We start from the raw sequence: 57,671 nt of genomic DNA, 5'->3' as shown, positions 1-57,671 counted from the left end.
TGGTCAGTACATCGGCCACATCGGCAGCCGCTTTGAGCTCGGCGAACTGCACATCGAGCGCCGCGAGGCCGTCCTCCGACGGGCGGGGCGGCACTACGGGACGGCGGGCTGTCCCCTCCGGTGCCGCGCGGAGCTCGGTGAGTTCGCTGACCACACCGGTCGCCACACAGTTCCCGATGTGCTCGACCACGGTCTGCAGGAGCTCACGCGGCATGAACTGCGTCGCGTCGTCGAACGCGTCCTCCCGGACCGGCCAGGTCGGGTAGGGCGGCACGAAATCCATGGCCCGATAGTGCGGCTCCAGCCGCCGGGCGACCAACGCGCGCCCCACGGCGGGGCTGGGAATCCGGCCCAGATTCTGCCTCGCGACGAAGCGGTCCTGGACCGAGGAGATCGCGTAGCGGCGGATCACCTCCCAGGTGGCATGCTGCGCCGCCATCACCGTAAGCGTGCGACGGGTGAACTCACGCAGATCCATGATCCCGTTCGCGACATGATCGAGAAGGAGTGAGTCCTGCCACTCAGTGTTGTGATCGTTGTGCATCGCCTTGGCCAGCGGTGCCAGCAGGCCGTCGATCTGATCAATCGCGATGACCGACGGGCCGGTGAGTGCGAGCAGCCAGGACAGCTCGCTGACCACTCGTTCCGGCTGGTAGCCACCGGCCGGCAGACCCCACGGAGCACGTTCTCCCGGCTCGCACTCCGCCCCGGAAAGCAGGAAATTGTTGCCGATCTCCTGGGTCATGAAGTCACCGGCGTTGAACATCGCCAGCGCACGCGCGGTCCTTCCGCATCGGATCGCGGTCGGGGAGTCGTATCGGCTGAGTGCATTGAGGAAGGCGTTGATCGCGGACTGGTCGAGCGGGGCTTCGCCCAGCAGTGCCTGACGTGCGGCGAACGGCACCCCGGTCAGGAGGGTGACCCGCCGGATGAAAACCTTCAACTGGGTCTCGTGACCGTCGACCTGCCGGGTGAGCCCGTCCAGCATCGAGGTGGCGACACTCTGCCAGAAATTGGCCCCGTCCAGGAGGCTGACGAGGAAGAAGTACCCGTCGTGGTGCTGGATCTGGGCTCGGACCCAGCCGAGCAGGTGGGTCTTGCCCGAGCCGCGCTGGCCCTGCACGACGACCCCGACCGGGCTCGCCGCCTGACTGCTACGGGCGCTGTCGATCGCGTCGAGCACTGCTGTCGCCACGTTCCCGTTGAGCGTGTCGACATGCGATTCCGGCTCCTGCCAGACATCGTCACGGGTGGGGGCGATCCTGATCCGCACGCTCGACAGAGCCTTGAGCCCGGTCTCGCTCATCGGTCCTCGATCGACAGCAGGTGCTGCTCACGATTGCCGATCAGGACGGCGGCGGCGCGGTCCTGCGGGCTCAGGGTCTTCTGATTCGTCTCCTCCTCGATCCGGACGCCGGGCAAACGTGTCATCAACCTGAGCACGCCGTCGACCTGGGCCCGATCCAGACCGTCCAGAGCGTGACGAAGGTCGGCGAGCCGGATCCAATCGCCAGGGTTCTCCGCCACGAGCCGGTAGGAGCGACGGATCAGTTTCTCGATCTCGTCGGCCGGCACCGCCGCGGACACCTTGCCGTCCGCTTCGGGTAGCCCGCCGAACAGTTGCTGCAAGGTACGCCCGGTACGGGACAGATACCCTTCCAGCCCGCTGAAGAGGGCGTAGAGAGCCTGCCCCGCCGAGCCGGCACCGGCGGGCACCGCACGGTTCTGCAGTTCCTCGCGGCACCAGCGCCAGCCACCGTCCGCCAGGGTGAAGAAATACGCGCCTCGCACACCTCGGCGAGACTCGATGAGTTTGGCCTCCTGCAATTTGGTTCGGTCTTTTCCGACGAGCTTCAGACCCGGCGCGTATTCCTTCTCGATTTGCGGGTTCGACAGTTCCTCATTACGCACCATCAAGATGAACAGCAGCATTCGCTCCGGCACGGACAGCTTGATCTCAGTCATGCAGCACTCCCTGATGGTTCTTCGGCCCGGCGACCGGCGAGGAATTCACGAATCTGTGTCAGAACCAGATCCCGATGCTCCAGGACCTGGCTGTTGGTGAATCGCAAAACGGCATATCCGGCCAGCTGCAAGAGGACGTCACGCTGCCGGTCCGCCGCGAATCGGACAGGCGCCCGGTGCTCGTCACCGTCGATCTCGACAACTAGCCGCTCAGCACGCCAGAAGAGGTCGAGACGAACCGGATTGGCGAGCGGATGAACCTGGTGGTGCTGATTCCAGGCGCGTCCGGCCGACCACTCCACCATGCCGAGGGAGGCTTCGAGGGCACGCTCGGCCTCGCTCGCCGGGTGCGGTCGGCCGGGAACAGCCGGGTAGATGATCGCTCCCGCCTCGGCCGGCCCGTCGTCTGCCGGCTCGGTCCGGGGCATCACCACGGAGACGCGCTCGACTGTGTCGGCGGTGCGCAACGGGATCCCGATGAACCAGACGCCGAATCCGCTGTCGGTGAGCCAGCGGGCTGCCGCGGTCAGGGTGTCCTCCTGCACCTCGGTCAGATCGGCGACCAGGTTGACCAGGATCACCGTGGCGGTCCGGTCGTAACTCGCGGCGATCACCCGTGCCAGGCCCCGTGCACGGGTCTCCCGGCCGAAGCGGGTGTCCGGCCGGGTCCGGCCAGGCAAGAGTGATCGCTCGGCCAGGTCGGCGAGGAAGGGTCCGAACTGTCCGGTCTCGCGGGCCTCGCGCAGGGCGATCGAGCGGACCGCCACGACTCCTGCTCCCGCGGGACTCGTGATCTGCGTGGCAGCGGGCAGCCACGCCGGGTACAGCTCCCGGGCGATCCGGTCCAGACGGGCCAGCAGGTCGGCGACCAGCGGCGCGAGTCGCTGGGTGACATCCGCGTGGTAGGCGACGACGGCGGGCGCACTTTCCGCCCGCGACTCGGCCGCCATGGCGATCTCGCTCGCACTCATGTCGAGAATGCTGATCGGCCGATCCAATGGAAGATCATTCCAGGTGCGCGTCACACCCCATCCCTCACGTCACGGGTGGCTAGATTTTGCTCGGCACGGAGGAACCGGGACAAGGGCAACAGTCGCGCCCGATACTGCCGTTCCTGCGAAAAAATCAATACCACCAAAGCTTCCGCCACTCAACATCAATCTGATATAGCACTCAACCCAGTGAGGACAATTAGGGCAATACGTTTCGGTATGGCGATCCACCCTGGACTTTCCTAGAATTCGCCTCGTGTCCACGACCGCGGGCGAAGAAAGTCCCGGCACCAGCCGCGCGCAAGATGCCATGCGAATCTTGTTGATCATTTCGGCGGCCGCCACTCCGTTACCACGGCCGCCGGAGGCTGATCCGGCCCTCGCCGAGGCCGTAGCAGTGCTGGAGAGCCAGGTCCGGCTGCAGAAACTCGACTTCTGGGTCCGCAACCCCGATTACCTGGCCGACGAGCTGATCACCGAGTTCGAGCGGACCAGCGACCCGGAGCTACTCGAACAGGCACATGACATCCTGCACTCCGACGAGCCTCACGTCCGGCGCTACCCGATGACCCGATTCCTGTTCGGCGCCTACGAACCGCTCGACGACGCCCTTGCCGTCCTGCGCAGCGCCGACCTGGTGGTCCGCCGCCGGCACGGCAGTCCTGGCCGAGTGCAGCGCCATGACTACTATCTGACCCGCACCGGCCGTGACACCGCCGACCGGGTGCTGGACCAGGCGCCGGAGTTCGAGTACTTCGTGGAGCGGACTCGGTTCGTCGCCCGGCTCTTCGACGGGCTCCGGGGCACACAGCTCAAGGATCGCCAATATCAGCAGGACGAATACCGCGACACTGTAATCGGTTCGACGATCGACAGCATCGCTACACGCGTGTACAACCGCCTGCGGCAGTACGCCGCTCCGGCCGCATGAACGCCGGTCTGGCCACCCGGATCGCGGTGCGAGCGGGCCTGCCGCTACCGGCGGTCGAGGGCCTACTCCAAGACCGCGGATTCGTCGCGGCCGTGTCTGATGCCCTCCCCCGTCCGGTCAGGCTGCACCGGCTGCGGATCTCCGGGGTCCGTACGGTCGAGCCGCTCGGTCCGTTCGACCGCGAGTTCGTGTTCGGCCCCGGCCTCACGGTGCTGGCCGCCGACAACCTGCGGGGCAAGACCAGCGTGTTCGAGCTAATCACCTGGTGCCTGCGTGGTTCGCCCCGGCCCACACTGCAGGGCGTGGTGCGGCGCTGGATCGGACGCCTCGAATGTGACGCCGTGGTCGCTGGCCGCCATCTCGGATTCCGGCTGACAGTCGAGAACGGGGAACTGGTCGACGGCCGGGTGCTGACCGCGGGTGTGCCGATCATTCAGGCATCGGACCCGGAAGCCTTCGCCGCCATGGTCGAGACGCTGATGATGGAGCTGTTGCATCTGGAACGGCTGGAGTCGCGCTCGACCCGAGCTACGTCCGGCCGTACCAGCTACGGCTGGAAGGCCTACTTCGGTGCCCTGTACCTGCCGCCCGGCGGTGATCCGGCTCTACTCGGCGACGTCGTGATGGGCGGGCTGGCCGGTCGGCTGCTCCAGGTGTTCCTCGATCTGCCTGGCGCCGCGCTGCTGACACGGGTGCGCGCGGCACGTGACCAGTTGGTCGCGGCCAGGAAGTCCGCCGACGACGACGCCGAGCGCCTGCGTACGCTCGTCGCGGCCCAGCGTGAGGCCGCAGTCGCACAACTCGCGGCCGCTCGCACCGAACTGGCGTCGCTGGATCAGGCGGCAACTCCGGTGGCACTGGCCAGTGAGGTCTCCCGGCGCAGCACCGCCGCGGTCACGGCGGAGGCCGACTTCCGGGAGGCCCGCGAACGATTCGAGTTGCTGCGTCGCCAGCGGCAGGCCGACCAACGGCTGGTGAACGATCTCCGCGAGCACGGAGCCGCCAGGCTCTTCTTCCATGGGCTGGACCCGGCGGTATGCCCACGGTGTGAGGTGCCGATCAGCCCGGACCGGCGGGCCGCCGAACGCAGCACGGCCCGGTGCGCGGTATGCACCGAACCGGCCGGGCGGAGCCGGGACGAGCAACAGCGACGGCAGGCCGCAGAGGAGGAGGCCCGATGGCGCCTGTCCACCAGCCGCGACGCCGAGAAACTCGCCCGCCGACACCTCGACGAGACCAATGCGGCCAGGATCGATTATCGGTCGGAACTCGCCGCCGCCGAACGCGCACTCGGTGCGGCGACCGACGGTGGCGCCGAGACCAGACGCCGCGCCCTCGCCGAACGGATCGCCCGTCTGGAAGGCGCGGTCGCCGCCTGGGAGTCGCTGCCGGTCTCCACTGCCGACGGCGAGCCCGACGACCTCCACCGGGTGCTCGACACCGCCGTCGAACTGCTGACCGAGGATCAGGCGAATGCCGGTGACGGCCTGTTCGGCGAGCTCGACCACGATGTTGCCGCGCTCGCCCGGACTTTCGGATTCCGCAACCTCGATCGGGTCGTACTCGACCGTGCCGGGCGAATGCAGGTCTACAAGACTGGTGGCCCGCGCGAGTGGTTCGGCACGCAATCACCCGGCGAGCGGCTGCGGTTGCGTATCGCCCTCGTGGTCGCACTGCTCCGGCTCGGGCACCGCCACGGCATCGCCACTCATCCCGGTCTGCTCCTGATCGACAGTCCCCGCTCAGAGGAGGTTCAGGACGACAACGCGGCGGCGCTCCTCTGTGCGATCGAGGAACTCTGCCAGGACACCCCGGGGCTACAGATCCTGGTGACCACGGCTGACGAGCGACTGGCTCGCGAAAACCTCCGGCAGACGACGATCATCAGCCCGGACGGTCCGGGCCTGCCCCTGTGGTGAGCCCGGGAGAACTCGACCTCCTCCTGGCGGCCGCGGACGACCGTACCCGGCTGGCGGACCTTCTCGCCGTCCTCGACGGCGACCGGCTCGTCGAGCTGGAGCGGTCCGTCGCCGGGCCTCTGGCCTTCTTGGCCTGCCGGAAGTTCGTCCACGGGGCCGACGACAACGGCGCTCTCGACTCCGATCTCGCCGAGGCGCTACTGCGCGGTGTGGCACAGCAGACAGGCATGCTGGCGTTACTCGAGAGCATCGATGAGCTTCTCGCCTCCGCTGCGTTCCGCCGCCAGTACGGAACCCGGGCACAGGCCACCTTCCTGGCCGGACACAATGCCACTCGCAATACACACCCGCTGGTCGCGGCGGCCTTCGCCGAAGGCGCCCTAAGACTGGCCCTCAACGGCACGGTTAGTCCACTTCGCATTCTGGTGGCCTTGACCTCTCCCGACGTCCGGGATCTCGCCCCGGAGTACGCCGAACGCCTCCCCCGCCTCCTCGGCGCCGCTCTCGACCAATGGGGAACGGACCGGGCGACCGGCCCGGCCCTCCGGGAAGCCCTGTCCGGACTGCTCGGAACACCTGCTACCGCAGCCGACGCGGCCTTCGAGTGCGGTCTCGACGCCCTCCGGCAGGCCGTCGCCGGAACCGACCCGCTTCCCGGACTCGCCACCGCCCGCCAGCACTTCGCCAATGCCGAGGCCGCGGAACAGGATCGACCGGACGCCGCGCTCTACGGTTGCGGTATCGATTCGGTGATGGCGTTCTTCCGCGAGGACCGAGCCGCCCTCCAGGAATCCAGTGCCGGTGTGCGGGCCGGATTGGCCCGGCGGCGGGCGGCCCGCTCCGGCAGCCACACACCGGCCTGGCGGCGGCCACGAGCCGAGGCCGAGTTCGCCTGGTCACGTCTGGTAGCCATCCTCGACCGGGCCGCTGACATGATCACCCGACCGGTGTGGATCGATGCATGGCAGTCCCTGGACGCGGTCCTCGACGCCTATCTACTGGACCGCACCGTCATGCCGGTGCCCGGTGACTCGGATGGCGACGGTTTCGCCTGCCTGGTCCGCCCGGTCGTCGAGTCCGCGCTGGTCCGTCGCCAGACCCTGCTCGCCCAGCTCCGTCTGGTCACCGAGGAACCGAACGGGCAGGCCCGTTCGGAACAACTCGCCGTCCTCCGCGACCGGATCGACCGCCTGAGCGAGAGTCCCCCGGCACCGGCGGCGCCTGTGGACATCGGTCGCTTGGTGGCAGTGGCTCCGTCGTTGCTCGCCGAACTGTCCGTGCCCGACGCCGCTCGGATCGCTGACCGGCTGGACGACGGCATGCTCCGCCTCCTGGACGGGGTCGCCTACAACAGCCGGGTCCGCCGCGCCGCACGCCGCGAGCCGGTCACCGCCCACCTACTCCAGGGCTTGACGAGCAACCTGCTGGCCTGCCCCGACTACGCCGGGGAAACACGACACGCGATCGACGATCTACTGGCCGAGACAGTCATGTTCCTCTCCGTCCGGCACGACCTCCAGCGGTCGGCCACGGTCACCTACCTGCACGCCGACGGGCCGGTCCCCGTGGAGGCCATGCTGCAGGACGACTTCGCGGACTGGCTGCGCCGCGGTCCACTGGCCGGCCGCATCGCGGTCGAGGTCCCGAACATCGCAACCGGGCGAGCGGACATCGTGGTCGGATTCGGGACGACGAGGTTCGTCGTGGAGGTCAAGCGGGAACTGCACGACGGTTCCGATGCCGCGCTGGAACGCTCTTACCTGGTGCAGGCGGCCGACTACTCAGGCACGAGTGCCACACTCGGCATCCTGCTCGTACTCGACCTCACCCCGCATCCCGACGGCGTACGGCACCTGCGGGAATGCGCCTGGGTGGCTGTGCACCGGCCCACCGGCAGCGCCTATGAACGCCATGTGGTGGTAGCTGTGGTGCCCGGTAACCGGATGACCCCAAGTGGATACTCCCGTACCGCCCACGTGACACGTGGAAGAGGACGACCGGGGGTCTGAGAAAGATATGACCAGCGCAGATAAGAGCAAGAGCCGGTGCTTCTCCCAGAAGCACCGGCCCTTGCGGCTTTGTCAGCGGGCGCCGGCCGTGCGGCGCTTCGACCAGACGTCGAAGGCCACCGCGGCGAGCAGCACCGCGCCCTTGACCAGCATGACCGTCTCGGTCTGTGCACCGAGCAGGCCCATGCCGTTGTTGATGACGCCCATGATCAGACCGCCGGTGATGGCGCCGACGACCTTGCCGACACCGCCCTGGACGGCGGCGCCGCCGATGAACGCGGCCGCGATGGCGTCCAGCTCGAAGCTGTTACCGGCGGTCGGGCCGGCCAGGTTGAGCCGGCCGGCGAAGATCAGGCCGGCCACCGCGGACAGCACGCCCATGTTGACGAACAGCCAGAACACCACCGACTTGACCTTGACGCCGGAGAGCGTCGCGGCCTGCAGGTTGCCGCCGACCGCGTAGATCTGGCGGCCGAACACGGCCCGGTTGGTGACCATGGTGTAGCCGACCACCAGGACCGCGAGCAGGACCAGCACCCACGGCAGGTTGCGGAACCGGGCGAGCTGCACGACCAGGAAGATCACCAGCAGGGCCGGGACGATGACCTTGAGCAGGAACAGCCACGTCGGGTCGACGGCCTGGCTGTAGCGGATCCGGCCGGCCCGGGTGCGGAACTGGACGATCGCCATGGCCACGACGACCAGGATGCCGACGATGATGCTGAACAGGTCGGCGCCGCCGAGCGCCTCCCCGAGACCGATGTTGCCCATCCAGCCGGGGATGAAGCCGTTGGCGATGGTGCGGATCTCCTCGGGGAACGGGCCGATGCCCTTGTTGCCCAGGATCATGTAGGTGACGGCGCGGAACAGGAGCATGCCGGCCAGCGTGACGATGAAGGCGGGGATGCCGAAGTACGCCACCCAGTAGCCCTGCCAGGCGCCGACCACCGCGCCGAAGGCCAGCGTCGCGACCACCGCGATCGGCCAGGCCAGATCCATCTCGACCATCATGACCGCGGCGAACGCGCCGGACGCGGCCACCACCGAGCCGACCGAGAGGTCGATGTGCCCGGCGATGATGATCAGCACCATGCCGATGGCGAGCACCAGGATGTACGAGTACTGCACGATGATGTTGCTGAGGTTCTGCGGGGCGAGCAGGTCGCCACCGGTCAGAGCCGTGAAGATCACGACGGTGATCGCCAGAGCGATGTAGATGCCGCTCTGTTTCAGGTCGAAGTTGACCCTGCGGGGTGCCGTGTCGCGCCCGGGCGCGCCCGCGCCCTTGCCGACCTGCGCGGGTGCGGCCGTCACGGCGCTACCTCCTGTACTTCCTTCGTCATCAGGGTCATCAGGCTCTCCTGCGTGGCCTCGGCGCGCGGAACGTCACCGGTGATCCGGCCGGCCGAGAGGGTGTAGATGCGGTCACAGATCCCGAGCAGCTCGGGCAGCTCGGACGAGATGACCAGGATGGCCTTCCCCTCGTCGGCGAGCCGGTTGATGATCGTGTAGATCTCGTACTTGGCGCCGACATCGATGCCACGGGTCGGTTCGTCCAGGATCAGCACGTCCGGGTCAGTGAAGATCCACTTGGAGAGCACGACCTTCTGCTGGTTGCCACCGGAGAGCTTGCCGACGACCGCCTCGACGGTCGGCGACTTGATGTTCATGCTGGCCCGGAACTCGTCGGCGACCTTGAACTCCTCGTTGCCGTCGACCCAGCCACCCTTGGCGAGCTTGCCGAGCGCGGCCGCGGAGACGTTGCGCTTGATGTCCTCGATCAGATTCAGGCCGTACCGCTTGCGGTCCTCGGTCGCGTAGGCGATGCCGTGGTCGATCGCCTCGCGGACGTTGCGGGCCTGGATCTCCTTGCCGTCCTTGATCAGCTTGCCGGAGATGTTGACGCCGTAGGAGCGGCCGAAGACGCTCATCGCCAGCTCGGTCCGGCCGGCGCCCATCAGGCCGGCCAGGCCGACGATCTCGCCGCGCCGCAGGGTCAGGTTGGCGTTGCGGACCAGCGCGCGGTCGGGCTGGGTGGGGCTGTAGACCGTCCAGTCGACGATCCGCAGCGACTCCTCGCCGATCTTGGGCGTGTGGTCCGGGTACCGGTGCTCCATGTCGCGGCCGACCATGCCCGAGATGATCTTCTCCTCGGTGAGGTCGGCCGTCTCGGCGGTCCAGATGGTCCGGCCGTCCCGCAGGATGGTGACCCGGTCCGAGATTCCCATGACCTCGTTGAGCTTGTGCGAGATGATCACGCAGGTGATGCCCTCGTCACGCAGGCCGCGCAGCAGGTTCAGCAGGTGTGCCGAGTCCTCGTCGTTGAGCGCGGCGGTCGGCTCGTCGAGGATCAGCAGCCGGACCTCCTTGGAGAGGGCCTTGGCGATCTCCACCAGCTGCTGCTTGCCGACGCCGAGGTCGATGACCGGCGTGACAGCGCTCTCCGCGAGGCCCACCCGGCGCAGCAGCTGGTCCGCCGCCGCGTTGGTCCGGTTCCAGTTGATCCAGCCGTTCTTGGCCTGCTCGTTGCCGAGAAAGATGTTCTCGGCGATGGAAAGGTTCGACGCGAGCGCCAGCTCCTGGTGGATGATGACGATGCCGCGATGCTCACTGTCACGAATGCCCGAGAAGTGGCACAGCTCGCCGTCGTACTGGATGTCACCCTCGTAGGTGCCGTGCGGGTAGACGCCCGAGAGCACCTTCATCAGGGTCGACTTGCCGGCCCCGTTCTCGCCGCAGATGGAGTGGATCTCGCCTCTGCGTACCTCGAGATTGACGTCCTGCAGCGCCTTGACGCCCGGGAACGTCTTGGTGATGCCGCTCATCCGCAGGATCGTGTCGGTCATGGAGTCTTGCCTCCTTTGTCCATGCCCTCCTGGCCCTCGCCCGCGGCGCCGTCGGACAGCTTCCGCTGGGTGCCGCTCGGTGCAGTCGGTCATGGACCCTATGGGCCGATGAGGCCGTGCCCCCGCCCGCCGGGGGACGGGCGGGGGCACGGTACCTACATCACTTCAGCTGGTCAGCCGTGTAGTAGCCGGCGTCGACCAGTTCCTTCTGAACGTTGTCCTTGGTGACGATGACGGACTCGAGGAGCTGCGACGGGACGACCTTGACGCCGTTGTCGTAGTCCGTGGTGTTGTTGGTGGTCGGCGTCTGGCCCTTGAGGACGGCGTCGGCCATCTCACCGGTGGCCTTGGCCAGGTTGCGGGTGTCCTTGAAGATCGTCGAGTACTGCTCACCCGCGAGGATCGACTTGGTCGAGGCGAGCTCGGCGTCCTGGCCGGTCACGGTCGGGTAGGCCTGCGCGCCGGTGCCGTAGCCGCCGGACTTGAGGGCCGAGAGGATACCGATCGAGATGCCGTCGTAAGGCGACAGAACGCCGTTGACCTTCGAGCCGTCCTTGTAGGTCGAGGTCAGGATGTTCTCCATGCGCTTCTGCGCGGTCTCCGGGTCCCACCGCAGCGTGGCGACGGTCTCGAAGTCCTTCTGGCCGCTCTTCACGACGAGGGTGCCGTCGGCGATGTACGGGTCCAGGATGCTCTTGGCGCCGTTGAAGAAGAAGGTGGCGTTGTTGTCGTCCGGCGAACCGGCGAAGAGCTCGATGTTGAACGGGCCCTTCTTGTCGGTCTTGTTGCCGGTCGCGTCGAGCACGCCCAGGCCGGTCAGCAGCGAGGTGGCCTGCTGGACGCCGACCTTGAAGTTGTCGAAGGTGGCGTAGTAGTCCACGTTCGGGCTCTTACGGATCAGGCGGTCGTACGCGATGACCTTGATGCCGGCGTTCTTGGCGTTCTCCAGCTGGGTGGTGATCGCCTCACCGTCGATCGACGCGATGATCAGGAGCTTCGCGTTCTTGGTGATCTGGCTGTCGAGCTGCTGGGTCTGGGTCGGGATGTCGTTCTCCGCGTACTGGAGGTCGACCTTGTAGCCCAGGCCCTCGAGCTGCGTCTTCAGGTTGTCGCCGTCGTGGATCCAGCGCTCCGAGGAACGGGTCGGCATGGTGATGCCGATCAGCGCGCCGGCGGTGTCACCGCTGGCGGCCTCCTTGTCGGCGGTCTTCTCGGCGTCGCCGCAGGCGGCCATCGTGGCGACCATGGTGGCAGCGGTCAGGACGGCCGCGAGCCGGGGATATTTCACGGTGGATCTCCTCTTTGAGAACGGGTGTTACAGGGGGCGGGCCAGGCGGAAGTACGCCTGGTTCCAGCGCACCCGGTCGAGGAAATCGGCCGGGTCGGTGCGCTCGTCGATCAGCAGAAGTTCGGTCTGTGCCATGTCGGCGAAGTCGCGCAAGGTCTCCGCTCCGACCGCCTGGGTGAGCACCGTGTGGTGCGGTCCTCCGGCCGTGATCCAGCACTCGGCCGACGTGGACAGCGACGGTGCGGGCTTCCACACCGCGCGGGCCACGGGCAGGTTCGGCAGCGGCTCGTCCGGCGGGATCACCTCGATCTCGTTCGCGACCAGGCGGAACCGGTCTCCCATGTCGGCCATGCCCATGACCACCGCCGGGCCCGGGGCCGCGTCGAAGACCAGGCGCACGGGGTCCTCCCGGCCACCGATCCCCAGCGGGTGGATCTCGGCACGCGGCTTCGCCGACGCGATGGACGGGCAGACCTCGAGCATGTGCGCGCCGAGGATCTTAGGCTCACCTGGACCGAAGTGGTAGGTGTAATCCTCCATGAATGAGGTGCCGCGTCCGGTTCCGGCGCCCATCGCTTTCACGGTGGTGACGAGTACCGATGTCTTCCAGTCGCCCTCGCCGCCGAAGCCGTAACCGTCCGCCATCAGACGCTGCACGGCGAGGCCCGGCAGCTGTCGCAGGCCACCGAGATCCTCGAAGTTGGTCGTGAAGGCGCCGAAGCCGCCCTCGGTCAGGAACAGCCGCAGGCCGGCCTCGATGCGGGCGGCGTAGCGGAACGCGTCGAGACGGTCGCCGAGCAGGTCGGGGGCGATCTCGAAGACGTCGCGGTACTCGGCGATGAGCTTGTCGATCTCGGCGTCGGACACCTGGTCCACGACGGCCACGAGGTCGTTCACGCCGTACGTGTTGACCGAGACGCCGAACCGCAGCTCGGCCTCGACCTTGTCGCCCTCGGTGACCGCCACGTCCCGCATGTTGTCACCGAACCGGGCCACCCGCAGGCTGCGCAGGTGCTGCAGGCCGGTCGCGGCCCGGGCCCAGCCGTCGATGCGCTTCACCACCGCGGGGTCGGCGACGTGCCCGGCGACCACCTTGCGCGGCACACCGAGGCGGGCCTGGATGAACCCGAACTCCCGGTCGCCGTGAGCGGCCTGGTTGAGGTTCATGAAGTCCATGTCGATGGTCGACCACGGCAGCGACCGGTTGTGCTGGGTGTGCAGGTGCAGCAACGGCTTGCGCAGCGCGTCGAGGCCGCCGATCCACATCTTGGCCGGCGAGAACGTGTGCATCCAGGCGATCACACCGATGCAGTCGGCGTCCGCGTTGGCCTCGAGCATGACCTGCTTGATGGCTCGCGCGTCGGTGAGCACCGGCTTGCCGACGATCTCGGCGGTCAGCCCACCGGCGGCCAGGGTCCGCTGGATCTCGGCGGACTGGTCGGCGACCTGCTGAAGGGTCTCCGGGCCGTAGAGATGCTGGCTACCGGTCAGGAACCAGATCTGCGGGTTCATGGGTTGGTCCTTTGGTCGAAGAAGTTCAGGCGCCCGCGACAGCACGGCGCACCATCGCCGAAGCCGGCATGCACGTCTTCATCCGGCCGCCGGCCACGAGGGCGGCCGGCAACCCAGTGATCTTACGTCCGGAAACGGGGTCACCGTCACCAAACGTCACGCCATACCCGGCCATGGGATGTACCTCCGAGGGGTGGCCGGGAGGGTGGCCACGACCACATCCCGGCGGGAGAACCTCAGTGTTATCGCTAACAAATAGCCTGTCAACGGCCGTCGGCAACAACGAGGTAACGGCCCATTAACGTGGGCGGAGAGTAATCGGTCAAACGCGCCGGGGCGCGCTTTCCCGGATGATGAGCTGCGGCGGGACGACGATCTGGTTCGCCATGCCCGAATCGTCCCTCATCTGGCCCAGGAGCAGGCTCAACGCGGCCCGGGCGACGTCACCGAAGGCCTGACGGACGGTAGTCAGCGGCGGAATGAAGTAGGCCGCCTCCGGAACGTCGTCGAAACCGACCACGCTGACGTCGTGCGGCACCCGCCGGCCGCGCTCGTGCAGCGCCCGCAGGATGCCGAGAGCCAGATGATCGTTCGCCGTGAAGATGGCCGTGACCTCGGGCATCCGGGCCAGCATCTGACCGGTCCGGTAACCCTCGGAGGCCGACCAGTCGGCGGAGAGCAACGGCGGCACCTCGGCACCGGCCTCCTCGAGGGTCTGCCGCCAGCCCTGGATCCGGCCGGCCGAGTCGAACCAGTCGGTCGGCCCGGACACGTGCCACACCGTCTCGTGCCCGGCGTCGAGCAGGTGCCGGGTCGCCGCCCGGGCGCCGGCCACCTGATCCACCGTGACGAGCGGACGGCCGCTGGACGGGTCGCCGTCGATGAACACGACCGGCAGATCGCCGGGGATCTCGGCGAGCGCCTCGGTGGCCGAGGCGGTGTTGGCGATCACCACGAGACCGGCCACCCGCTGGTCCAGGTGCCGGTCGACGACCGCGGTGATGGAGGAACGGTCGAGCTCGCGGACACTGCCGACGCTGACCGCGAAACCGGCGTCCGCGGCGGCCTGCTCGAACTCGCTGAGCATGGTGGCCGGGCCGAAGAGCGTGCTGTTGCGGGCGACCACACCGATCAGCTGGGAACGGCCGGTGACCAGGGCACGGGCGGCCCGGTTGGGACGGTAGCCGAGCTCGGCGATGGCGGCACGGACCCGGATGCGGGTCTGCTCCTTGACGTTGGGATGATCGTTGAGGACGCGCGAGACGGTCTGATGGGAGACCCCGGCCAGCCGGGCCACATCCGTCATCGCTGGGCTACGTGATCCCTTGTCCACTTGCGCACCTCGTCCGATCCGACTCTGATGGAGCGTAGCGGGAGTCCGCACGCGCTCTCAGACCCAGAAATGTTATCGATAACATCCGCTTTTCACGAGCCCCGCGCGGACGATCTTTGGCGCCACGTACCCTCGGCAGCGATGGAACCGTCATCAGGAATCAACGAGCCGGACGTGCTCGGCAGCTTAGCGGACGAGGGCTTCACCTCGTTACGCCGGGCCGCCGCACCCCGCGCCGAGCGTTACGAGATCGGCCGGTCGCTGCGTGAGCGGTCACCGCGCTCCGACATGGCCCACTGGAAGACACCGGACCGCCGCCCCGACCCGGTCGCCCAGGTGGCCGCCTCGCACGAGGGCCGCCTGGGCCGGCTCGTCCCGGTCCGCGTCGGCCGGATGATCGTCTCGCCCTACACGTTCCTGCGGGGCACCGCCGGGCTGATGGCCGACGACTTCGCCGCGCTCCCGCACACCGGCATCACCCCGGTCATCTGCGGTGACGCCCACCTCGGCAACTTCGGCTTCTACGCCTCCCCCGAGCGCGAGCTGGTCTTCGACCTCAACGACTTCGACGAGGCCCACCCCGGCCCCTGGGAGTGGGACCTGCGCCGGCTCACCGTGAGCGTGCACGTCGCCGGCCGGGTCAACGGCTTCCGGGAGAGCTCCTGCTCCGACGCCGTCCAGCACTGCGTCGAGTCGTACCGGGAGCAGATCGCCCACCTCGCCGAGCAGCCGCTGCTGGCCCGCTCCTTCGACCAGCTCGACGTCGAGGCCATGCGCTCGGCCGCGACCAAGGCCAGCTTCCGCGACGAGATCGAGCGGGCCGCCCGCCGTGCCCGCCGCCGGACCAGCGACCGGGCGCTGCCCCGGTTCACCGAGCGCAACGACGGCGCCCTGCGCATGGTCGAGGAGCCGCCACTGATCACCCGGCTCCCGGCCGAGGAGCGCGAGCAGCTCGCCGAGGCCCTCGACGGCTATCTCAGCACCCTGAAACCGCACTGGGCCCGGATCCTCGGCGGCTACCGGATCGTCGACATCGCGCACAAGGTCGTCGGCGTCGGGTCGGTGGGACTGCGCGCCTACGTCGCGCTCTGCGAGGGCAGCAGTCCCGACGACGTGCTCTTCCTGCAGCTCAAGCAGGCCCGCCGTTCGGTCGTCGCGAAACACCAGCACGGCGCCCTGGCCTGGCACCGGCACCAGGGGCAGCGCGTCGTGGAGTACCAGCAGGCCCTGCAGACGGTCAGCGACCCGGTGCTCGGCTGGACCACCGTCGGCGAGCACCAGTACTACGTGCGCCAGTTCCGCGACATGAAGGGCGCCATCGTCGTCGACGACATCAATGCCGGCGCGCTCGCCGACTACGCCGCCATCTGCGGCTACCTGCTCGCCAAGTCGCACGCCCGGACCAGCGGCGCCTCCATGATCGCCGGCTACGTCGGCAGCGGCGACAAACTCGACGAGTCGCTCGCCCGTTTCGCCCGGGCCTACGCCGACCAGGTCGAGAGCGACCACGAAGCCCTGGTCGCCGCGGTCCGCCGCGGCGACCTGCCGGCCGAGCCGGCCTGACCACCCGATGACTTCAACCCCTGATGAGGTACGCCCGTGAGCGGCGCCATTCCCCTCGACTCCCCCGCGCTCGCCGCCTTCTGGGCCGAACGTCACCTGTGCACGCTGACCACCCTGCGCGCCGACGGATCACCCCATGTCGTCGCGGTCGGCGCCACCTTCGACCCGGCCGCCGGCCTGGCCCGGGTGATCACCTTCAGCGCGTCCACGAAGGCCCGCAACGTGCGACTCGGCCGCCAGCGGGTCGCGATCTGCCAGGTCGACGCCGGCCGCTGGAGCACCATCGAGGGCCTCGCCGTGATCCGCGACGACCCGGCCTCGGTCGCCGACGCCGAGCAGCGCTACGCCGCCCGTTACCGCCAGCCGCGCCCCAACCCGGCCCGCGTCGTGATCGAAGTGAAGATCACCCGCATCCTGGGCTCGGCAACCCTATTAGTCTCGGGGGAATGAGCGCTCAGCCGGACATCGCCGACAGTGTGCTGCTGCCGGGCCACGACGTGCCGCTCGGCCGTTACACGACGGTGCGCCGGCTGCTGCCGCACCGTGAGCGGCGGATGATCGGCGCGTGGTGCTTCGTCGACCATTTCGGACCCGACGACGTCAGCGGCCGCCCCGGCATGCAGGTGCCACCGCACCCGCACTGCGGGCTGCAGACGGTGACCTGGCTGGTCGAGGGGGTCATCGAGCACCGCGACAGCCTCGGCAGCCACCAGCTGATCACCCCCGGCGGGCTCAACCTGATGACGTCCGGCCACGGCATCGCCCACTCCGAGTACACACCGCCCGACCATCCGGACGGCATGCACGGCCTCCAGCTGTGGATCGCCCTGCCCGAGCGGGCACGCCACGGCCCGGCCCGCTTCGAGCACCACACCGGCCTGCCGTCCCACCGGGACGGCGACGTCACGGTCACCGTCGTGATCGGGCGGCTGGGCGAGCTGCGGTCCCCGGCCGGGCGGCACACCCCGCTGGTCGGTGCCGAACTCTCCTGCCGCGCGGCGGCCGCGCACACCCTCGACCTGGATCCGGCCTTCGAGCACGGGGTGCTGGTGATGTCCGGCGAGGCCACGGTCGACGGGACACCGCTGGCACCCGGGTCACTGCTCTACCTCGGCGTCGGCCGCGACACCCTCGACCTGTCCGTCACCGGGCCGGCCCGGCTCTTCCTGCTCGGCGGCGAGCCGTTCGAGGAGCCGCTGGTGATGTGGTGGAACTTCGTCGGCCGCAGCCACGACGACATCGCCCGCGCGCGGGCACAGTGGATGGCCGGGAAACCTTTCGGCACCGAACGGTTCGGCATCGTCGACGGCTGCGGCGCCGATCCCCTCCCGGCTCCCGACCTTCCCGCGGTACGGCTGAAGGCGCGCGACCGGCACGGCGTCACCCACTGACCCCGCCGGCGTACGGCCGATCGCTTTACGTTTCGGGCGACGGCCGTCATGATCTTCCGATGACGCCCGCCCGACTCCGCACGGTGCTGGCCGGCGTCCCCGGCCTGCACCCCCGCACCGACCAGCGGGTTCCGCCGATCATCACCTGGGACGACGGCCCGTCCGGCCGTACCGCGGCGGCGGCGCTCACCGCCGCCGGGTTCGAGGTGACCGAGCCGTTCTGGGGCGGCGGCCTCGTCGACGTGCGTGACGTCGAACCCTGCGTCTTCCACCGGGTGCTGCGCCCCGAGACGGCCGCACTGCTCTGGCTGCACAGCACCGAGCCGGACACCCCCGACGGTGACGCGCTCCTGGCCCGCCGGGTGTTCGCCACCGACCTGCCGGCCGAGGGCTACCTGCCCGGCGGCCACGAGGACGGGCTGGCCGTACACCTGCTGATCGGCGAACTGAACGCGACCGGTGAGTGCGACTTCGGCGGGGACGCCCTGTTCACCCAGATCGGCGCGGCGGTCCGGCGGACGTTCGGCGGCCGACCCGGTCTCATCGAGCTCGCGAACCGGGCCGTCATCTGAGCGGGCACGCCGCCTACATCCGGGCGGTCGCCGGGGCCCTCGAGTCCGCCGGGATCCCGGTCGCCGACTGGCGGGCCGACAGCGGCCCGGCCCGCGACGGATGGATCCCGTTCGACCTGGCCCGGCAGGTGCGCCTGCACGGACGGCCGGTGTGGGACCACGACGAGGCCGGGGCCGGGTGGTCGGAGGAACGGGGCTGGTATCTGCTCACCGTCGACGATCCGGCGGGGCGCGGTGTCCGTACCGTCGCGGCATTGGCGGTGGCGACGGTGGCCTCGCCCGGCGCTGTGGCCCGGAGTGTCGCCTCCCTCGCCGGTCTTCCCGGCCCCGCACCGCTGGCCGGCGAAGTCGAGGCGGACTTCCCCGGGCGCCGGGCCGGTACGGACGATCCCGCTTTCGAGGCGGCGCTGGAGCACTATGCGGCACGTCGCACAAAGTCCGTTGACGGGTGGCCGGAGGCGGCGGAAGGTCGAGGGTAGACCGACCCGCACCACCGGCGGAGGAACCCGTGACCCTCCTCGAAGCCAGCCGCATCGCCCTGATCATCGCCGCACCCGCGGTGGTGGCGGCGGGATACCGCTACCTGCCGCGATGGTGTGCCGCCCTGGCCCGGCACCGGAGGCCCGAGCCCGCGCCGTGGGGCCCGCCGATCGAGAGACTCGCCGCCGACCTGCGCCGGCTGTTACGTCTGCACGGCGACCTGGCCGCGTCGGCGCACGTCGCGTTCTGCGCGCACCGGCTGTGGGCCGTCGAGGCCGCCATCGGGTCCCGGGCCGTCGAGGCCGCGAGGGCGCTCGGCGTGCCGCATCCGCACCCGGACGCCGTGGCGTCGCTGACCCGCACCGAGCTGACCGACCTGGCCGCCGCCGGGCTGGTGCTGCCCGCCGGGGTCAGCGGCTTCACCATCGACGGGCGCCTCTGACACCTGAAGGATCGGCCCGCGTCTCCGGCCTGCCGGAACGCTCGGCCTGCGCGTCTCCGACCTGCCGGAACGATCGGCCTGCGTGTCTCCGACCTGCTGGACTGTGAGGACGGCGGCGGAATGACAGGATTCCGCCGCCGCCTCCGTCCCGGCTCCGTGCCCGTTCAATCGCACCGTGAGGGGTTCGAGGGGGCGCCTCCCCCACGGGGAACACGGGCGCGGCACGACCACCTGGCTGGGGGGCGGTGGTCGTCGAGCCGGGGGGCTCGGGAGTCCGGAGAAGACGGCGGTGGGAGATGGGCTCCCACCGCCGCCTCCCGTCCCGGCCGTGCGCCAAGAACCGCCAGCCGCGAGAAGACGAGGGGGCGTCGTCTCAGCGGAACGTCTCGGGCGCTCTGCGACCGCCATGGAACTGGGGGGCGGCGGCCGTCGGCCGGGAAGTCGGGGCCGCAATGAACCCGCCGGGACATCGTTGGCCGCGGCGGGGTGCTCATCCACCGTGACAGATCACCAGTCCATGATCCGCCGACACGGAGCGTGTCCTTCGCCACCCGCCGGACACGCGGGAGACACCGTGGGTTCACATGCACACCGATACACCCGGTCACCTGTTCAGGGTCACCCGCAAGTCCTTGGTTCTCCTGAAGACAAGCTTAAAAAGTCCTTAAGTAGACACCTGGCCCGTCACCTCGCGGCAACGAATTCCGTTGATCGGGGCAGCACCCGGGCCCGCCGCCGGACCGCCTCCGAAAGCCCGTCATAGTCACTGCTCAACCCGTTGAACCGGGGCCACCCGCAGGACGTATACCCCGATGATCGCGCACCATCGGCGGACTGCGGCGCCGATGCGATCGACGCTCGCGGGCTGTCCGTCGAGCCGACGACGGGGACCCGCAGGGCGGTGGCGCACCGCGCAAATCCGTGGTTAACCTTCCACATCCACCACGTGGCAGGGATTGATCGCGGGACGCGAGGGGCGGGCACCGGGGTGCGGAGGTGGTGCAGGGTGAGGACGGTGGCACGGATGCGGCGTCGGGGCGTTGGGTCCTTCCCCAGCCGATTCGGGGCCTCGTCATGAGCTTCGAGGACGACGAGTACTGGGAGGACGAGTACGACGAGTACTCGTTCATGCCGAGTTCCGCGGTCAAGCAGGAGCAGCACTACACCAAACGGACGACCCCGGACCCGGTCATGCCGACCCGCCGTCGCTCCGGCAACGCCGACGAGGGCGCCCTCCGGCAGAAGGCCGCCTTCGACACCGAGCGGCCCAGCTGGCTCGACGACCCCGACTTCGAGCCCATCGACACCTCCGTCGACAACCTCGTCGGCGACGACTTCGACGACGTCGACTTCAACCGGCCCGAGCTCGGCGTCGACTTCGACAAACCAGACTTCCCGATCGTCGACCCCGCGGCGCGCCCGGAACTGCGGCGCGGCCCCGGCGGCCAGCGTCGCGGCGGGGACAACCGCTATGAGCGTACGGCTGACCCGCGCCGTGACGACGACCGCGGATACGGTCCGTCCTCCCGCTACCGGGACGACGCTCCGGCGCGGGGCGACCGCCGGGACCGTGGCTGGGACGACCGGCCGCCGTCACGCCGGGACGACCGGGACGGGCGGTGGGACGACCGGCGGGGTTCCTCCCGCGACCGGCGGGACGACCCGCGCGACTCCCGTGGCGACCTCCGAGACCCGCGCGACGCCCGCGGGAACGTTCTCGACCCGCGCGACGCACGCGATCCCCGCGGAAATGCTCTCGACCCGCGTGACCCCCGTGGCGACATTCGCGATCCCCGTGACCCGCGCCATTCGGGTGGGGACCCGCGCGACTCCCGCGGTGGAGTCCGTGACCCGCGCGGTGGACTCCGTGACCCGCGCGACTCCCGCACCTCGCGTGGTGACCTCCGCGACGCCCGCGGAAACGCTGTCGACCCGCGCGACTCCCGTGGCAGCGGCCTCGACCCGCGGGACTCCCGTGGTGATCGTCTCGATCCGCGGGACGACCGCCGTTCCTCGCGGGCTGGTCTCGGCGACTCGCGTGGCGATGTCCGGGAACCGCTGGATGCCCGGGACGGGCAGCGCGACCCGCTCGGTGACCGCCGGGACGCCCGCGACGACGTACGTGCGCTCCGTGACCCGCGTGACGGCCGCCGCGACCCGCGTGAGGAGCGCGAGGACGAGCGCCGGGAGATGTCCCGCGACGATCGCCGGGTGCGCGGCCAGCGGGCCGTGGAGATCCACGCCGACGAGATGTGGGACGACGAGGGCCACATCGAACGCGACGGCGACCGGCCCGGCACCGGCCGGACCATCGAACTGGGCGCCGACGAGTACTGGGAGGAGCCGTCCCGGTCCCGGGACGGCGACGGACGCCGCCAGGGACGTCCGGCCGCCGAACCCGCCGCACGCTCCGCCGATGCGTGGGAGGACGCCGGCTTCGGCCCGATCCGCCCGCCCGGCGGACGCCGGCCGCGCCGCGACGAGGACACCCGGCGGTCCGGTCCGGCCACCCGCGACGACCGGGCGGTCACCGGCCGGGCACAGGTTCCGGCAGCCGGTTCCGACCAGCCTTTCGGTACGGCCGACGAGTCCTACGACAGCTCCCACCAGGGTCGCGACCCGCGCCGGGACACGGTCCAGCCCGCCGGGGTGGATGCCCGCGCCGCCGAACCGGAGACCCGTGACCAGGGCGAACGCCGCCTCGCCGCAGCCGCCTGGGCAGGCGACCCGGCCACCGTCCGTGGCGACGCCGACAACCCGGCCCGTGGGACCGCCGACAGCCGGGACCACGGAACCGCCGACGGCCGTGGAACCGCGGGCGACGACATCGCGGCTCGTGGTGAGCGCGGCACGACGAGCGGCGACCAGTCCGGGCGCCCGGGCGTCGACGAACTCGCGGCTCGCGGCGAAGACGGTCGCCGGGCCGCTGGGACGACGGCGGACCGTGGCGGGGCTCCGGAACGCAACGAGTCCGGTCCGGCTACTACCGATCCCTCCATGGCCGCTCCTGCCGCGACGGATCACGCCGTTCCGGGACAGGCTGTTCCGGGACAGGCTGTTCCGGGCCAGGCCGCGCCCGGTCAGGGCACCGGCGAGGCCGGCGGGCGTCACGAGCGCGGTGCCAGCGGTGCGCCTCAGCAGGTGGCGCCGGAGCAACGTGGCCAGGGACCGGCGGGGGCGCAGCCGCAGGGCCGGGCTGGTCGGGTTCAGGCACCTCCGCCGGCGGGCTACGGAATGCCGGACTCAGCGGCGCCGTGGAACGGGGCTCCTGGCGGCGGGGCTCCCGCCGGCGCGGGTGCCTCGGGTGGGGCCGGTTCCGGTGGGGCCGGGGTGCGCCCGGATCAGGACAGCGCGGACCACGGTGGTCCGGAGGCTTCGGGCAAGGGCGAGCGGAAGGGTTCGCGCGGAGGCTGGCGTTCGGCAATGGCTCGGCTCGTGCCGGGACAGCGGGGCAGCGGGGCGGACACTCACGCCGAGCCGGCCACGGATCCCGCCGGGCGGGACGGTGCCGGCCAGGGTTCGGGGGCGCAGCCCGCTTCCGGTCCGGCGAGTGGGAACGGGCAGGTTCCGGGCGGTCAACCCGGGGACGGTGGGCCTCGTGTGGTGCGGCGGGCTGAGGCACCCGTACCGCCGAAGGTCGTCAGCAGGGCCACTCCGCCGCCCGCACCGCGCGTGATCAAGGCCGACCCACCGGCTGCGCCGCGGGTTGTCGCCGCGCCCGCGCCGGTTCCGCCGGCGCGCGTGATCGGGCCGAACGGGCCGCAGACCGATGGAACGCCGGAAATCCCGGACGGGAACGCGTCCGCCGGGAACGGCGACGCCGGTGGCCGCCGTTCCGAGGGGGCCGGGGGTGCGCCGGGTGCGGCTCCCGGTTCGCGTAGCGCGGCCGGTCGGCCCCCTGTCGGTCGTGGCAGTGCCGGTTCCGGTGCGGCGAGTGTGGTTCCGGGACAGGGCGCTGGTGGCGGCGCGCCGGGGCAGGGTCCCGGCGGCGTGGCAGCGGGCCAGGGCTCCGGCGGCGTTGTAGCGAGCCAGGGTCCCGGTGGCGCGGGGGCGGGACCGGGCGGTGCCGGTTCGGTGCCCGGGCAGGGTGATCCCGGTGCGGCGGCTGGCTCCGGGGATGCCCGGTGGGGTGGAACGGGTGGGCGGCCGGATGTCACCGGGGGCTTCGACCGGCCCGCCGATCCTCGCTGGGGTGGCGACGGCGGACGTCCCGATGTGACCGGTGGCTTCGACCGTCCCGCCGGAACCGCGGACGGACGCTGGGGCGGTCCGGGCGGGCGGCCCGACGTGACCGGCGGCTTCGACCGTCCCGCCGCTCCCGGCGACGCACGCTGGGGCGGAGCGGGTGGACGCCCGGACGTCACCGGCGGCTTCGAACGTCCCGCCGGGCCGTGGAGCGGAGCGGGTGGACGTCCTGACGTCACCGGCGGCTTCGAACGTCCCGCCGGAACGACGGATGTTCCGCAGCAGCGGGCCCGGCGGTCCCCGCGCACCGCGCATGTCTTCCTGTCCGAGGGTGATGGCCCGTGGGCCATGGTTCCGGACGAGGCTCAGCCCGTTCAGGGTGCGCGGCCGGTTTCGCCGTCCACCACCGGGGACATCGTGGCCGGTCAGCCGTCCGCGGCTACGGCGTGGCCGCCCGCGGCGCGGCCTCCGGTGCCCGACGCGGGCCGGACCGTCGACGCGCCTCAGGGCGGCAACCCGGCCGGGCCCGGCGTGTCGTCGGCGGCCACGGCCTGGCCGCCGGCCGGTCCGGGTACGCCGGTTCCCGGCCAGGCGCCTTCCGGGGCGCAGGTGCAGGCCACAGGTGGATGGCCCGCGGTCGGATCGCAGCCGGGCGGCGCGACACAGGCCGGGGTGGCTCAGACCGGGGCGCAACAGGCCGGGCCGGCTCGGACCGGGGCGCAACAGGCCGGGCCGGCTCAGACCGGCGCGCAACAGGCCGGTCCGACTCGGGCCGGGGCACAGCAAGCGGCCGGATCGCCGCAGGTCGGCGCGCAGCAAGCACCCGGATCGGCGCAGACCGGCGGACGGTCGGCGGCCGGGGCGGGGAACACGCCCCGGTCGGCTCCACCCGCAGCGGACCCGAGTGGTCTGGGGACGTCGTGGAACGGCTTCGGGAGGCCGGCTTCGGCCGCCGGCAGCGGGGCACCCGCGGCCTGGGACGGCCCGACCGGCGAACAGGCCGCCGGGGGCATCGCGCCCCGATCGGCTCCGCCGGCCACCGGTGCGAACGGTCCGCAGGCGAACGACGGCACGCGCAGCGGTTACGGATCGCCGGGCGCGCCTCAGGCGGGCACCACCCGGAACAGCAGCGCACCACGATCGGCACCGCCCGCGTCGAGTGTGCCGGGTGGAGCGTGGAACGGCTTCGGCTCGTCGGCTCAGCCCGGTTCGGTACCGGACGGTCAGACCGCCGGCGGCACCGCGCCCCGGTCGGCACCGCCCGCTACGGGCCCGCGCCCCGGCGCACACGCCGCCGTCGACAACGGCGCTGTCGCGCAACCGGGCACCGGATGGAACGCCGCCACGCCGCGGTCCGCGCCTCCGGCTTCCGGCACGCCCGGCACCGCACCGTCCTCGGCCGCCGGCACGGATTCTCGCCAGCCCGGTTCGAACGGGACCGCACCGGTCACCCCGGCAGCCGGATCCGGATGGAACGCAGCGACACCGACCTCCCCCGCGACGGACGCACAGCCAGCCGGATGGAACGCGGCCACGCCGGTCTCCCCCGCACCGGACACGCGGCGGAACGCAGCCACGCCAACCTCTCCCGCGACGGACGCACGGCCAGCCGGATGGAACGCGGCCACGCCGGTCTCCCCCGCACCGGACACGCGGTCGGCCGGATGGAACGCGGCGACGCCGGTGTCGCCGGCGGCTGCCTCCTCGGGTGAACGCCGTCAGACTGGGCCGATGGCCGGGCGGGACGGGGCCGCACCGGTTTCCGGGGCTCCCGTGGGCGGGCCGGGAACGCCGCCGATCCCGGGGGCACCCACTGCCGGGAACGGGACGCGGCAACCGGGGAACGCACCGGTCTCCGGGGCTCCCGATGAGCAGCGCGCGCGGGATGCGGGCCTGGCCGGTCCCGTGGGTGAGCGGCCCACGGTCGCCCTGCCGAGGCCGGGAACCCGGCCGGGTACCGGTGCGGGAACCAGCGCTGGAGCTGGAACCGGCACGCCGGTTTCCGGCGCCGGGACTCAAACCGCGGGCAGCACCGGGGCGCCGGGTGGCACCGGACCGGCGAGCGACGCCGGGGCGGCCGGCGGCGCGGGGCGGGAGAAGATCGGGTTCCCGCTCACCCGGCCAGGGCAGGACGAGGCTGAGCCGCGGCCGTACATGGACTCTGACGGGACGCTGCACAACCTGCGGCCGATCGGGCGGCTGGAGACCTCGGGACCGGATGTCGAGCCGCGCCGGTATGCGGACACCGCGTTCGGCGGTGGGTGGTTCGTGGCGAAGGCCTCGGACAAGCCCGCCGGGACTGACGGCCCGGGTTCCACGACGGGTGACGGCGGTCGGCCGGGTGCGGACGATGGCGAGGCCACGGCTGGTGGCGCGCCCAGCGCGGCCGTGAGCGACGGCAGCACCGTCGACGGCAAGGCCGACAGTGGCAAGGCCGACAGTGGCAAGGCCGACAGTGGCAAGGCCGAGGGTGCCGAGGCCACCGACGGCACGGGCGGCGATGGCGACGCCACGCACCGGGAGACCGCCGACGGAACAACCACCGGTGACGCCGCTGACGGTCGGGCCACCGACGGTGACGGCGACGACGGGCAGGCCCCGAACGGCGAGGCCACCGGTGGTTCGGGCGCCGACGGCAGGACCGGGACGGCGACCGGTGCCTCCCGAGGTGGCCGGCACGCTTCCGCAGCCGACGACGACGCGGCGGAGACGGCCCCGCAGGCGCGGGCCGATGCGAAACCGGATGTGCCGCGCGGGCCGGAGCTGGCCCCTCACCTGCCGCTGACGGCCACCGAACTGTCGGCGATCCGCTGGCGGTTGGATGGGGCCACGCTGCGGGAGGTCGTCGACAACCGGGACGCGCTGCGGGCCCTGGGCGAACGGCTCGACGGGCCGCTCACCGACGAGGCCGACAACATCGTCAAGGCGGGGCTGCTGAGCGTACGCGCGGAGGTGTACCGCCTTCTCGGTGAGCTGGGTATGGCCGCCGCGGCGAGCCGGCTGGCCCTGGCGCACGCCGAGTCGGCGCAGGATCTCCAGTCGATGGTGATCGCGCAGGCGGAGCTGGCGCACGTGCTGCGGTTGCGGGGCGACTACCTGGAGGCGGACCGGCTGTTCCAGAAGGCGGTGGAGGCGGACGTGTCGCCGGCGGTGCGCAGTGTGGTGCACGAGAACGCCGGGCGCAGCTGCTTCGATCAGGGCCGCAACATGGAGGCGCTGGATCATTTCGCGCGGGCGATCCGGCTGGGCGCCCCGGAGGACACGGACCTCGTGGAACGCATCGGGGTGTGTCTGGAGGCCGTCTACATCCATGTGCTGCGGGACGGCTGGGGTCCGTACCCCCGCAGGTCTCCGGAGATCCTGGCCCCGCTGGGCGGCAAGCCGGCCGGCGACGGTGACCAGGGGTAGCGGTCAGGCGGTGGCGCGGAGTGGTGGCGGGTGGGCCATCATGCTGCGCCCGCGGCCGCCCTCTTTCGCCCGGTAGAGCGCGGCGTCGGCGACTTTCTGCAGCTCGTCGGCGGTGTGGGCGTGGTCGGGGAGGACGGCGATGCCGATGCTGAGGCTCGGCGGGCCGCACGGCAGGCCGGTGGTCTCGCCGACGCGGGTGCGGGCGAGTTCGGCGAAGCTGACGGCCGCGTAGGGCGAGGCGTGCAGCAGAACCGCGAATTCGTCGCCGCCGAGGCGGGCGACCATGTGCCGGCGGCCCTCGGCGGCTTCGCGGAGGGAGTCGGCGACGGTACGCAGGGCGAGGTCCCCGACCGCATGCCCCCACGTGTCGTTGATCGTCTTGAAGTGGTCGACATCGATCATGATCAGCGCGACCGGGTCGTCGGCCCGGGCGGCGGCGACGGCCCGGCCGAGTTCGCTGTCGAAGGCGCGCCGGTTCGCGGCGCCGGTGAGGGCGTCGGAGGTGGCCTGGGTCTCCAGGACGGCGCGGAGCCGGTCGTTGCGCTCGCGGAGGCCGGCGACGACGACGGCGGTCATCGACATGGCCACGGTGATCGCGATCCAGTCGAGCATCGCCTGCCCGCCCGTCTGGAACTGGAAGGCGGTGAGCGCGTGCCCTGCGGAGATCTGCGCGACGGTACCGGCGATGAACCTGCGGTTGAGGAACATCGCGGCGTAGAGCAGCGGCCACAGGTAGAACAGCTGCGGGCCCATGGTGGCGTCGGCGGTGGCCACGTTGAGCCCGGTGATGACGCCGGCCGACACCAGGGGCACGAGCAGCCAGAACAGCCGCGGCATGGCATCGGGGCGGCGCAGGCAGATCAGCCCGACGGTGAACAGGACGATCGAGGTGACGGCGAGGACGAGGACCTCGGGCAGTGGATGACCGAGTTTCATCAGGACGCCGGTGACGAAGTTGTAGGGTCCGGCGGCGAGCATCAGGTAGGCGACGGCACGGGCAGCTCCGTGCATGTCGCGCAGCTGATGCGCCAAGGTGTTCTCCTCCGGGTCCGGTCCGAAACCACCATTCGGTTCCGGCAGGCGTCACCTGAGGCGTTGCCGGTTGGCCCGGTGGGGACTCATTCGGTACGCAGCGCGACAACCGGGTCGAGCCGGCCGGCCCGCTGTGCCGGGACCACGCCGAAGATGATGCCGACCGCGGCGGACACCCCGAACGCCAGGGCCATCGACCACCAGGTGAGGGCCGCCGGGACCGGGGTGAACCGGTCGACGAGAAGTGCCGTGCCACCGCCGAGGAGCATGCCGAGCACCCCGCCGGTGGTGGTGAGCAGCACCGCTTCGAGAAGGAACTGGACGCCGATGTCGCGGGGTCGCGCGCCGACCGCCTTGCGCAGCCCGATCTCCCTGGTCCGTTCGCGGACCGAGACGAGCATGATGTTGGAGACGCCGACGCCGCCGACGAGCAGGCTGATCCCGGCGATCGCGGCGAGGACCCCGGTGAGCACGCCGAGGATGTCGCCGAGCACGCCGAGGATCTGCTCCTGGGTGACGGCGGAGAAGTCGGTGTCGGGGTGGCGCTCGGACAGGGCGGCGACGACGGCGGCGGACAGGTCACCGATGCGGTCGCGGTCGGGGGCGCGGATGGCGATGCCGTCGATGCGCTCGGTGCCGAGCAGGCGCTGGGCTGCGGTGACCGGCACGTGCACCTCGCCGTCGCGGTCGACGCCGAGACTCTGCCCGAGCGGCTCGAAGACGCCGATCACCCGGAACCGGACGCCGCCGATGGTGATCTGCCGGCCGATCGGGTCGCGGTCGCCGAACAGGGTGCCGGCCAGGCCGGCGCCGAGGACCGCGACCCGGCGGCCGGTGCTGACGTCGGTCCTGGTCAGGTAGGTGCCGCGGTCGAGGCGGCGGACGAAGACGGTCGGTGTGGTCTCCAGGACGCCCTGCATGCTGGCGAATCCGGTGCGGGAGCCGGCCCGGACCGTCTCGCCGGAGGCGATGGTGACGGCGACGCGGGTGCGGTCGCCGACGACCCGGTTGATCGCCTCGATGTCGTCGAGGGTCAGCGGCGAGGAGGTGGGCGCCGCGCCGGCCTGGAGACGGCCGGGGACGACCAGCAGCAGGTTCGAGCCGAGGCCCTCCACCTGGCTCTCGATCTGCTGTTTGGTGCCGGTGCCGATGGCCACCAGGGCGACGACCGCGGCCACCCCGATGATCACGCCGAGCATGGTGAGCATGCTGCGCAGCCGGTTGGCGCGCAGCGCGTCGAGGGCGACCCGCCAGGCCTCAGCGAGTCTCACTGATCAGCCCGTCCTTCATGACGATCTGCCGGCGGGCGCGGGCCGCGACGTCACGGTCGTGGGTGACCAGGACGACCGCGACGCCCTCGTCGACGAGCGTTTCGAGCAGCGCCAGGACGGACTGGCCGGTGACCGAGTCGAGGTTGCCGGTGGGTTCGTCGGCGAGCAGCACCGACGGGCCGGTGACCAGGGCGCGGGCGATGGCGACACGCTGCTGCTCGCCGCCGGACATCTGGTTGGGGCGGTGGGTGATCCGGTGGGCGAGGCCGACGCGTTCGAGCATGGCGGCGGCGCGCTCACGGCGCTCACGGCGGCCGGCACCGCGGTAGACCAGGGGCAGGCCGACGTTGTCCTGCGCGGTCGTCCGGGCGAGCAGGTGGAACGACTGGAAGACGAAGCCGATCGTGGTGTTGCGCAGCTCGGCCATCTCGTTGGGGCTGAGCGTGCTGACGTCGCGGCCGCCGATCAGCAGGGTGCCGCCGGTGGGCCGGTCGAGGCCGCCGAGCAGGTGCATGAGGGTGGACTTGCCGGAGCCGGAGGTGCCGACGATCGCCACGTAGTCGCCCGGCTCGACGGTCAGGGAGACGCCGCGCAGCGCCTGCACCGACACCCCGTCGAGGTCGTAGGTGCGGCTCACGTCCTCCGCGACGATCGCGGCGGTCACGGCGCCTTCCCGCCGGCGTCGACCTGGTCGGCGCCGGCGACCACGACCCGCTCGCCCGCGCTGACGCCGGAGACGATCTGCACGGTGTCCTCACCCTGCACGCCCAGCCGCACCGGCACCGCGGTGTAGCGCCCGTCCCGGACGGTCCACACGGTGTCGTGCCCGTCGGCGCTGACCACGGCCGAGGCCGGGACGGTGACGGCGCCGGTGGCCTGGCGGACCTTGAGGCGGATGACAGCGCTCATGCCCGGCCGCGGCACCGGAGCGGCCTCGCCACTGTCCGCGAATGATCCCTCGCCGAGCTCGAGGCGGACCCGGTAGGAGACGCCGCCGCGGGCCGAGGTGGTGGGCAGCAGGTCGACGGCCCGGACCGTGGCCGGATAGCCGGCTCCGGGTGCGGCGTCCAGCTCGACCTCGGCCTCGACGCCCTCGGAGACCAGGAGCACGTCGGTCTCGTCGACCTCGGCGGACAGGCCGAGCCGGCCGGTGTCGACGACGGTCACCACCGGGGTGCCGGCCGCGACCCAGCCGCCCTGCGGCACCGCGGCGTCCACCCCGGACATCGTGCCGGTGGAGGTGGCCGGGACCTGCCCGGACTCCAGGAGCCCGGCCAATGACGAGCCGGCGGGCTGGGCGGGGCCGCCCAGTTGCACCACGCCGGCCACGGGAGCGCGCAGGGTGAGCGCGTCGACGGCGGCGTCGGCCAGCTCGTACGCCTGCTCGGCCTGCAACCGCTGGGCGGCGGAGAGGGTGCCCATGGCACGACTCAGGGAGGCCACACCGCGCTGCACCGACCGCAGCGCGGTCGCCGAGGCCGCCGAGGCGGTCTCGTAGTTCTTCTCCGCCGCGTCGACCTGGTGCAGCAGGGTCTCCTTGACCTGGGGGTCGGCGATCTGGCCGGCGGCGGCGCGGGCCTGCTCGAAGGCGTCGGCGGCCTGCCGGTCGGTGCGTTTGCGGACGGCCGCGAACTCGGCGGTGCCGCCGGTGCTGACGCCGCCGCCGGAAGGCGCCTGCTCGACGGCGCGGGCGGCGGCGTCGCGGCGGCGGGTCAGCTCGGGCGAGTCGATGACGGCGAGCACGTCGCCCTTGCGGACCCGCTGGCCGGGCTCGGCGTGCAGCTCGCGGAGGGTGCCGCTGGCGGGGGCGGTCAGGGTGGCGGCGGTCCGCGCGGTGACGGTGCCGGGGGCCTCGACGATCTCGTCGACCGTGCCGACCTCGGCGTTGCCCAGCCGGACCGGGTCGGGCGCGTCGTCACAGGAGGCCGCGGTCATCGGCAGCAGGATCAGGGCGCCGGCGGCGACGATCACGACACGGGAGCGATACACGACCGCCACTCTATGCCGGAGAGACGAGAACGGGCCGTCCCGAGGGGACGGCCCGTTTCTGCGTCGCTTGTCGATCAGGTGCCGGGGCGGCGGCCGAAGACCTTGACGGTCATGCCGATCTTGCCGATGCTCCAGTACTTCTGCGCGTCCTGCTGGAGGAGGTTCACGCAGCCGTGCGACCCGCGCCACTTGTCGTGGATGTAGGTCGTGGTCTGGTGGAAGCCCCGCCCGCCGATGAAGCGCTGCCAGTACGGCAGCCACACCTCGTACGGGTCGGACCACTCCTTCTTCGTCCGCTTGTTGATCGTGAAGGTGCCCGCCGGGGTCCGGTAACCCTTGTACCCGGTACGGGTGACGGTCGGCTTCACGTGCACCGCGCCGTTCTTCATCACCCACGTCGTCTGGTTGGTCAGATCGACGCAGAAGGTGATGCCCTTCTTCTTGGCCTTGCAGGCCGCCGTCTTCGTCGCCGCCAGCCGCTTGGCGACGTCGTTGGTGGTCGGGCCGGCCAGGCCCTTGGCCGGCTGGATGCCGAAGCGCTTCTGGAACTTGACGATCGCGGCGCAGTCGGCGGCGGACTGCTTGCCGTCGACCGTCACCGTGCCGTATCCGCCCAGCTTCGCCAGGTAACCCTCGACCTGCTTCTGGTACTTGCCGGTCGCGCACGACGCGGCGGCCGCCTTGGTGACCACGGTGGTGGTCACGGCCGCGGTCACCGGCGCGGACGCACCGGCACTCGCCGGCGTCAGCGCGAAAGCGCCGAGACCGCTGCCGACCAGCACCGCCATGGCAGCGCCGGCGAGGCGAGCGGAGACCCGTCCCCTTGCCAAAATCGTCCTCCCCAGGAGTGATGTCCGCACATAGAAGCACAGCCAGCCCACCTGTGGAGTACGGGGACGGCCGGTGACACGAAACCGGTATGCCATCGGCATCCGGAGCCACCGGGTTGAGGTTCTTCAGCTACGCGGAGTGGCGAACTCCTGCACCCAGTAGGGCGTCTTCCCGGAGTCCAGGGCCAGACCCACACCCATCTCGTCGAGCCGGCAGTCGAGGATGTTCTCCCGGTGCCCGGGGCTCTTCATCCAGTCGGCCATCACCCGGTACGGGCTCTCCTGCCCCTTGGCGATGTTCTCGCCGTAGCGGCGCCACGAGTACCCGGCGTCGGTCACCCGGCTGCCGGCCTTCTCCCCGGACGGCGACTCGTGGTCGAAGTAGCCGCGCCGCGCCATGTCCGAGGCGTGCCGGTTGGCGGCGTCGATCAGCCGCCGGTCCAGGGTGATCGGATCGCAGCCGGCCTCCTTCCGCTTCTGGTTGACCAGCGCGAGGATCTGCTGCTGGACCGGCGACTGCGGTCCGGGACCGGCCGACGCCGCGGTCACCGCGGTCCGCGACGCACCGATCGGGTCGGCGCCCGGCTCGGCGGCGCGGCCTTGCGGCCCCTCCTCTTCGGACCTTTCCGCGGTACGGGCGACCGCCGGCGTCCGCACCCGGGCGGGAGCGTCGCCCCACCCCGACACGGGCGGCCGCACGGCCGTGTCGCGGGTGCGGGTGACCGCGGGGTCCGGTGTACCCGGTGGCCCGTACGCGAGCGCCGGGGTGGCACACCCGCCCGCCGCCAGCGCCGCCGCAGCCAGTCCCAGCCCCACCAGAGGTTTGCGCATGTCGCCGTCGATCCCTCGTTCACTGTCCCGGCCGGTCCGGGACGCCCACACCGATGACCAACGGCACGGCCAGCGGAAACGCAACGGAGCAGGGATCACGCACGTCGCACAACCGCACAGGAATCCGGTCTTCTTCCGCCTAACGGGGTAATCCACTCAGTCCGATCTCCTGGACCCTCCGGTGGTCCCGGCCGTAGGCACGCCGTCGTTACGGTTTCGCGGTGCGCAACCGCTACCTGGACACGCTCCGTGCCGCGGCGATCGTCCGGGTCGTCGTCTATCACCACTTCGGATGGGCCTGGCTGTCCCTGGCCCTGCCGGCGATGGGCGTCATGTTCGCGGTGGCCGGCTCCCTGACCGCCGCGTCGCTGGACCGGCGACCGGCCGGAACCGTCGTCCTGTCCCGCCTGCGCCGCCTGCTGCCGCCACTGTGGCTGCTCGGCGCGGTGGTGGTCCCGGCGATGATCGGCACCGGCTGGGCGGAGGAGGACGGCGAGCACCCGTACAGCCCGGCCCGGCTGTTGCTCTGGGTCCTGCCGCTGGCCGACCCGCCGGGCAGCGACACCGCGATCGACGCGTGGGAGCCGCTCTGGTACATCCGCGCCTACCTGTGGTTCGTGCTGCTCACCCCGCTGCTGTACGCACTCTGGAAGCGGGTCGGCTGGGTGCTGGTCGCGCTTCCGGTCGCCGGCATCGCCGTCCTCGACAAGACCGGCTTCGCCCTGCCGGACGCGGCCGACAGCGCCATGTGGGACCTGGTCACCTACGGCGCCTGCTGGATCCTCGGGTTCGCGCACCGCGACGGCCGGCTGGCCCGCCTGCACCCCGCCATCGCGGTCTGGGGCGCCGTCGGGCTCGGCGCCGCCGCGCTCTACTGGCAGAGCGGCCACCAGGGCGAGGACGCGTGGGACCTCAACGACGTGTCCGAGTCACAGGCGCTGTGGTCGCTGGCGTTCGTGCTGGTGGTGCTGCGCTGGCAGCCGGACATGACCCGGCTCGCCCGGATCCGGCCGCTGGACCGGCTGGTCAGCATGCTCAACGGACGGGCCGTCACCATCTACCTCTGGCACAACATCGCCATCGCCGCGATCTGGCCGGTGCTGGAGTTCAGCGGGCACGACGATCTGGGCCGGTTCGAGCAGCCGATCACCCTGGCGATGACGTTCCTGCTCACCGGCGTGGCGGTGGTGGCGTTCGGGTGGGTCGAGGACCTGGCGGCGGGCCGGGCTCCCCGGTTGTGGCCGGCCTACCGGCCGCCCCGCGAGCCGATCGCCCCGGAGCGGCCGGCCGGCGGGCCGTCCTCGTCCGGTGACGCCGAACCGGTCACCGAACGGATCGTCCACGACACGGTTGTGCCGCCGATGCCGCCGGCCCACGCCGCGAAGATGCCCGCCGGGTGGCCCCCGACGCCGCGCCCGCCGCAGCAGGGACGCCGTTACCTCAGCGAGGAGCCGGTCACCGAACGGATCGTCCGGGATCTGCCGGTCGCCGGGCGGCCGCCGTTGGCTCCGCGCGGGCACGACGGTGTGCCGTGGGCCGGGAACACCGCGCCGCAGCAGGGCGGCCCACCCCTGCCGCTGCGGTTCACCGGGCACGACGGCACCCCCTGAACAGGCCGTCCCGGCGCGCGGAGGGCGGCCGCGCGCCGGGACCGGCCGACCCGCCGGAAAAGCCCGAAAGGGCCAGGTCAGACGGCACGCGGACGGCGTACCCCCGGAATGTTTTGAAAGTGAGCGGAGCTCGTGGAACGCTGGCTAGCCTGAGGCCGTGGGGGGGCTGCCGGGTGGTGTGCCGACTCCGGCGCCGGCCGCCGGAGTCGCCGCGCTGATCTTCCGGGCCGGTCCGCTGCACTGCGCGCTGCCGCTCGCCGAGGTCATCGAGACCATGCGGCCGCTGCGCACCCGGCCGCTCGCCGGCACACCACCCTATGTGCGCGGGCTGACCATCCTGCGCGGCGCCCCGGCCCCGGTGATCGACATGACCCGGCTGCTGACGGGCGTCGAGGCCCCCGTCGACCGGTACGTGGCGGTCCGTGTCGGCCGCGGCCCGGTCGCCTGCGCCACCGGCGAGGTCCTCGGCGTCCGTGACATCGAGGTGGAGCCGCCGGAGGGGCCGGCCGCACTGTTCACCGGCGTCTCGAAGGCCCTGATCGCGGCCGTCGGCACGATCGGTACCGAGCCCCTGCTCCTGTTGCACGGCATCGCCGCGGTCCCCGACGAGGTGTGGGAGGCCGCCGGCGCCACGCCGCCGGTGGTCCCGTCATGATCGGGGCGGCGTCGCTGACCCGGTTCCGGGAACTGCTCCAGAAACGTCTGGGCTGGACGTTCGCCGACAACGACCTGGGGCAGACCGCCGAGGTGCTGGCCGCCCGTTCGCAGGCGCACGGGCTCAGCACCCGCGAGTACCTGGACCGGCTGGCCGGGCGACGGTGGGCCGCCGAGGTCGCCGAGCTGGCCGGCGCCCTGAGCATCACCGAGACCTACTTCTTCCGGCACTCCGAGCAGTTCCGGGTGCTGCGGGAGCGGGTGCTGCCGGAGCTGATCGAGGCCCGGTCCGGTCAGCGGGTGCTGCGGCTGCTGTCGGTCGGATGCTCGTCCGGGGAGGAGGCGTACTCGCTGGCCATCGCCGCGATCCGGGCCCGCCCCGGCCCGGACTGGATCGTGACGGTCACCGGTGTCGACGCCAACCGGGACATGCTGCGCCGGGCCCGGGCCGCCGTCTACTCGCCGTGGTCGCTGCGGGACACCCCGGAGGACGTGCGCCGCCGCTGGTTCCGGCCCGCCGAGGGCGGCTTCCGGGTCGCCGACGAGGTGACGGCGACGGTCCGGTTCGTCGAGCACAACGTGGCCGCCGACGACCCGCAGCTGTGGCACCCGGCCCGCTACGACGTGATCTTCTGCCGCAACCTGCTGATGTACCTGACCGCGGACACCGTCGCCGAACTGATCCGGCGGATGACCCGGGCCCTGACCGACGGCGGGTTCCTCTTCCTCGGGCACACCGACTCGCTCGGCAGCCGCCCCGACGGCCTGGAACTGTGCCACGCCGACGGCACCGTCTACTACCAGCGCCGGGTCGCCGCCGTCCCCCGTGATCCGGCGCCCGCCGCGCCGCCGCCACGGCCGGCGCGGGCCGCCGCTCCCCCACGGCCGCAGGCCGACGCCGGGGACGGGCGGCGCCGGGCACTGTCGCTGATGCGCGACGACCGGTTCGCCGAGGCCCTCGACGCCGTCGGCACCGGCGACGTGCTCGTCCGGGGCGTGCTGCTGGCCCAGCTGGGCCGGGTCGACGAGGCCCGTGACACGGCGAACCGGCTGCTGCACACCGGCGGGCCGCAGGCCGACGCCCACCACCTGCTCGGCGTGTGCCACGAACTCGACTGCGCCGACCAGGCGGTCGGGCAGTACCGGCTGGCCGCCTACCTGGATCCGCAGTTCGCGATGCCCCGGCTGCGGATGGGGCTGCTCGCCCGGCGGCGCGGTGACGACCGGGGCGCCGCCGACCACCTGTCCGCCGCCCTGGACCTGCTGACCGGCGAGAACGACGACCGGATTGTGCTGTTCGGCGGCGGGTTCGGGCGGCTCGCGCTGACCACGCTGTGCCGCACCGAACTCGACGCGTGCGGGATCCGCCGATGAGCCGGGTGACCGTGGCCGAGCGGGTGGCCCGGCTGCGCGACGACTTCGACCGGTCCTTCGCCGAACCCGCGCGGGTCTTCGACGACGGGAACGTCGAGCTGCTCGCCGTGCGGGCCGGTGACCGGCCGTACGCCATCCGCCTCGACCAGGCCTCCGGCGTGCACCCCGACCGGCCGGTGACCGCGCTGCCCACCACGGTCCGGGGGCTGCTCGGCGTGGCCGGGTACGCCGGCACCGTGGTCCCCGTCTACGACCTGGCCGGGCTGCTCGGCCACCCACTGCCGCAGCGCCCCCGCTGGCTGCTGCTGACCACCGGCACCCCGCCGCTCGCGCTGGCCTTCCACGAACTGGACCGGCACCTGCGGATCCCGGCCGCCGACGTGATCGACGGATCCGCCGACGGCTCCGGGCGGCACGGCTGTCTGCACGGCATGGTGCGGCTGCCCGAGGGCGACCGGCCGATCGTGGACGTGCCGTCGGCCCGTGAACTCGTACACCAGCTGGCCGGACACCGGCCCGTCCCCGAGGAGATCCGATGATGGCCGGCCGCACCTACGGCGGGAAGCTGGCGATCGGCGTCGGCATCACCGTGTTCCTGACCCTGCTCACCATCGTCACGTCGGTGATCGGCCTGGCGTTCGTGGTCAGGTCGAAGGACGCCGCGATCACGTCGGCGACCGAGGACCTGACCGGCGCGGAGAACCTGAGCCGGACCATGGAGATGCGGATCGCCGACTACCGGGCGTTCCTGCTCGACAAGTCCACCGAGAACGCGCAGCTGACCGAGAACAATCATCAGGCGTTCCGCCGGCTGCTCGACGACCTCACCGGCAACGTCACCGACCCGGACTCGAAGACGAAGCTGGAACAGATCGCCGCCCTCGACGACCAGCATGCCGCGGCGACCGCCGAGATGATGACGGCCCGGCGGCAGACCGACGACATCGGCGCCATCACCCGGCTCAACGACGCCAAGGTCGTCCCGATCCGCCGGCCGCTGCAACAGGCGCTCGCCGACCTGATCGACCTGGTCCGCGCCGACGTCGCCGAGGCCCGGCAGGCGTCGTCCACCCGGGCCACCCAGGCGATCGGGCTGGTCATCGGCTTCGGCGTGCTGACCACGATCAGCGCCGTGCTGGTCGCGCTGCGGCTGAGCCGCGACCTGAAGCGGGAGGTCGGTGCCGCCGTCGGGCACATCCAGAGCTCCTCGGCCCAGCTCGAGGCGGCCGCCGCGCAGCAGGTCAACGGCGGCCGCGACCAGGCCAGCGCGATGAGCGAGATCACCACGACGATCAGCGAGCTGCTGATCACCTCCCGGCAGATCGCGGACACCGCCCAGCGGGTGTCGAAGATCGCCGAGGAGACCGAGGCGGCCGCCCGGGCCGGTGACGCCACCATCGACCAGACCCGCGCGTCGATCGGCACGATCCGCTCCCAGGTCGACCAGATCGTCCAGCACATGCTCGCGCTCGGCGAGAAGTCGCAGCAGATCGGCCTGGTCGTGGACCTGGTGTCGGAGCTGGCCGAGCAGACCAACATCCTGGCCATCAACGCCACCATCGAGGCCAGCGGCGCCGGCGAGTGGGGGCGGCGGTTCGCGGTGGTGGCCGAGGAGATCCGCAAGCTGGCCGACCGGACCGCGGCGTCGGCCAAGGAGATCCGGACACTCATCGAGGACGTCCGGGGCGCCGTGAACACCACGGTGATGGCCACCGAGATCGGGGCGAAGGCGGTCGACGCCGGGGCCCGGAAGTTCGACGACGCCACCAACTCGTTCCGGGAGATCGTCCAGCTGGTCTCCACCACCAACGACGCCACCCGGGAGATCGAGCTCTCCACCAAGCAGCAGACCACCGCCGTCGAACAGGTGAACGTGGCCGCCTCGGACACCGCCCGGGTGTCCCGGGAGACCGAGGCCAGCGCGGTGCAGACCAAGCAGACCGCCGCCCATCTCAGCACCCTCTCCAGTGACCTGCTGGAAATGGTCGGCACCGGTCGGCACTGATGGCCGAGAGCAAGGATCCCCTCCGCTACTTCCGGATCGAGGCACGCGAGCTGGTCGACCAGATCAGCGCCGGGGTGCTCGATCTGGACCAGCGGGCCGGGCCGGAGCCGGTGGCGAAACTGCTGCGTTTCGCGCACACGCTCAAGGGTGCGGCCCGGGTCGTCAAGCAGAAGGACATCGCCGACCGGGCGCACGCGTTCGAGGAGGTCCTGGTCCCGCACCGGTCCGGGGAGACGCCGCTGGCCGCTGCGGAGATGCGCGAACTGCTGCGCCTGAACGACGAGATCACCTCCTTCGTCGCCCTGATGGAGAACCCGGCCCGCCCACCGGAGGAGTCCGCGCCCTCCCCCGAGCCGGCCCCGGCGCCCGAACCGGTGGAGGCGACGCCCCAGCGGGCCTCCACCCAGGAACTCGACGAACTGCTGGACGCGATCGGCGAGACCAACACCCGGATGGCGCCGCTGCGGGCCGGCTGCACCGCCGTCGAGCGCCTGCACCGGTCGGCCGAGAACCTCGCCGACCAGCTGCGGCTGGGCCGGGGGTCGGCGACCGGGCCGGTCCGGGCCGCGGCCGAGCGGCTCGCCGGGGGACTCGGTTCGGCCAGCCGCCGCATCACCGACGCCGTCGACCAGATCGAACGCGAACTCGACGACGTCCGGGCCAAGGCCGAAGGGCTGCGGCTGGTGCCGGTCGGATCGGTGTTCACCGCGCTGCGCCGGGCCGTCCGGGACGCCGCCGACGCCGAGGGCCGGCGGGTCCGGTTCACCGCCCGGGGCTCCGGGATCCGGATGGGCGCCCACCTGCTCGGCCCGGTCAGCGGCGCGTTCCTGCACGTGGTCCGGAACGCCGTGGTGCACGGGATCGAACCGGAGGACGTGCGGCTCGCGGCCGGGAAACCGGCCGACGGGACGGTCACCGTCGAAGTCGAACGGCGGGGGCGGTATGCGGTGTTCCGGTGCGTCGACGACGGGCGCGGCTTCGATCTGGAGGCGGTACGGCGTACCGCTGAAGCTCGTGGTCTCCTGCCGTCCGGAGGCCCGCCGCCGGACGTCGACGACCTGCACCGTCTGGTCCTGCAGGGTGGTATCAGCACCTCGCCGTCGGTGACCGAGGTGGCCGGCCGCGGCATCGGGATGGACGCGGTCCGCGAGGTAGCCGCCCAGCTCCACGGTGAGGTGGCGGTACGCAGCACGCCCGGCCACGGCACCACGGTGGAACTGACCATCCCGCTGTCCCTGCTCGCGATGACCGGCCTGATCGTCGAGGCCGGCGGCACCGTGGCCACGCTGCCGCTGGACGCCGTGCGGGCGTGTGTGCGGCTCGGCGCCGACGAGGCCGCCGCCGCCGTCGCCAGTGGACGGCTGGTCCACGAGGACACCGCCGCGCCGTTCCTGCCGCTCGCCGAGGCCCTCTACGCCGGGACGGCGGTCACCGACTCCCCCGGCATCGGCGCCGCCGTCGTGGTGAACGGCGCCGGCGGTGTCTTCGCCATCGGGGTGGACCGGCTCGCCGGCACGTCCGCGCTGGTGGCCAGGCCGCTCCCGGACCTCGCCCCGGCGTCGGCGGTGATCGGCAGCGTCGCCGTGGACGCCGACGGCAACCCGCGGCTGGTACTGGACCCGCGCGGGCTGGCCGACGAGGTGCTGCGCAGCCACCGGGGCGCCCGGCCGGCCGCCACCGGGCCGGCCGAGCCGCTCCCGATCCTGGTCGTCGACGACTCGCTGACCACCCGCATGCTGGAGCGCAGCATCCTCGAGTCGGCCGGCTACCAGGTCGACCTGGCCGCGTCCGGTGAGGAGGGCCTGGAGAAGGCCCGGGCCCGCCGGTACGGCCTGTTCCTCACCGACATCGACATGCCCGGCATCGACGGGTTCACCTTCGTCGAACGCACCCGCGCCGACCCTGGGCTGGCCGCCGTCCCGGCGATCCTGGTCAGCTCCCGGGCCAGCGCCGCCGACCGGGACCGCGGGCGCGCGGCCGGGGCCAGCGCCTACGTGGTCAAGGGCGAGTTCGACCAGGAACAGCTGCTCGACCACATCCGGCGTCTGGTGGTCCGCGGATGACCCGGGTGCTGATCGTCGAGGACTCCGCGACCATGCGGCACCACCTGCGGGAGGCCCTGGCCCCGGACCCGCAGCTGGAGATCGTCGGCGAGGCGGTGGACGGCGAACAGGCCGTGCAGATGGCCGGCCAGCTGCGCCCGGACGTGATCACCATGGACATGATGCTGCCGGGGATCAGCGGGCTGGCCGCGACCGAGCAGATCATGGCCGAGTACCCGACGCCGATCCTGGTGGTGTCGTCAGCCGACCGGGAGGAGCTGTTCAGCACGTACAACGCCCTCGCCGCCGGGGCGGTGGACGTGATGGAGAAGCCACGCGGCGACGCCTCCGACGCGGACTGGGCGATCCGGCTGCGGACGTCGCTGCGGATGGTCGCCCGGATCCGGGTGATCACCCACCCGCGGGCCCGCCTGGACCGCCGGGCCGCGCCCGCCGCCCCTCCCCCGCCGATGCCGATGCCGGTCCCGGTGCCGCCGCCCGGCGGGCTGGCCGTCGTCGCGGTGGGCGCCTCCACCGGCGGGCCGGCCGCCCTCACCGACCTGATCCGGGGTCTGTCGCGCAGCTTCCCGGCACCGGTGCTGGCGGTCCAGCACATCGCGGCGAGCGAACAGTTCGCCGAGGCGTTCTCCGACTGGCTGGCCGGGCAGACCGACCGCGACGTGCGGTACGCCACCGACGGCGCACCGGTCAGCCGGGCCGCCGGGCAGATCCTGCTGGCCCCGCCGGACCGGCACCTGTTCGTCCGCGACGGTCTGCTGCGGCTCAGCATCGGCCCGCCCCGGCACTCCTGCCGCCCGTCGGTGGACGTGCTGTTCGAGTCGGTGGCCGACGAATACGGCGCGAGAGCGGCCGGCTGCCTGCTCACCGGGATGGGCCGGGACGGCGCCGCCGGGCTCCTGCAGATGCGCAACCGGGGCGCCGTCACGTTCGCCCAGGACGAGCACAGCTGCACCGTCTACGGGATGCCGCGGGAAGCCGCGCTGCTCGGGGCCGCCGCCCATGTGCTGCCACCGGCACGGATGGCAGCCCGCCTGGCCGAGCTGCAGCCGACGGCGGTACGCCGATGACGCCGACCGTGCTGATCGTCGACGACAGCCTGACCGTACGGATGGACCTGCACGAGGCGTTCTCCGACGACGGGTTCGCGACCATCCTGTGCGCCACCGGGGCCGAAGCGCGGACCGCGTTCGGCGCGGCGGCCTTCGAGGCGGCGGTCCTGGACGTGCTGCTGCCCGACGCCGACGGCCTGGAACTGCTCACCGAACTGCGGCACACCCCCGGCCGGGACGGGGTGGTGACGATGCTGCTGTCCAGCGAGAGCGAGGTCACCGACCGGCTGGCCGGGTTGCGGATCGGCGCCGACGAATACGTGGGCAAACCCTACGACGCCGGGTACGTGGTCGCCCGTACCCGCCAACTGCTCGGGGAGACGCCGGACCGGGCCGCCGACCGCACCACCGTCCTGGTGATCGACGACAGCATGACGTTCCGGGAACGGCTGCGGGACCTGCTCGAACCTGAGGGCTACGCGGTCCTGACCGCCGGCGGTGGCGAGGAGGGCCTGCGGATGGCCGCCGACCGCCGGCCGCACGCGGTGATCGTCGACGGGGTGATGCCCGGCATCGACGGCGCCACCGTCATCCGGCGGATCCGGCTCGACCCGGCGCTGCGCGACACCCCGTGCCTGCTGATGACCGCGGCCGACGACTACGCCACCGAGATGCAGATGCTCGACGCCGGCGCCGACGCGTTCGTCCGCAAGCAGCAGGACCTGGCGGTGGTCCTGGCGAAACTGGCGACGGTGCTGCGACAGAGCGCCGAACAGCTGCCGATCGAGGCGCTCGGCGGGGCGCACGGTCCGGGCAAGGTCCTCGCCGTCGGACCGGACCGGGCCGAGCTCGACCGGTGGGCCGAGACACTGCGCGCCGACGGCTACGACGTGGTGCACGCCACCGGCATCGACGACGCCCTCGACCTGCTCGCCGCCCAGCCGGTCGACTGCATCGTGATCGGCCTGGACGGCGACATCGACCGGGCCCGCGAGGACTGCCGCCGGCTGCGGGAGGTACCGGAGGTCGGCGACCTGCCGCTGGTGATGGCCGGCGCCGAGGACCGGATGCTGGACTGCCTGGCCGCCGGCGCCGACGACTACGTCCGCGACGCCGACATGCCCGAAGGCCTGCGGGTGCACGTCCGCGCGCAGATCCGCCGCAAGCAGTCACACGACGACGCCCGGCGCATCCGTGAGGAGCTGATGCGCCGCGAACTGGACGCCGCCGAGGAGCGGTCCGCCCGGCAGCTGGCCGAGACCCGCGCGGCGATGGTCGAGGAACTGGAGTGGCGCAACCGGGAACTGGAGGCGTTCTCCGGGTCGGTGTCGCACGACCTGCGCGGCCCGCTCCAGGTGATCAGCAGCTTCGCCGAACACATGCTGGAGGAGGACGAGGAGCCGCTCGGCGAGAAGACCCGCTACCGGCTGACCCGGATGCACGCGGCCGCGATGCGGATGGCCGACCTGGTCGAATCGCTGCTGATCCTGGCCCGGGCCAGCCGCGGCGAACTGCGGCGGGAGCATTTCGACATGACGCTGACGGCCCGCCAGGTGATCGGCGACGTCACGGCCCGCGATCCCGACCGGCAGGTGACCTACACGGTACGGGAGGGGATGACCGCCGACGCCGACGAGGGCCTGGTCCGGGTGATCCTGGAGAACCTGATCAACAACGCGGTCAAGTTCACCGGCAAGGTCGACAGCCCGGTCATCGAGGTCGGCACCGACGGTGAGCGGTTCTACGTCCGCGACAACGGCGCAGGTTTCCCCGCCGAACAGGCCGGCCAGCTGTTCCGGCCGTTCGCCCGCCTGCACGACGCCCGCGAGTTCCCCGGCACCGGCATCGGCCTGACCACCGTGCACCGGGCCGTCGAGCGGCACGGCGGCGAGATCTGGGCCGAAAGCGCCGAGGGCCGCGGCGCGACGTTCTTCTTCACCCTGCCACGCGAGCCCCGGGAACGGATCTAGCAGTCGTCGACCCCGGCCAGTGGAAGCCGGCCGGGGATCGACGGTGCCGGGTGGGTGGGTCAGTCGGTGCCGAGGGCGGTCACCGGACTGACCCGGGCCGCCCGGCGGGCCGGGAGCACGCCGGCCAGGGCGGTCAGGCCCACCAGGACGGCGAAGACCGCGGCGAGCTGCCACACCGGGAAGGTGAGCGGCGCGTCGTTGGCGAGGGCCGAGATGGCGAGCCAGGCGTACGGCACACCCAGCGCGAGCCCGAGGACCGCGCCGATCACGCCGTACAGTGCGGACTCGGTGGTGAGCATGGCGTGCAGTCCGCCGCGGGACATGCCGACCGCACGGAGCAGGCCGGACTCGCGGACCCGTTCGACGACCGACAGGGCCGTGGTGGCGCCGACGCCGACGACGGCGATCAGGACGGTCAGGCCGATCAGGGCCAGCGCGATCACCATGAGTACCGCGAGCGCGTCGTTGACCTGGTCGCGCTGGTCGGCGAGGACCTCGACGCTGACCTCCGGCTGGGCCGAGGCGGCCGCCCGCAGTGCCTGGAGACCGGCGGTGCGGCCCTCCTCGCCGGTGCCGGCGGCGTCGGCGAGGACCCCGGTCGGTGCGGCGGGGACTCCGAGCTTCGTCAGGTCGGACGGGTCGAGCAGGGCCTCGGTGTGCAGGGGTGTCTGCCCGCCGAGGACGGCGGCGACGGTGAGGCGTACCTGTGTGCCCTCGCGGGTCAGGGTGACCTGGTCGCCGACGCCGACGCCGGCGGATTCGGCGAGGTAGCGGGCGAGCACCGCCTTGCCGGGGGCCAGGTCGGTGACGTCGCCGGCGGCGGTGTCGAGGCCGGACAGGCGGGGCAGCGCGGTCATCGACACGTCGGTGGCGCCGGCGTCCTCGAACCCGCCGACGGTGATCCCGCCCGCCCAGCGGTAGGGGGTGACCCGGGTCAGTTCGGTGCTCTGCCGGGCCCGCTCGACGACGCCGTCCTTCAGGGTGGTGCCGGTGGTGCCCTTGAGCTCGAAGTCGGCGGGGGCGGCGGCGATCGTCTCGCGTTCGGCGAGGATCCGGATCGAGTCGCCGCCGACCAGCACCCCGGTCAGCAGGGTGACGCCGAGCGCGACCACCACGGAGACGGCCGCCGCGCGCCGGGCGCTGCCGCCGACGCCGCCGACGGCGAGCCGGCCGACCGGGCCGAGGCGGCGCAACGGCCATCCGGCGAGCACGAGGACCGGCCGGACCAGGACCGGGCCGAGAGCGATCAACGCGACGAACGCGAGGCCACCGGACGCGACGATGCCGAGCAGCAGGTTCTGTACGTCGACGTCGTCGTCGGGGGTCTTCGGCAGTCCGGTGACGACCAGGGCGGCGACTCCGGCGGCGGCCGCGGCCAGCAGCAGCCCGGTGATCGCCCGGAGCATGCCGACGCCCTGCTTGGCGCCGGTCGTCGACGCCGACCGCAGCGCCTCCAGCGGGGCGACGCGCGCGGCGGAGACCGCCGGGGCAAGGACGGCGACGACGGTGATGAGCACGGCCAGAGCGACCGTCCCGGCCGCCTCGGCCAGCGGGAACCCGGGCCCGGCGAGCTCGAAGCCGAACGCGGACAGCACCGGCGGGAGCACGTGGCCGACGGCGAGGGCGGCCAGCACCCCGGTGACGCCGACGACCAGGCCGGTGAGCGCGCCCTCGGCGGCGAGCGCCCGGGCCAGCGTGCCCCGGCCGGCGCCGACCGCACGGAGCAGGGCGAGCTGCCGCATCCGCTGGGCGAAGACGATCCGGAAGGTGGAGGCGGCGATCAGGCCGGCCGCGATCACGGCGACCGCGACGAACACCTTCACCACGATGAAGACCTGGTCGACCTGCTCGGCGGCGGCGCGGGCCTCGGCGAGGCGGGTCTCGGCACCGGTGGTGATCTCGGGCGGGCTCTCGCCCTTGAGCTCGGCGGCGATGGCGTCCTGGACGGCTGTCGCGTCGGCGCCGGCGTCGAGCCGGATGTCGACACGCTCGATCCAGTCGTAGCCGGCCGAGGTGACGGTGGCCGGCAGCCCGTACGCCAGGAAGCCGATGTCGTCGCGGGCCTGGACCACGCCGACGACGGTGAGGGCGACCTTCTTACCGTCGCCGGAGTCGGCGGCGGGTTTCGAGCCGACGGTCAGCCCCATCCGTTCGACGGTGCGGGGGGTGACCGCGATCTCGCCGGGCGCCGCCGGATAGCGGCCCTCGGTGACCGTGACGGTGCTGAGCGGCCCGCTGCCCGGGTCGGTGGCGATGACCAGGTCACCGGCGGGTGTCCGGACGCCGATGGAGCTCCGGACGGCGGTCTCGGCGACGCCGGGGAGGTCGCTGATCGCGGCGAGACCGGCCGCCTTGATCTCGCCGTTCTGGACGACCAGGTCGGCCGCCTCCGGGGTGCCGCTGAGCCCGTTGAGAACGCTGCGCTCGGTGATCTGCTGGGCCAGGACGGTGGCGTAGACGACGAACGAGGCGACGAGCACCGCCAGGCCGGTGAGCAGCAGCCGGGCCGGGCGCTTGCCGACGCCGGTGAGCTGGGTACGCAGGACGGGATTCACCGGCCGGCCGCCAGGTTCTGCAGCGCCTCGGTGACGGCCGCGATGTCCGGCTGGTGGATCTCGCCGGCGAGGCGTCCGTCGGCAAGCATGACGACCCGGTCGGCGTACGCCGCGGCTCCCGGATCGTGGGTGACCATGACGATCGTCTGGCCCAGATCGCGGGCCGAGTCGCGGAGCAGGGCGAGCACCTCGGCGCCGGAGCGGGAGTCGAGGTTGCCGGTCGGCTCGTCGGCGAAGACCACCTCGGGACGGGACACGAGCGCACGGGCCAGGGCGACCCGCTGCTGCTGGCCGCCGGACAGTTCGGCGGGCCGGTGGCCGAGTCGCCCGGCCAGGCCGAGCGTGGTGATCAGCCGGTCCTGGAAATCGGTGTCGGCTTTGCGGCCTGCCAGGTCGAGCGGCAGCGTGATGTTGGCGGCCGCGGTGAGCTGCGGCAGCAGGTTGAACGACTGGAAGACGAACCCGATCCGCTCGCGCCGGGCCTTGGTGAGCACCTTGTCCGGCTGCTTCGTGAGGTCGGTGCCGCCGAGCAGCACCTGGCCGGAGGTGGCGGTGTCCAGCCCGGCGAGGCAGTGCATGAGGGTGGACTTGCCGGACCCGGACGGGCCCATGATGGCGGTGAACCGGCCGCGTTCGAAGCCCACGGTGACGCCGTCGAGCGCGCGGACCGCGGTGTCGCCGGCGCCGTACACCTTCACCAGGTCCACGGCCGCGACCGCCGCCAGGCTGTCGCGGTCCGTCACGGGTGAGGACTGCCTCTGCATGTGAGCTCCAAGCTCGCTGGGAATTCCGACGTGACGGATACTGCTCGATCGATGCATTCGGCCACATCCGCCCGCTGTCGGGGAGCCGGGTCTTACTTTCGGCCGATGGGGACCGCCATCGGCCCGCCTACGCTGGGTCACGATGATTAACCTCGCCCTGCTCCGGATGGGTCAGCTCGCCGCCCTGGGGGCGCTGGCCCTGCTCGGCATCCTCGACCTCCGGGGCGGCATGGGCTCGCACAGCGTCGAGGTGACCCTGTGGCGGGTGGGTGCCGCGGTCGCCGCGGCCGTGGTCTGGCTGCCGGCGCACAGGCAGGGCTCCACCCGCCTGCCACAGGCCGCGCTCGTGCTGGGCCTGCACTCGCTGCTGCTGACCGCCGCGCTGTTCGTCTACGGCGGGACGGAGTACAACTCGCTCTGGGGCCTGGCCGAGTCGGCGGCGCTGCTCGGGGTGCTGATGGTGGTGTCCCGCCGGGGCCGGTCCGACTGGGCGGTCCCGGCGGTGGCGGTGGTGCTCCTGGCGGTCGGCGTGCTGCCGCTACGGGCCGGGTCGGAGAGCATCGTCATCACGTTCGGGCTGATCCAGGCGCTGGCCGGGGCGGCCGCCCTCGGGATCGGCATCTACCTGCGCACGCTGGAGGGCAACCGGCAGCGGGCGGTCGACGCGATCCGGGCCGAGCAGCGCACCGAGTTCGCCCGGGACCTGCACGACTTCATCGCCCACCACGTCACCGGGATCGTGGTGCAGGCGCAGGGGGCCCGGTTCATCGCCGAGCAGGACCCGCAGCGGGTGCTGCTGGCGCTGGAGCAGATCGAGCAGGCCGGGGCGGAGACGATGGCGTCGATGCGGCGGATGGTGGGGGTGCTGCGCGATCCGGATTCGAAACCGGACGCCCCGCTGGCCCCGGTGTCCGGGGTGTCGGATCTGGAGACGCTGGTCGGGCAGTTCGACGCGGCCGGCGGTCCGGCGGCGCGACTGCACGTGGACGGGGAACTGGCCGGGATGCCGGTGGAGGTGTCGACGTCTGCCTACCGGGTGGTGATGGAGGCGCTGACCAATGTCCGGCAGCACGCCCGGGAGGCCTCGTCGGTGGATGTGTGGGTCACCCGTACCCCCTTGCAGTTGATGGTCCGGGTGAGAAACGACGGGCCCGCCGCCCGGACGCCGACCGTGCGGGAACGCCCGGGGTACGGTCTCGTCGGCCTCGCCGAACGGGTCCGCGCCGTGGGCGGGCGGATCACGGCGGGCCCGGGCGTCGGCGGCGGCTGGATCGTCGACGCGGTGCTGCCACTGGAATGGAGCAATTCTTGATCCGGGTTCTGATCGCCGACGACCAGGCGATGGTCCGCACCGGCTTCGGCATGATCATCGGCGCGCAGCCGGACATGGAGGTGGTCGGTGAGGCCGCCGACGGGGTGGACGCGGTCGCCGAGGCGCGCCGGCTGAAACCGGACGTGGCGCTGATGGACATCCGGATGCCGCGGATGGACGGCCTGCAGGCGTTGCGGCTGCTCGCCGGCCCGGACGTGCCGGAGCCGGTGAAGGTGGTCGTGGTGACCACCTTCGACCTCGACGAGTACGTGCATCAGGCTCTGCTGGGCGGCGCGGCCGGGTTCCTGTTGAAGGACTCCGGCCCGGCGCTGCTGGTGGAGGCGGTGCGGGCGGCCGCCTCCGGGGACGCGCTGATCAGCCCGTCGATCACGGTCCGGCTGCTGCAGCACCTGTCCGCGCCGGCGCCCACCGGCGGCGACGGCGGCCTGTCCCCCCGTGAGCTGGAGGTGGTCCGCCTGACCGCCCGCGGCCAGACCAACGCGGAGATCGCCGGCGAGCTGTTCATCTCGGTCGGGACCGTGAAGACACATCTCGGCAGCATTCACACCAAACTCGGCACCCGGAACCGGGTGGAGATCGCCGCGTGGGCCTGGGAGCGCAGGCTGGTCAGCTAGTCATCGGGCCCTGAGCTGCCCGGAGGTGAGCAGTGCGCCGACCGGCGGCTCGGCGGCCTCGGAGGAGCGGATCTGGGTCCACAGGTTGCGGGCGGCCTGCTTGGCCGGGCCGAGCCGGTGGCGGGCGATCAGCCTGGCGTCCGAGCGCATCCGGGCGCTGCGGGCCACCGGCGCCGACGGCTCGTAACCGAACTTCGCCAGCCGGTCACCGAACTTCGTCTCGCACCGGCGCAGTTCCTCGTCGGTGAGACGGGTGCGCCAGCTCTGGATCCGCTCGGTGGTGGGCGCCTGGTGGGTGAGCGTGTGCCAGGTCTTGTACTCCGGGACGGCGACCGAGGCCAGCTTGTTCGGCGCGCTCATCGCGGGGTCGTACTCCTCGTCGAGGAAGTCGCACATCCGGCGCAGGTGCGGTTCCGGGTCGGCGACCAGGTCCTCGTAGCGCACCTGGTGGTAGACGTCCTTCGGGTAGCGCCGGCCGGCCAGCAGTGACGCGTCGGCCGACTGGGTCCAGTAGTCGACGAGGGTGTCGAACTCCGACGGCTTCCACGGCGTCTCCTTGAGCGACGCCACGCAGTCCCGGCCGTCCCGCATGATGTTGATGATCTGCGCGTCCGGGAACAGGCGCAGGATCGTCGGCAGGTGCCGCAGGTAGAGCGGCCGTTTGTCGCCCCAGCGCGGCTTGCCGAACCGTGCCGAGTACATCCGGAAGACGATGCCGAAAGCCGAGCCCAGGGTGGGCGGACCGGCCACGATCGCCTCGGTCGTCTCGTCGCCGTCCAGCCCCAGGTCCCCGAACTGTGACGACTCGACGATGAACCGGGCCAGTTCGTACCGCTGTGCCTGGTTGGTGAGGTCACCGAACTCGGCGCGTTTCTGGTAGGCGGCCAGCAGGAACCGGGTCTCCGGGGGCAGCGCGATCCGCGGATGCGCATGCAACATCAGCTGCAGCATCGTCGTACCGGAACGGGGACAGCCGACGACGAAGATCGGGCGGTCAGAAGGCATGCCGACCACCGTAGAACGTCCTCAGTGTCATGTCGCTCCTCTCCAGGTCATCCCTACGATCTTGATGACCCGGCAAAGATTTCGCAAAAAGTCTGTGCAGCCAAGGGGTCAAAGCTGTCGTCCGCCTGTGAGTTAACTGCCAATATTCTTGCCCAGACCATGCCGTTCGCTTAACCGTTACACAAATGACCTGGTCGGAGCCGGTCGGACGGGGAAGCCGATCCGCCGAACGGATCAACCTCCCCGCTTGACATCGCTCACCGTGACGGCTCGAGCACCTTGCCTTCCGTGCGACGGGCCGCCGGCCGTGTGCAGAACCAACATCCTGCCACCACCAGAGCGAAGCCCCCGATCGTGCCCACCCCGATCGGCTCGCCCAGCAGGGCCACACCCAGCAGCACCGCGACCACCGGATTGACGTAGGTGATGAGCCCGGCCCGGTTCGGCCCGGCCAGCGCGATCAGCCGGTAGAAGGCGAGCAGGGCCACCGCCGTACAGAGCACTCCGAGCAGCGCGAGCGCACCCCAGGAGCGGGCACTCACCGGCGTGTCCGGCAGATTGAGCAGGGCGATCGGCGCCAGTACGACGGTGGTGGTCACGGTGGTGCCGATGGTCAGCGTCTCCGGCGGCAGGTCGGCGGCCCGGCGCTGGACCAGGATCGTGGCGACGCCGTAACTGACCGCCGCGGCCAGCACCATCGCGGCGCCGAGCAGGCCGTACCGGTCGCCGGAGAGGTCGACGCCGACCAGCACCACCACACCGGCGAAGCCGAGCACGAGGCCGAGGACCCGGCCCGGGGTGAACGGCTCGGTCCGGGCCATGAGCAGCGCGATGAGCACCGGCTCGATCGCGATCAGGATGCCGGTCAGCGAGGACGTGATGTGCCGCTCGCCGTAGGTGATCAGCAGGAACGGCACGATGATGTGCACCGAGGCGAGCAGGGCGATCGTCCGGCCCCGGCCACGCAGGGCGCCGAGCGTCCCGCGGATCAGGGCGATCGGGATCAGCACGGCGGCCGCGATGGCGGTGCGGCCGGCCACCACCAGGACCGGCGACAGGTCCTCGATGGCGATCTTGATGAGGAGGTACGGCAGGCCCCAGAGGACCGAGCAGAGCACGAACAACGACCAGGCGAGACGATTCACCCCCTCAGACTGAGCCCGTAGGGTAGTAAGCGGAAGCGGTCACTTACTGATGCCGTGTTAAGGAAAACTGATGATCGACCCGCGTCGTCTCCAGGTCCTCACCGAGGTCGCCCGCCAGGGCAGCTTCAACCGCGCCGCCGCCGAGCTGCGGCTCACCCCGTCCGCGGTCTCCCAGCAGATCAGCGCGCTGGAGCGGACCGTCGGCACCCCGGTCGTGCGGCGCAGCACCCGTGGCGTCGAGCTCACCGACGCCGGCCGGGTCCTCACCGAGACCGCCGCAGCCATCGCCGCCGAGCTGCTCACCGCCGAGCGGGAGATCGCGCGGCTGGCCACCGTCGGCGCCGAGAGCCTCACCGTGGCCACCTTCACCAGCGGCGGCCAGCGCATCCTGCCGCACGCGCTGACCCGGTTCACCAGCGCCCGGCCCGGCGTCGAGCTCACCGTCATCGAGAGCGAGCCCGAGGAGAGCCTCGCCCTGGTCCGCTCCGGGGCAGCCGACCTGGCACTCGTCTACCACTTCGACGGCCCGCCGCAGATCCCGCCCGGCCTCGACTTCACCCCGCTGCAGGACGACCCGATGTGGATCGTGATGCCGGCCGGGCACCGGCACTCCGGCCGGACCGAGGTGGCCATCGCCGAGCTGGCCGGCGAGCGCTGGGTGCAGGGCTGCCTGTCGGTCGGCGACATGCTGGAGCACTACGCGGCGATGGCCGGCTTCGAGGTGATCACCGCCTGCCGGGGCACCGACTATCAGTTCGCGCAGTCGCTGGTCCGGGCCGGCGTGGGCATCGCGATGATCCCCGAGGTGGCGCTCACCACCGACGCGTCCGGCCTCACCGCGGCCCGGCTCACCCCGCCCGGCCCGTGCCGTTACGTCGGCGTGGCCACCCCACGCCGGCGGCGCTCCGACCCGCTGGTCGCCGCCATGGTCGGCGAGCTGCGCGACACGGTCGCCGCGCTGCCCGCCGGACCGCTGACTACAGCGTGATCCAGTAACGCTTGATGGTGCCGATCTCCGAGTCGTGGATGTCCTGCAGCACGCCACCGTTGCGCTCGATCGTGCGGGCCGAGCCGATGTTGGCCACGTCGCAGGTCAGCATCACCCGGGTCAGGCCCAGCGCGCGGGCCTCCGGCAGGGTCTCCCCGAGCGCCCAGGCGGCCAGGCCGTGACCGCGGGCCGACGGGCGCAGACCGTAACCGATGTGACCGGCCGCCTCCCGCAGGAAGTCGTTGAGCTCGTGCCGCAGGGCGATGGCGCCGAGATAGCGGTCGCCCTCGACGATCCAGCGGAACGAGCAGCGCACCCAGTCGGCGGGTGCCTGCTTCTCCGCGTCGAGGAGGCGGGTCACCCACGCCGCGAAACCGTCCGGCGTGTCGACCTCGTCGGACTCGCGCAGGCCCGAACCATCCTGGTGGACGCCACGACCCCACTCGTCACGGGACTCGATCCAGGAGGCGTGCAGAGCGGCGGTCGGCGCGATGAGTTCGGGCATGCGCCGACCGTACCCAATCCCCGCTATTGATCTCTCAGCCCGCCGCCAGCGCGAGAAGCCGCTGGATCTGCCCCTGCCGCGACTCCGTCATGCGGTTGGCGAGATCGACCGCCCCGGGGTACGCCCCACCGGTCGCCTCCATCCGGATGGTCTCCATCGCGTTGTGCAGATTGCCGAGCAGCAGCGCCACGGCGGCCCGGTCGAACTCGGCACCCTCGAACGCGGCCAGGCCCTCGAAGTCCTCCTCGCGCAGCGAGTGCAGATCGCCGTGCCCGGCGTGCAGCCCGGCCGACGGGTCCGCCGCCAGCGGCCGCTGCCACTGTCCGAGCCAGCCCGCCATGGTGTCCCGCTCGGTCCTCCACTGCCGGCGCAGTTCGGTGACGACGGCGCGGATCTCCGGATTGGTGGCCCGGCCCTCGGCGATCTCCGCGACCCGGTCACCCTCGCTGATGTGCCCCAGCCCCATCTGCAGGAACATCACGTCGGTGTCGTTGAACGCCGGCTCGGCGGTCTTCCCGGCGCCACAGGCCGCCAGCAGGCAGAACAGCAGGAGGGTGAGGGCGGCCCGGAACGCCGGGCCGCCCGTTCCTGCTAGACGGCGGTCCACAGCGCCGCGACGTACGGGGGCTCCCAGCCGGCCAGTGCGGTGTGCGCCTGCCGGCACTGGTAGGTGGCGCCGTTGTACGTCACCCGGTCACCGACCCGGTACGCCGTACCGGCCGCCCACGTGGTCGACCCCGGGTTGGTGGTCTGGGTGGGGGTCGGCGTGGGGCTGGTGGTGGGCGTCGGGGTCGGCGTGGTCGGCGTCGGCGTCGGGGTGGTCGGCGTCGGCGTCGGGTTCGTGACGCCGCCGAAGTTCAGGTCCACGCACGAGTAGAACGCGTTGATCGTGTCGGCGATGTTCCACCGGGCCAGCACGGTCTGCCGCCCGGTGTACCCGGCGAAGTTCACCGTGTGCGACTTGGTCGCCCCCGGCTGCGCGCCGTTGTCGTTGAAGGACGCCACCAGCTTGTTGCCGATGAAGTACTCCCACGTCGAGGTGGCGTGGCGGGCGGTCAGCACCCAGTTGAAGGTGACGCTGGTGCCGACGTTCGCGGCCGGCCAGCTCTTCGCGTTGTCGTTGAGGACGGTGAACCGCGTCGTGCCGCCGTTGCACTGGGTCGAGCCCTTCGGGGCCTCGACACTCTGCGGCTCGTAGACGATGTCACCGCAGCCGGATACCGCGCCGCTCGCGCAGTTGGCCTGACGGCTGGGCGGGGATGAGATGTAGCCGTGCGCGGACGCCGGGGAAGCGGCCACGAGGAGGGATCCACTGACCGCCGCGACGGTCAGTGCGGGAAGGGTGAACCTGCGTCGCATGCTTGCTCCTTGTCAAGTGTTGCGTGTTCACCAACGTAAATTAAAGACTCCTTACAGTAAACACTGTTAAGGAATTTTAGGGTCGTGGCGGGTTAGGGTCGGGGCATGTCCGTGGACCTTTTCGCCGGAATCTCCGTCAGCGACTACCCGGCCGCGATCGGCTGGTACGAGAAGCTCTTCGGCCGACCGGCCGCGTTCTCCCCCAACGACGTCGAGTCGGTGTGGCAGGTCGCCGAACACCGGTACGTGTACGTGGAGCACCGGCCCGCCCACGCCGGACACGGGATGGTCACACTCTTCACCGGGGACTTCGACGAACTGGTCGCGGGGATCGCGGCACGAGGGCTCACACCGGCCCGGGAGGAGACCTACGAGAACGGGGTCCGCAAGACCACCTACATCGACGCGGACGGCAACGAGATCAGCTTCGGCGGGGCGCCGCTCTGAGCCACCTCCGCCGACCCTGGCTCCGCAGCGGCATGCGGCGGGCCGGCGTCCGGCGGGCTCGACTACTACCGGGAGACGGCGGAATACCGCCAACCGCCTCCCGGCCCGCCGTACAGGCCACCCTCCGTCCCCACCGCCAACCACCCCCGGCCCGCCGTACAGGCCACCCTCCGTCCCCACCGCCAACCACCCCCGGCCCGCCGTACAGGCCACCCTCCGTCCCCACCGTCAACCACCCCCGGCCCGCCGTACAGGCCACCCTCGGTCCCCACCGCCAACCACCCCCGCCCCGCAGCACAGGCCACCCTCCCCTTCCCACCGCCAACCACCCCGCCCCGCCCGAGATCCCGACCGTTCCCGCCCCTCCCGCCTTCCCCGCCGGCTGACCGCGGCGATGGCCCTGGGCGGAAAATGTCGTAGGTGGGTGGCATGCTGCCGGCGTGAGGGTGGAGTTCGAGAGCGAGCTGTGGATCTGGGATGCACGGCGCGACGAGAGCTGGACGTTCGTGAGCCTGCCGACCGAGGCGTCCGAGGAGATCCGGGATCGGGCCGGCGGCCTGCGGCGCGGGTTCGGGTCGTTACGGGTCAGGGCGACTCTGGGTGGCAGTTCATGGACGACGTCGGTGTTTCCCGACAGCGGCCGCGACGCCTACGTGCTGCCGGTGAAACGGGCGATCCGCACCGCCGAGTCGCTGACCGCGGGTGACGTCACCACCGTGACCGTCGAGCTGCTCGACCTGTGAGCCTCACCCGCGAAGGCTTTGGCATCTCACCAGGCGACGGCTTTGGGCCTCACCCGCGAAGGCTTTCGCATCTCACCAGGCGGCGGCTTTGGGCCTCACCCGCGAAGGCTTTCGCATCTCACCAGGCGACGGCTTTGGGCCTCACCCGCCGAAGGCTTTCGTGATCGAGGCCTCGGCGCGGGGGAGGTCGTCGCCGGCGCCCGCCGCGAAATTGACCAGGTGGGTGCGGAAATCGGCGTCGCCACCGGCCGGGTCGGGGTAGAAGCCGGCCAGTTCCAGGCTGACCAGGCCGTGCGCCAGGCACCAGGACTGCCGGGTGAGGACCCACGGCTCGGCCGGGCGGAACCGTCCGGCCTCGATGCAGCGCGCCACGGCGTCCCGGGCGACCCGGAGTGTGTAGGCGCCGATCCCCCGGTCCTCGGTGGTCAGCTCGATGCCCGTGGCGCCGAACATCACCCGGTACAGATGTGGGGCACGGTGGGCGGCCCGGCGGTAGGCGAGCGCCAGGGAGGCGCAGTCGGCAACCGGGTCGGCGGATCCCGGAACGTCCTCGAGCTCGGCGGCGAGCCGGGCGAATCCCTCGTGGATGATCGCCCGGACCACCGCGGGCATACCGCCGAAATGGGTGTAGACCGCCATCGTCGACGTCCCGGCGGCACGGGCCAATGAACGCGCCGACAGCGCCCCCGGCCCCTGTTGCGCGAGCACCTGCGCGCCGGCTTCGACGAGTTCGGCTCGGGGGTCTCGACCTGGCTTCGCCACCCGCCTACGATAACGACTGTTATGCAATAACACCTGTTATGGAGGCGGATCATGGCGAAAGCCCAACCGGCGGGCGGCCCTCTCAGCGGTGAAGTCGCAGGCCACGGTTCGCTCCTCCGCGTGGGGCTGCTCGGGGACTCGTCGGCGGCCGGGTTCGGGGCGCCCGATCACGCCACCGCCCTGGCCGGCCGGTTCGCCACCGCACTGGCCGCGGGCCTCGACCGGGCCGTCTCCTGGCGGGTCGCGGCCCGCGGCGGCGCCACCGCCCGCACCGTCACGGCGCTGGTGCCCGGCCTCACCGACCCGGCCACCGGCTGGCGCCCCGACCTGGTGGTCGTCGCGGTCGGCGTCAACGACACCACCCGGCTACGTCGTCCGGCGGCCTTCCAGCGCGACATCACGCGCCTGCTCACCGCCCTGCGCACCGAACTCGCCACCACCAAGCCCCAGACGCCCTCCCTTGTCGCCGGGATCACACAGGCCCCCACCCGAATCACGGGACCGGGACCGGGACCGGGACCGGGACCGGGCACGAAACCAGAGCCGGGATTGGCGACGGCTCCGGGCACAGGACCGGTGACGGGACCAGGCACAGGACCGGTGACGGGACCAGGCACAGGACCGGTGACGGGACCAGGCACAGGACCGGTGACGGGACCAGGCACAGGACCGGGACTGGGCACGAATCTCGTTCCGGTGCTGTTGTCGGGTCTGCCGCCGGTGCATCGGTTCCCGGTTCTGCCGGCACCGGCGCGGCTTCTGTTCGGTTCACACGCCCGGCGTCTCGACCGTCGGCTCGCCGTCGCCGCCGCTGAGCATCCGGCCGTCCATCATTTGCCTATCGGCGACATCCCCATGGACGAGCCGGGCCTGTTCGCCTCCGACGGCTTCCACCCGGCACCACCTGCATACGAGATCTGGGGCCGACTCCTGGCCGGTCAAGCCGTTCCACTGCTGACGTGATCTCGACGGCCATCAGCCGGGACTCCTGATGGCGAAGTCGGTCGTCGGCCCGCCGCACTTTGCGCCCACCACGTCGAGCAGCCGCAGAATCCCGCCGCCGCAGACCTTGCACGACTGCATCCACGGCCCCAGGCAGTCGCGCAAGATCGCCATCACCTCAGTTGCTGACCCCAACAGCGACAGCGGGCAGCAGGCAACGCGCAACGCGCACCGCGCAACGCGCAACGCGCACCGCGCACCGCGCACCGCGCAACGCGCACCGCGCAACGCGCAACGCGCAACGCGCAACGCGCACCGCGCACCGCGCACCGCGCAACGCGCACCGCGCACCGCGCACCGCGCACCGCGCACCGGCGGCTAATCACGAGCGGACGAGTGGCGGAGAGCCCGCAGCGGGCGGGCGACGACCAGCGCACACAGTACAACGATCACGTGCTCCCGTTGTCTGATAGCTCAAGGCCGCGCGGTTGAGGCTTCACGACGGTGCACCAGTCCTGACCGGACATCGACCCTGACTGTGGACACAGGAAAACTGCCCGGCAGACCAGATCCGGGTCGGGGCGGCGATACTGCGGATGGGCGGCAGGAAAGAGGACGCCCCGACAACCGCACTCTCCATCAACGATGGGGGAGGCGTCGTGACATGCCCGGCCATCCTCGTCACGCCGACCGACGACGACCGCGACTATGACGCGGGTTCCACGCCCCGCGCGATCAACCCCCGGTCGTGAAGACTCAGAGATCGGGGCAGGCGTTCACCGGCGAATCTCGCACCCTGCCTGTTCAGGTCGACTCTGCAAGGACCGCCCCATGACGAGGACCGTCTGGAACACCCGCTGCCAGGCCGGGTACGCGTGCCCTCCTACGACAGGACGCCAGACACACCCAACGCCGCACCGGGCACGCGGACGGCCCTTCGACAGGGCGCCGGGCGCACCCAAAAAAGCCAGTGGAGTCCCTGATAGTGGTGTAAC

At 71.8% G+C, this 57,671-nt stretch carries 47 protein-coding genes (1 of these 47 running past the window's edge); 25 read left to right on the top strand and 22 right to left on the bottom strand.

Going from position 1 to position 57,671, the window contains the following annotated elements:
* The 3 genes in view from ACFO0C_RS40765 to ACFO0C_RS40755 are tightly spaced (each overlapping or abutting the next) and all read right to left on the bottom strand, a layout consistent with a single transcriptional unit that may run on beyond the window.
* Window positions 1-1,306, bottom strand: the 5' end (the start) of a protein-coding gene (locus tag ACFO0C_RS40765) for a helicase HerA domain-containing protein (protein WP_378072181.1). The gene continues 1,829 nt to the left of window position 1, outside the view; the window shows 1,306 of its 3,135 coding nt (coding positions 1-1,306); the start codon lies at window positions 1,304-1,306; its stop codon lies beyond the left edge, outside the window.
* Window positions 1,303-1,965, bottom strand: a complete 663-nt coding sequence (locus tag ACFO0C_RS40760) for a hypothetical protein (protein WP_378072180.1) — start codon at window positions 1,963-1,965, stop codon at window positions 1,303-1,305. Before ACFO0C_RS40760 ends, ACFO0C_RS40765 begins: the two co-directional genes overlap by 4 nt.
* Complete coding sequence (locus ACFO0C_RS40755) at window positions 1,962-2,936, bottom strand: endonuclease domain-containing protein (protein ID WP_378072179.1); 975 nt, start codon at window positions 2,934-2,936, stop codon at window positions 1,962-1,964. Before ACFO0C_RS40755 ends, ACFO0C_RS40760 begins: the two co-directional genes overlap by 4 nt.
* A gap of 340 nt (window positions 2,937-3,276) precedes the next feature.
* On the opposite strand from ACFO0C_RS40755, the gene ACFO0C_RS40750 reads away from it, so the two are divergent.
* The 3 genes from ACFO0C_RS40750 (at window position 3,277) to ACFO0C_RS40740 (ending at window position 7,816) form a co-directional block, all read left to right on the top strand.
* The gene (locus ACFO0C_RS40750; RefSeq protein WP_378072178.1) at window positions 3,277-3,888 is read left to right on the top strand and encodes a hypothetical protein; all 612 of its coding nucleotides are present in this window, start codon (window positions 3,277-3,279) and stop codon (window positions 3,886-3,888) included.
* A 92-nt stretch (window positions 3,889-3,980) separates the two neighbouring features.
* A complete protein-coding gene (locus ACFO0C_RS40745) occupies window positions 3,981-5,807 on the top strand; it encodes a hypothetical protein (RefSeq protein ID WP_378072177.1) in 1,827 nt (608 codons plus the stop codon).
* The gene (locus tag ACFO0C_RS40740) at window positions 5,801-7,816 is read left to right on the top strand and encodes a hypothetical protein (protein ID WP_378072176.1); all 2,016 of its coding nucleotides are present in this window, start codon (window positions 5,801-5,803) and stop codon (window positions 7,814-7,816) included. The genes ACFO0C_RS40745 and ACFO0C_RS40740 overlap by 7 nt, the downstream gene beginning before the upstream one ends.
* Window positions 7,817-7,888: 72 nt before the next feature.
* Here ACFO0C_RS40740 and mmsB read toward each other — a convergent pair whose 3' ends face one another.
* The 5 genes from mmsB to ACFO0C_RS40715 form a co-directional block, all read right to left on the bottom strand.
* Window positions 7,889-9,130, bottom strand: a complete 1,242-nt coding sequence (mmsB, locus tag ACFO0C_RS40735; RefSeq protein WP_378072175.1) for a multiple monosaccharide ABC transporter permease — start codon at window positions 9,128-9,130, stop codon at window positions 7,889-7,891.
* Window positions 9,127-10,662 carry a multiple monosaccharide ABC transporter ATP-binding protein gene (gene mmsA / locus ACFO0C_RS40730; protein WP_378072174.1) on the bottom strand — a complete coding sequence of 512 codons (1,536 nt, stop codon included), beginning with the start codon at window positions 10,660-10,662 and terminating at the stop codon, window positions 9,127-9,129. Before mmsA ends, mmsB begins: the two co-directional genes overlap by 4 nt.
* A 160-nt stretch (window positions 10,663-10,822) precedes the next feature.
* On the bottom strand, window positions 10,823-11,950 hold the full coding sequence (chvE, locus tag ACFO0C_RS40725; protein ID WP_378072173.1) for a multiple monosaccharide ABC transporter substrate-binding protein: 1,128 nt from the start codon (window positions 11,948-11,950) through the stop codon (window positions 10,823-10,825).
* Window positions 11,951-11,977: 27 nt separating this feature from the next.
* Complete coding sequence (gene araA, locus ACFO0C_RS40720; RefSeq protein WP_378072172.1) at window positions 11,978-13,462, bottom strand: L-arabinose isomerase; 1,485 nt, start codon at window positions 13,460-13,462, stop codon at window positions 11,978-11,980.
* Between the two features lie 322 nt (window positions 13,463-13,784).
* On the bottom strand, window positions 13,785-14,768 hold the full coding sequence (locus ACFO0C_RS40715) for a LacI family DNA-binding transcriptional regulator (protein WP_378072171.1): 984 nt from the start codon (window positions 14,766-14,768) through the stop codon (window positions 13,785-13,787).
* Window positions 14,769-14,936: 168 nt separating this feature from the next.
* Here ACFO0C_RS40715 and ACFO0C_RS40710 point away from each other — a divergent pair, with 168 nt between their 5' ends.
* The 7 genes from ACFO0C_RS40710 to ACFO0C_RS40680 all read left to right on the top strand — a co-directional run bounded on the left by ACFO0C_RS40710 (window position 14,937) and on the right by ACFO0C_RS40680 (window position 26,836).
* Window positions 14,937-16,358 carry a DUF2252 domain-containing protein gene (locus ACFO0C_RS40710; protein WP_378072170.1) on the top strand — a complete coding sequence of 474 codons (1,422 nt, stop codon included), beginning with the start codon at window positions 14,937-14,939 and terminating at the stop codon, window positions 16,356-16,358.
* 36 nt (window positions 16,359-16,394) lie between these two features.
* Window positions 16,395-16,808: a PPOX class F420-dependent oxidoreductase gene (locus tag ACFO0C_RS40705; protein ID WP_378072169.1), complete on the top strand. Its 414-nt coding sequence runs from the start codon at window positions 16,395-16,397 to the stop codon at window positions 16,806-16,808.
* On the top strand, window positions 16,805-17,749 hold the full coding sequence (locus ACFO0C_RS40700) for a pirin family protein (RefSeq protein ID WP_378072168.1): 945 nt from the start codon (window positions 16,805-16,807) through the stop codon (window positions 17,747-17,749). The genes ACFO0C_RS40705 and ACFO0C_RS40700 overlap by 4 nt, the downstream gene beginning before the upstream one ends.
* A gap of 59 nt (window positions 17,750-17,808) precedes the next feature.
* Window positions 17,809-18,321, top strand: a complete 513-nt coding sequence (locus ACFO0C_RS40695; protein WP_378072167.1) for a hypothetical protein — start codon at window positions 17,809-17,811, stop codon at window positions 18,319-18,321.
* A complete protein-coding gene (locus tag ACFO0C_RS40690; RefSeq protein WP_378072166.1) occupies window positions 18,213-18,800 on the top strand; it encodes a DUF6292 family protein in 588 nt (195 codons plus the stop codon). Before ACFO0C_RS40695 ends, ACFO0C_RS40690 begins: the two co-directional genes overlap by 109 nt.
* Before the next feature lie 29 nt (window positions 18,801-18,829).
* On the top strand, window positions 18,830-19,243 hold the full coding sequence (locus tag ACFO0C_RS40685) for a hypothetical protein (protein WP_378072165.1): 414 nt from the start codon (window positions 18,830-18,832) through the stop codon (window positions 19,241-19,243).
* A 1,074-nt stretch (window positions 19,244-20,317) separates the two neighbouring features.
* Window positions 20,318-26,836: a hypothetical protein gene (locus ACFO0C_RS40680; protein ID WP_378072164.1), complete on the top strand. Its 6,519-nt coding sequence runs from the start codon at window positions 20,318-20,320 to the stop codon at window positions 26,834-26,836.
* 3 nt (window positions 26,837-26,839) lie between these two features.
* On the opposite strand, the gene ACFO0C_RS40675 is transcribed toward ACFO0C_RS40680, so the two are convergent.
* The 6 genes from ACFO0C_RS40675 to ACFO0C_RS40650 form a co-directional block, all read right to left on the bottom strand.
* On the bottom strand, window positions 26,840-27,868 hold the full coding sequence (locus ACFO0C_RS40675; protein WP_378072163.1) for a GGDEF domain-containing protein: 1,029 nt from the start codon (window positions 27,866-27,868) through the stop codon (window positions 26,840-26,842).
* Window positions 27,869-27,954: 86 nt separating this feature from the next.
* Window positions 27,955-29,139 carry an ABC transporter permease gene (locus ACFO0C_RS40670; RefSeq protein ID WP_378072162.1) on the bottom strand — a complete coding sequence of 395 codons (1,185 nt, stop codon included), beginning with the start codon at window positions 29,137-29,139 and terminating at the stop codon, window positions 27,955-27,957.
* On the bottom strand, window positions 29,126-29,803 hold the full coding sequence (locus tag ACFO0C_RS40665; RefSeq protein ID WP_378072161.1) for an ABC transporter ATP-binding protein: 678 nt from the start codon (window positions 29,801-29,803) through the stop codon (window positions 29,126-29,128). The genes ACFO0C_RS40670 and ACFO0C_RS40665 overlap by 14 nt, the downstream gene beginning before the upstream one ends.
* Entirely contained in the window at window positions 29,800-31,128 is a 1,329-nt protein-coding gene (locus ACFO0C_RS40660) for an efflux RND transporter periplasmic adaptor subunit (RefSeq protein WP_378072160.1), read from the bottom strand. The genes ACFO0C_RS40665 and ACFO0C_RS40660 overlap by 4 nt, the downstream gene beginning before the upstream one ends.
* Window positions 31,129-31,202: 74 nt before the next feature.
* Complete coding sequence (locus tag ACFO0C_RS40655) at window positions 31,203-31,916, bottom strand: L,D-transpeptidase family protein (protein ID WP_378072159.1); 714 nt, start codon at window positions 31,914-31,916, stop codon at window positions 31,203-31,205.
* Between the two features lie 168 nt (window positions 31,917-32,084).
* Complete coding sequence (locus tag ACFO0C_RS40650) at window positions 32,085-32,789, bottom strand: CAP domain-containing protein (RefSeq protein WP_378072158.1); 705 nt, start codon at window positions 32,787-32,789, stop codon at window positions 32,085-32,087.
* A 221-nt stretch (window positions 32,790-33,010) separates the two neighbouring features.
* Here ACFO0C_RS40650 and ACFO0C_RS40645 point away from each other — a divergent pair, with 221 nt between their 5' ends.
* The 8 genes from ACFO0C_RS40645 to ACFO0C_RS40610 all read left to right on the top strand — a co-directional run bounded on the left by ACFO0C_RS40645 (window position 33,011) and on the right by ACFO0C_RS40610 (window position 43,514).
* Window positions 33,011-34,399: an acyltransferase family protein gene (locus tag ACFO0C_RS40645; RefSeq protein WP_378072157.1), complete on the top strand. Its 1,389-nt coding sequence runs from the start codon at window positions 33,011-33,013 to the stop codon at window positions 34,397-34,399.
* Between the two features lie 157 nt (window positions 34,400-34,556).
* A complete protein-coding gene (locus ACFO0C_RS40640; RefSeq protein ID WP_378072156.1) occupies window positions 34,557-35,054 on the top strand; it encodes a chemotaxis protein CheW in 498 nt (165 codons plus the stop codon).
* Complete coding sequence (locus ACFO0C_RS40635) at window positions 35,051-36,427, top strand: CheR family methyltransferase (RefSeq protein WP_378072155.1); 1,377 nt, start codon at window positions 35,051-35,053, stop codon at window positions 36,425-36,427. The genes ACFO0C_RS40640 and ACFO0C_RS40635 overlap by 4 nt, the downstream gene beginning before the upstream one ends.
* On the top strand, window positions 36,424-36,966 hold the full coding sequence (locus ACFO0C_RS40630; RefSeq protein WP_378072154.1) for a chemotaxis protein CheW: 543 nt from the start codon (window positions 36,424-36,426) through the stop codon (window positions 36,964-36,966). Before ACFO0C_RS40635 ends, ACFO0C_RS40630 begins: the two co-directional genes overlap by 4 nt.
* Window positions 36,963-38,432, top strand: coding sequence for a methyl-accepting chemotaxis protein (locus ACFO0C_RS40625; RefSeq protein ID WP_378072153.1), 1,470 nt, complete (start codon window positions 36,963-36,965; stop codon window positions 38,430-38,432). Before ACFO0C_RS40630 ends, ACFO0C_RS40625 begins: the two co-directional genes overlap by 4 nt.
* Window positions 38,432-40,495 (top strand): hybrid sensor histidine kinase/response regulator, encoded by a 2,064-nt coding sequence (locus ACFO0C_RS40620; protein ID WP_378072152.1) that lies wholly within the window; start codon window positions 38,432-38,434, stop codon window positions 40,493-40,495. Before ACFO0C_RS40625 ends, ACFO0C_RS40620 begins: the two co-directional genes overlap by 1 nt.
* The gene (cheB, locus tag ACFO0C_RS40615; RefSeq protein WP_378072151.1) at window positions 40,492-41,562 is read left to right on the top strand and encodes a chemotaxis-specific protein-glutamate methyltransferase CheB; all 1,071 of its coding nucleotides are present in this window, start codon (window positions 40,492-40,494) and stop codon (window positions 41,560-41,562) included. The genes ACFO0C_RS40620 and cheB overlap by 4 nt, the downstream gene beginning before the upstream one ends.
* On the top strand, window positions 41,559-43,514 hold the full coding sequence (locus ACFO0C_RS40610; RefSeq protein WP_378072150.1) for a response regulator: 1,956 nt from the start codon (window positions 41,559-41,561) through the stop codon (window positions 43,512-43,514). The genes cheB and ACFO0C_RS40610 overlap by 4 nt, the downstream gene beginning before the upstream one ends.
* Before the next feature lie 59 nt (window positions 43,515-43,573).
* Here ACFO0C_RS40610 and ACFO0C_RS40605 read toward each other — a convergent pair whose 3' ends face one another.
* The gene (locus ACFO0C_RS40605) at window positions 43,574-46,069 is read right to left on the bottom strand and encodes an FtsX-like permease family protein (RefSeq protein ID WP_378072149.1); all 2,496 of its coding nucleotides are present in this window, start codon (window positions 46,067-46,069) and stop codon (window positions 43,574-43,576) included.
* A complete protein-coding gene (locus tag ACFO0C_RS40600) occupies window positions 46,066-46,833 on the bottom strand; it encodes an ABC transporter ATP-binding protein (protein WP_378072148.1) in 768 nt (255 codons plus the stop codon). The genes ACFO0C_RS40605 and ACFO0C_RS40600 overlap by 4 nt, the downstream gene beginning before the upstream one ends.
* 142 nt (window positions 46,834-46,975) lie before the next feature.
* Here ACFO0C_RS40600 and ACFO0C_RS40595 point away from each other — a divergent pair, with 142 nt between their 5' ends.
* Both ACFO0C_RS40595 and ACFO0C_RS40590 read left to right on the top strand, forming a co-directional pair.
* Window positions 46,976-48,145: a sensor histidine kinase gene (locus ACFO0C_RS40595; RefSeq protein WP_378072147.1), complete on the top strand. Its 1,170-nt coding sequence runs from the start codon at window positions 46,976-46,978 to the stop codon at window positions 48,143-48,145.
* Window positions 48,142-48,780: a response regulator gene (locus ACFO0C_RS40590; protein WP_378072146.1), complete on the top strand. Its 639-nt coding sequence runs from the start codon at window positions 48,142-48,144 to the stop codon at window positions 48,778-48,780. The genes ACFO0C_RS40595 and ACFO0C_RS40590 overlap by 4 nt, the downstream gene beginning before the upstream one ends.
* Here the strand turns inward: ACFO0C_RS40590 and ACFO0C_RS40585 are convergent, their stop codons facing one another.
* A complete protein-coding gene (locus tag ACFO0C_RS40585) occupies window positions 48,781-49,785 on the bottom strand; it encodes a sulfotransferase family protein (RefSeq protein WP_378072145.1) in 1,005 nt (334 codons plus the stop codon).
* 257 nt (window positions 49,786-50,042) lie between these two features.
* Window positions 50,043-50,930 (bottom strand): DMT family transporter, encoded by an 888-nt coding sequence (locus tag ACFO0C_RS40580; protein ID WP_378072144.1) that lies wholly within the window; start codon window positions 50,928-50,930, stop codon window positions 50,043-50,045.
* A gap of 70 nt (window positions 50,931-51,000) precedes the next feature.
* Between ACFO0C_RS40580 and ACFO0C_RS40575 the strand changes: the two genes are divergently transcribed.
* Complete coding sequence (locus ACFO0C_RS40575; RefSeq protein WP_378072143.1) at window positions 51,001-51,918, top strand: LysR family transcriptional regulator; 918 nt, start codon at window positions 51,001-51,003, stop codon at window positions 51,916-51,918.
* Here the strand turns inward: ACFO0C_RS40575 and ACFO0C_RS40570 are convergent.
* From ACFO0C_RS40570 to ACFO0C_RS40560, 3 genes are read right to left on the bottom strand one after another with little or no spacing between them, the layout of a single operon-like run.
* On the bottom strand, window positions 51,908-52,423 hold the full coding sequence (locus ACFO0C_RS40570) for a GNAT family N-acetyltransferase (protein WP_378072142.1): 516 nt from the start codon (window positions 52,421-52,423) through the stop codon (window positions 51,908-51,910). The two genes, ACFO0C_RS40575 and ACFO0C_RS40570, sit on opposite strands and share 11 nt — an antisense overlap.
* Before the next feature lie 34 nt (window positions 52,424-52,457).
* Complete coding sequence (locus ACFO0C_RS40565; protein ID WP_378072141.1) at window positions 52,458-53,030, bottom strand: DUF305 domain-containing protein; 573 nt, start codon at window positions 53,028-53,030, stop codon at window positions 52,458-52,460.
* The gene (locus ACFO0C_RS40560; protein ID WP_378072140.1) at window positions 53,015-53,782 is read right to left on the bottom strand and encodes a lytic polysaccharide monooxygenase; all 768 of its coding nucleotides are present in this window, start codon (window positions 53,780-53,782) and stop codon (window positions 53,015-53,017) included. Before ACFO0C_RS40560 ends, ACFO0C_RS40565 begins: the two co-directional genes overlap by 16 nt.
* Window positions 53,783-53,887: 105 nt before the next feature.
* On the opposite strand from ACFO0C_RS40560, the gene ACFO0C_RS40555 reads away from it, so the two are divergent.
* Together ACFO0C_RS40555 and ACFO0C_RS40550 are read left to right on the top strand one after the other, a co-directional pair.
* Window positions 53,888-54,229, top strand: coding sequence for a VOC family protein (locus ACFO0C_RS40555; protein WP_378072139.1), 342 nt, complete (start codon window positions 53,888-53,890; stop codon window positions 54,227-54,229).
* Between the two features lie 440 nt (window positions 54,230-54,669).
* Complete coding sequence (locus ACFO0C_RS40550) at window positions 54,670-54,972, top strand: DUF1905 domain-containing protein (protein ID WP_378072138.1); 303 nt, start codon at window positions 54,670-54,672, stop codon at window positions 54,970-54,972.
* A gap of 141 nt (window positions 54,973-55,113) precedes the next feature.
* Here ACFO0C_RS40550 and ACFO0C_RS40545 read toward each other — a convergent pair whose 3' ends face one another.
* Window positions 55,114-55,734, bottom strand: coding sequence for a TetR/AcrR family transcriptional regulator (locus ACFO0C_RS40545; RefSeq protein WP_378072137.1), 621 nt, complete (start codon window positions 55,732-55,734; stop codon window positions 55,114-55,116).
* Window positions 55,735-55,854: 120 nt separating this feature from the next.
* Between ACFO0C_RS40545 and ACFO0C_RS40540 the strand changes: the two genes are divergently transcribed.
* Together ACFO0C_RS40540 and ACFO0C_RS40535 are read left to right on the top strand one after the other, a co-directional pair.
* The gene (locus ACFO0C_RS40540) at window positions 55,855-56,697 is read left to right on the top strand and encodes an SGNH/GDSL hydrolase family protein (protein ID WP_378072136.1); all 843 of its coding nucleotides are present in this window, start codon (window positions 55,855-55,857) and stop codon (window positions 56,695-56,697) included.
* Between the two features lie 28 nt (window positions 56,698-56,725).
* The gene (locus tag ACFO0C_RS40535) at window positions 56,726-57,058 is read left to right on the top strand and encodes a hypothetical protein (RefSeq protein WP_378072135.1); all 333 of its coding nucleotides are present in this window, start codon (window positions 56,726-56,728) and stop codon (window positions 57,056-57,058) included.
* Window positions 57,059-57,671 lie beyond the last annotated feature (613 nt).

This window comes from Actinoplanes subglobosus, assembly GCF_042650585.1.
Taxonomy (GTDB): Bacteria; Actinomycetota; Actinomycetes; order Mycobacteriales; family Micromonosporaceae; genus Actinoplanes; species Actinoplanes subglobosus.
Note: the sequence above shows the minus strand (reverse complement) of the source record. Positions and strands in the feature narration are given on the sequence as shown.

Bases quoted from the DNA above. Each gene is read 5' to 3' on its own strand.
- ACFO0C_RS40760 (WP_378072180.1), bottom strand. From the start codon at position 1,965: ATGACTGAGATCAAGCTGTCCGTGCCGGAGCGAATGCTGCTGTTCATC.
- ACFO0C_RS40755 (WP_378072179.1), bottom strand. From the start codon at position 2,936: ATGAGTGCGAGCGAGATCGCCATGGCGGCCGAGTCGCGGGCGGAAAGT.
- mmsA (WP_378072174.1), bottom strand. From the start codon at position 10,662: ATGACCGACACGATCCTGCGGATGAGCGGCATCACCAAGACGTTCCCG.
- araA (WP_378072172.1), bottom strand. From the start codon at position 13,462: ATGAACCCGCAGATCTGGTTCCTGACCGGTAGCCAGCATCTCTACGGC.
- ACFO0C_RS40715 (WP_378072171.1), bottom strand. From the start codon at position 14,768: ATGACGGATGTGGCCCGGCTGGCCGGGGTCTCCCATCAGACCGTCTCG.
- ACFO0C_RS40710 (WP_378072170.1), top strand. From the start codon at position 14,937: ATGGAACCGTCATCAGGAATCAACGAGCCGGACGTGCTCGGCAGCTTA.
- ACFO0C_RS40700 (WP_378072168.1), top strand. From the start codon at position 16,805: ATGAGCGCTCAGCCGGACATCGCCGACAGTGTGCTGCTGCCGGGCCAC.
- ACFO0C_RS40695 (WP_378072167.1), top strand. From the start codon at position 17,809: ATGACGCCCGCCCGACTCCGCACGGTGCTGGCCGGCGTCCCCGGCCTG.
- ACFO0C_RS40680 (WP_378072164.1), top strand. From the start codon at position 20,318: ATGAGCTTCGAGGACGACGAGTACTGGGAGGACGAGTACGACGAGTAC.
- ACFO0C_RS40655 (WP_378072159.1), bottom strand. From the start codon at position 31,916: ATGGCGGTGCTGGTCGGCAGCGGTCTCGGCGCTTTCGCGCTGACGCCG.
- ACFO0C_RS40650 (WP_378072158.1), bottom strand. From the start codon at position 32,789: ATGCGCAAACCTCTGGTGGGGCTGGGACTGGCTGCGGCGGCGCTGGCG.
- ACFO0C_RS40635 (WP_378072155.1), top strand. From the start codon at position 35,051: ATGATCGGGGCGGCGTCGCTGACCCGGTTCCGGGAACTGCTCCAGAAA.
- ACFO0C_RS40630 (WP_378072154.1), top strand. From the start codon at position 36,424: ATGAGCCGGGTGACCGTGGCCGAGCGGGTGGCCCGGCTGCGCGACGAC.
- ACFO0C_RS40625 (WP_378072153.1), top strand. From the start codon at position 36,963: ATGATGGCCGGCCGCACCTACGGCGGGAAGCTGGCGATCGGCGTCGGC.
- ACFO0C_RS40620 (WP_378072152.1), top strand. From the start codon at position 38,432: ATGGCCGAGAGCAAGGATCCCCTCCGCTACTTCCGGATCGAGGCACGC.
- cheB (WP_378072151.1), top strand. From the start codon at position 40,492: ATGACCCGGGTGCTGATCGTCGAGGACTCCGCGACCATGCGGCACCAC.
- ACFO0C_RS40610 (WP_378072150.1), top strand. From the start codon at position 41,559: ATGACGCCGACCGTGCTGATCGTCGACGACAGCCTGACCGTACGGATG.
- ACFO0C_RS40600 (WP_378072148.1), bottom strand. From the start codon at position 46,833: ATGCAGAGGCAGTCCTCACCCGTGACGGACCGCGACAGCCTGGCGGCG.
- ACFO0C_RS40595 (WP_378072147.1), top strand. From the start codon at position 46,976: ATGATTAACCTCGCCCTGCTCCGGATGGGTCAGCTCGCCGCCCTGGGG.
- ACFO0C_RS40585 (WP_378072145.1), bottom strand. From the start codon at position 49,785: ATGCCTTCTGACCGCCCGATCTTCGTCGTCGGCTGTCCCCGTTCCGGT.
- ACFO0C_RS40575 (WP_378072143.1), top strand. From the start codon at position 51,001: ATGATCGACCCGCGTCGTCTCCAGGTCCTCACCGAGGTCGCCCGCCAG.
- ACFO0C_RS40570 (WP_378072142.1), bottom strand. From the start codon at position 52,423: ATGCCCGAACTCATCGCGCCGACCGCCGCTCTGCACGCCTCCTGGATC.
- ACFO0C_RS40560 (WP_378072140.1), bottom strand. From the start codon at position 53,782: ATGCGACGCAGGTTCACCCTTCCCGCACTGACCGTCGCGGCGGTCAGT.
- ACFO0C_RS40555 (WP_378072139.1), top strand. From the start codon at position 53,888: ATGTCCGTGGACCTTTTCGCCGGAATCTCCGTCAGCGACTACCCGGCC.
- ACFO0C_RS40535 (WP_378072135.1), top strand. From the start codon at position 56,726: ATGGCGAAGTCGGTCGTCGGCCCGCCGCACTTTGCGCCCACCACGTCG.